Below are 57,671 nucleotides of genomic sequence, written 5' to 3'. Positions count from 1 at the left end.
TCGATAAATTCATGGTCCAGAAGATCATGCTGCACCATGTAATTAAGTATGGCGCCAAAAAGCGCTGAATCGGTACCTGGCCTAATATCAAGGTGAATATCTGCTGTCCGTGCCAGAGGAATTTCCCGTGGATCAACCACAATAATTTTGGCTCCATTGTCACGTGCCTGCCACAGCCAATAGGTCAGCGTGGGGAAGGTCTCTGAGACATTTGCTCCTGTGACAATAATGACCTCAGCATGTGCCAGGTCGCTATAGTTATTGGAAGTACGGTCAAGACCAAAGGCTTTTTTGTTGCCCGCACCCGCAGACACCATGCATAAACGGCCATTGTAATCGAGATTCTTTGTTTTTAAAGCTACCCTTGCAAATTTGCCCATCATATAGGATTTTTCATTGCTGAGGGATACACCCGAAAGCACAGCAAAAGCATCGTGACCATACGTCTCCTGGATACGGCGAATTTCAGCTACCGTCTTTTCCATGGCAGCATCCCAAGAAGTGGGCACATAACCCTTTCCTGGTGTATTGATCAATGGACTCGTTAACCGATCGGGATGATTATCCTGTAGATAGCGCTGTACTCCTTTGGGACAGAGCCGACCTTCATTGAAGGGGAATTCCATCCAGGGCTCAAAACCGACGACTTTATTATTCTTGGCCAATAATTTTATCCCGCATTGCATACCGCAAAAGCAACAGTGCGTCTCCACAATTTTATCGGGTTCATCACGGCCAGGGGTGCCCTCTGGGTCCGGAAAATGAAGATGTGGACCAAACTCATCGATAATCTGTTCTGCTGGAAGTGGTAGTTTTGCCATGCTAACGCTGTCTTTTATATTAAATGATCTGCATATTATCCGAAAAAATCTCCCGATTGCTTGCGCGCCTTAAAATGTGCTATGGCTAGGAGGTCACGTTTACCTTCGGGACTGTAGTCCAAAATGGATTCACCGTCTTTATTTTCAAGGTTGAAACCTGTTTCTTTGGTGATTTTCTTTAGATCTGCGACATGTAACTTTGTGGTATATTCTTTATGGGTAAACTTGCACTGCTGCATACCTTTTTTACGGCCAACTTCCTTATAAATATGTGCACCAATCTGGGCAGGACGTTGGATAATATGAAAGAATTTTCCGAAAGGCATCCAGACTAAAAATACGATTACAAAAAAGGCGTGGGTTACCGCCATAAATTCATACGCTTTTCCATGCATAAATTCGTAATCAAGGGTCAAGCCCAGACCGGTTAATGAAACTAAGATCAACAGTAGCAAAGGCAGAATATCGCCTTCGAAAGTTTGTGTGGCAATAAGCCCGGGATCTTTTAGCCGTCTTTGAAGAAAATATGTAGCGCCGATAATGACCAAAATTGAGCACCAGTTAAGTGCCCCAAAAGTCAAAAATCCAATAATGGACTTTACCGGAAAGTTCATCACGTCGAAACCGAAGAAATGCGCAGTATAAATTTTGGGTGCGGCCGGATCCATTCCCGAACCTGGGACTAATGTAAAGTGTATCCAGCCGAAAGTAAGCGGTATGGTAATACAAAAAGCCAAGAAACAGCCTATGGCCATGAAAAGATGTGCAAAACCACGGTATTTACCTCTTCGGATGATAAATCGCTGGAAAATGATATTTAATAGAAAATCTTTCAGTGTATATCCGACGAAATTAAGTCCATCTTTTGAAAACAGTGTTTTTAAACTGCTGACAAAGTATACGCGGGTAGGGGGACGCTGAATCCAAACGGTATAACGATAAACAATACCAAAAACTGCGAATAAGGTACCGAAGAGATAGGCAATCAATGCTGCATCAAAATTCTGGAGCCTACGCGACCCAATCAAGATCATCAATAAGGTCAGCAATGTTGCTGTACTGGCAATCAGAAACGCTTTTAAGTCAACAAGCTTTGACATATAAATGGTATAGTTTACAATTTCTATAACATCATTGTCCGTAAATTGTTTGCAAGGATCTCATCCTAAATTTTTATATTCCAAAACGCTTTGAGTAACTGTCTGATAAACCCAATTATTACTGCTATCCAGGCAAATAGAGCGATATAAATAAAACCATTGGGAATAAGTTTTAGGAATGCAATATCTAAAGCTTCACTAAGGCGGTACGTACTGACTACATACATACCGAGCGGGAAGACCATGGCCCAATACGTCGGGTCATATCCGGCAGCCGCAGTAGGCACCTTGATCTTTTTGACAATATGACGCCAGGCTCCCAATAGCACCAACAGTGGTATCCACCAGGTGCCCGCAGCCCAAAATAAAAGCACAAATCCTTTCAAAAATGGACGAATCTCCATAAGAAAGCCGAACTGTTTTTCATGGAGGATCAACATCGATCCCGCAAGCGTGGAAATCGCCGTGGCGCCCATATTGATCCAATAGGGAGCCCCCAGTTCCATCGCATTTAATGGGAAGAAGGATATCCTATAAATAATCAATGACATAAGATACAGGTAAAAAATACAACCTATCAAAAATAGGCAGGCGGCCATAAACAGGTAAATTTCGGCGACTGGGCCCAATCCATCTGACACAAAAGAGATCAACACTGATATCGCTTGAGTAGAGACAATAATAACAAGCCAAGTTCCGTTGATACCTTCTTTTAATGGCTTTTTGTCATCAGTCACCGTTAGGTTATAAAAGAAACCATAGATAATAAAAGCCCAAATGATGGCAGCCACAATCAATAATCCAGTAGCAAGTTTGTACATATCTTCGAAGAGAATAACTTGATTGCCCATGATACATAAGGCCGCAACAAGCGTAAAAAATCCGGGGCCACGTTGATAACTTTTGAAATCTGCAACTACATCGGACCAAAACCGGATCATGCGGTAGATCAAGGCTGCCAATAGCGCTACCAAAAATAGAATATTGAGATAAAAGAGAACCTTGCCCAGTGTTGCGAAATTCTCGAGAAGACAAGCAATGGATATGATCCCTGTGGCCATTACCATGGCAAAATAACCCGGAAGCAAAATTTTGATTCGTTTTTCGAGTGGATTCATTGGTTAATTTTTGGTAATAACAAATAGATTCATTTCTTGTTTTACTTCATTGCTATTCTTAACTGGTTAACCATGGTATTGTGCCATTCCCATGGTATTCGCAGACACACATGGGATTAAAATCAGACTAAGCGAATACTCTGTATTTAAAGTAGTTACAGCACAAAAAATATGAATTACGTTTCAGCTGTGCAGTGGCCTGACGGTAGTGGTTTGCGAGTTTGAAGTAGCGCTATCAGAAGGCGAACATCATAAGGCAGTTTATAACGGCAACGATTGCGTAAAAAATCTGATCAGATTGAATTTATAATTTTTAAATTCAATTACTGCAAGCGGTTGCACTACCGCGAAGGGAAAAAAATTATAAACTGTAATACCTTATGATACCAAAGATTGAATGGGAAAGTAGTATCCTAAAAACTACTGCTCTGAGCGCGATACTTGTTTTGTCTGCTTCTCATGTTCGCGGACAGGAACAAAGTGTAAATGGGATAGTGAAAGATCCGCAGGGAAAACCACTATCCGGAGCAACAATCCGGGCCCTGGGAAATAGCGCAATATCCACATCCTCCGATGCTAACGGAAACTTTTCACTCAAACTGCCTAAAGATGTCAAACAATTGTCGGTAACTTACCTAGGTGCTGATTCGCAAAACGTAACTATCGTAGCTGGAAAACCGCTCAACATCGTGCTGACATCGAATGACTCGAAGCTCGATGAGGTCGTTGTGGTCGGCTATGGTACTGTTAAAAAACGTGACCTTACGGGTTCTGTGGTTTCGGTCAAAGGCGATGAAATTGCCAAGGTTCCTTCAGCAAATATGCTCGAGTCGGTACAAGGCAAAGTATCAGGAATGGATGTGACCAGGAGTAGCGGTGCGGCGTCGTCGGGCGTGAATGTTACGATCCGTGGTAATCGATCCATAACCGCACAAAATGGCCCCTTGTATATTGTCGACGGGATTCAGTACAGCAACATTCAGGATATTAATCCGAATGACGTAGAATCCATGGAGGTCTTGAAAGATGCTTCGTCGACCGCAATCTATGGTTCAAGAGGAGCTAATGGCGTCATTATCATAACCACTAAAAAAGGGAAAACTGGAGCAGCACAAATTTCCTTCAACGCCTATGCCGGTATCTCCAAAGTAGCGCGCTACCCGGAGGTCATGAATTTGGACCAATGGGTTAAATTGCGGCGTGAAGCGTATCGTGCCACGGGTAAATGGAACAGTGAAGCTGATGATGCCGCGATCTTCAATACGGCCGAACTGGATGCCATCAAAAACAATGAGTATACCAATTATTTTGACCTTTTGGTCAAGGAGGGTTTTCAGCAAAATTATCAAGTCGGTATCAATGCTGGCACTGAAAAAACGAAGGTTTATTTCTCTGGCGATTTTTTGAACGAAAGGGGAATTTTCGAACAGGATAAATCAAACCGTTTTGGCGGCCGGCTCAATATTGATCAGGAACTGGGAACATATTTTCGGGCGGGAATGCAATCGCAGGTCACACATTACAAAATCCGGGCGGCACGCGACCCGTTAAATCAGGCCAATAAAATTAGTCCACTGGGACGGATCTACAACGAAGATGGCAGTTTAATACGCTATCCATTGAATGGCTCGGCTATCAACCCGCTGGTCGATCTCGAACCGAATGCTTATGATGCACAAAACCTCGTGACCCGTACACTTATCAATGGCTATCTAGAACTGAAGCCTTGGAAAGGATTTTCGGGCAAATCGACGATAGGCGTGACGCTTAATAACAATAGGGAGGGGTCTTTCGCGGGAATGTATACCATTGACCGGAATGGCTCGGCATCAAAGGCAACCTATAGCACTGAAAATAGTCATCTGGTGAACTGGGAAAATGTCTTGTCTTATCAAAACTCTTTTGGCGACCATAACTTGAATATTACAGCCGTCAACAGTATTCTCTGGAACAGGTCTGATCGTATAGATGCTTCGGGTGAGGGGCTGATCCTAGATAGCCAGCTTTTCTATGCGCTCGGCAATGCGTCCAAAAACCTGGCGACTACGACCGCCTATAGTATGAACAATCTTCTTTCTTTTGCAGGACGGGTAAACTATAGTTACAAAGGAAAATACCTGCTAACAGCAACTGGACGCTCAGACGGATCTTCGATCTTGGCCAAGGGCAGCAAATGGGCATTCTTTCCATCTGTAGCCGCAGGATGGCGCATTGTCGATGAATCTTTTATGAAAAATCAGACTTTATTTAGCGAGTTAAAAGCTAGACTGAGCTGGGGTAGAGCGGGCAATTATGCGGTATCACCTTATTCAACACAGAGCAACCTGAGCCGGGTGGCTTTTGCATATGACGATGCTTCTGCCACAGGATATACTTTTGCTTCACAGATCGGCAACCCCAATCTGGGCTGGGAAATCACTGCCACGACAAATGCAGGGCTGGATTTTGGCATCATGAAGGGCCGTATCTCCGGAACCATCGACTATTACGATTCCAAAACGTCAAAACTATTACTTGAACGTGGGCTTCCACCATCGACTGGGATAAGCAATGTGATTCAGAATATCGGCAAAACCCGCAACCGTGGTATCGAGCTAACGGTGAATGCTGATGTGGTAAAAGATGCTCCTTTCACCTGGAATACCGCAATTTCCTACACCCGAAATAAGGAAGAAATCGTTGAATTGGTGACCAGCTCGGATGACATCGGGAACGGCTGGTTTATCGGACAGCCAACCACTGTCTTCTACGATTATGATAAGTTGGGCATCTGGCAACTCGGTCAGGAGGAGGAAGCTGCTAAGTACAATCAAAAGCCTGGTGATATTCATGTGCGGGATATCAATGGGGATGGAAAAATTGATGCCAGCAATGACCGTGTTATCGTCGGAACGCCTAGACCAAAATGGTTTGGCTCCTGGGACAATACGTTTAGCTATAAAGGGTTTGACCTGAATGTATTGCTTTTTGCGAGATGGGGTCAAACATTACAACCGAATTTCTTGCGCCGTTATGACCCGCAGGGTTTGGGGCAGAGTTCGGCAATCATTGACTATTGGACTCCGGAGAATCCGACCAATGCCAATCCAAGGCCAAACTCCGGACTGTCGCTGGCAAGTACATTATACTCCAGCTCATTGGGCTACGTAGATGGCTCATACCTCCGGATCAGAAATATATCGCTGGGATACAATTTCCCGCAATCCATTTTAAAAGATGGCTTTGTTAAGAAACTGCGGGTATATGGTACGGCGAAAAATCCATTTACGTGGACAAAATCAGATCTGTTGAACTCCTATGATCCTGAAAGGGGTGGATCGGAGAATTTTCCGATGACAAAATTGTTTGTATTCGGTGTGAATGTTGGATTTTAAATGCTAAATAAATGAAAAGAAAGATCAAAAATATCGTAATAGCCTCTTTGGTGGTACTCGCTTCATCGAGTTGTTCAAAGATTTTGGATGAGTACAATCCAAGTGGATTGACTTCGGAGAAAGTGTTCGCGACGCCGGAAGGTTTTGAATCATTAGTAAACGCAGCCTATTCCTACCAACGCTGGTGGTATGGAAAGGAAGAGGGGTACAGCATATCGGAGATGGGCACAGACCTATGGATGAGTGGAGCCGGGGATACGTTTCCAGACTTAATGAAGTATATTAATCTCCAGGGAAACAACGCTGCGCTGGCAACAGAATGGAAGGCATTGTATTCGGCCGTAAATATCTGTAATGCGGGTATTGCCCGCATCGATGCGGCAGGTCTGAATGAAAGCACCAAAGCTATCAGGCTGGCCGAACTGCGTTTTCTGCGCGCCTTTTACTATTGGCATATCCTGCAGACCTGGGGTGGTGTGCATCTAACCACGACAGAAACTGTTGGCATCGTCACGACAGCAAACAAGACAGCACCAGCGGAATTTTACGCGCTGATCGAATCGGATCTACTGGCAGCAATTAAAGATCTCCCTAATACGGTCTCTGACTACGGTCGCGTGACCAATCCCGCGGCTCGTGCTTTCCTGTCCCGTGTATACCTTTCTCATGGGAAATATAAGGAGGCCAATGAATATGCTGTGTCGGTCATTAAGGGAAATTATGGCTTTGAACTGCTCAAAAACTATGCTGACCTGTGGAATATGGCCAACTTAAAAAATAAGGAGGTCGTGTATGCAGTCAATTATTCGACCAATCTGGCCTTGAACGATATAAGTGATAAAATCCTAAATCCGCTGGGACACAACCGGGGTAGCAACAATGGCCATCTGCTGTTTCTAATGAAATATGATACAGAGACGGGCATGCAGCGCGACCTCGCTAACGGCCGGCCATTTAACAGATATATGCCCACACGTTTTCTATTGGACTTGTATCCCGAAGGGGATAGCCGCTACGCAGCATCTTTTAAAGAGGTATTTTATTCCAATAACCCGACGGCTACGGTCAAACTGGGTGATACCGCAGTCTTTGCCACGCGCAGAGCGATAAGTAACACCGGCAAGGCCTATAAGATCTATGATAGGAATTATATCTATGCCAGTGACGGAAAGGTGAAAGACCAATTACGTTATCCGACCCTAACTAAATTTTTAGATCCCACACGTCCTTCATCCAATGAAGCGCAGAGTGCCCGCGATGTTTTTGCCATCCGATTTGCAGAACTTTATCTCAATGCGGCGGAGGCGCAATTAAATCTGGGTAACCGGGATTCTGCAGCACACTGGATAAACATTGTGCGCACGCGGGCAGCACAACCTGGTTGGGAGGAAAAGATGAAGATCACACCGGGTCAAGTTACGCTCGATTTTATCCTTGATGAGCGCGCGCGGGAATTTGCTGGTGAACAGATCCGTTGGTTTGACCTCAAACGTACCGGAAAATTAGTCGAACGCGTCAAAGCGCACAACCCGGATATCGCCACCTATATCCAGGATTATCACCGAGTACGGCCAATACCACAGGCTCAGCTAGACGCCATTACAAATAAAGATGAGTTTACGCAAAACGAAGGTTATCAATAAATAGATAAAGTAAAGGGGCAATGGAAAGAAGGCCGTAACAGAGTTACGGCCTTCTATTTGTGTCACAAAGTTGAAATTGATTTTCAGCTATTAACCTGCGTTCTGCAGCGCTTTCACGATAGCTTCACCTACAGCTTTGGCTGACTGGGGATTTTGGCCGCTGATCAACCTGCCGTCTACGGTAACATGTGGCTGCCAAGGTCCGGATTTTTCATAAAGGCCACCAATTGCCTTTAGCTTATCTTCCAATAAAAAAGGGACGACATCGGTAAGCTTGACGAGTTGTTCCTCTTCATTGGTAAAACCATTTACTTTTTTGCCTTTCACCAAATATTCACCATTGCTCAACTTGATATTGGTCAGACCGGCCGGACCATGGCATACAGCAGCGACAACGCCATTCGCTTCGTAAATCTTGGCGGCTATAGTTGCTAGTTGCGAATCGGAAGGAAAATCCCACATCGCGCCATGCCCACCGGCATAAAAGATGGCTTTATATTCTTCAGGTTTTACCTGCGATGGCTTGAGTGAATGGCTGATTTTATTCTGATAGTGCTTGTCTTCCCAGAATTTTTTATTAACAGGGTCGGTCAGATCAAATCCATCCACAGGCGGATTGCCGCCTTGAGGACTAACAAAATCAATCTCATAACCGGCCTCCGTCAATACCTCCCAGGGATGCGATACTTCGCCGAGATAGTAGCCTGTTTTTTCACCGGTATTCCCTTTGGAATCATGGCTAGTTACCACAAACAATATTTTTGGTTTTGCAGCAACTTCTGGCTGTGATGGGGAATTTGTTTCCATATTTGTTGCACGGGACTGCGTTACTGTAAGCATCAATAGGACGGAAAATATACCCATTTGTTTAAGGAGATGTTTTACTTTCATATCGTTATCATTTTATTTTTTGTCAGCACAAATTTCCTTATTTCACCTTATAATTTGTTGTGACATACATCACAAAATCTCCTGTTTTACTATTCAAATAAAACATAATCTGCCAATTGGTTTTGACCATATCAACGATGCAATTCCTAATATGGTAGACCGTTCTGATTAAAGCTACCTATAAATTAAATCTTGGCGAAACAGATGCTACAACCACTTTTGGGGGAGGGCCTGGCAAGTATCATCGTATTATCACCGGCAACAGAGGGGAATTTTCATTTGATAAAGGACTGGCATTTTTGCACCATTGGCCATTGCATACCTTAATGATGTCTATTGCCCTTAGGATGATAAGCCACAGACTGGGGAGAACTTGACGCGGGAATATGTTTTCCATCCGTAAACGACTGTGGATTAGCACGCTGTAGTGTCACAATATCGGGCATATTTTCCTCTGCCAGGTCTTTAAATGGCCGGTAACCGACGGGTTTGCTTGACTGTCCATTATTGGATTTTTTTTGAGCAGTTTTTGACTGTTCGCTATTTTTTAATCTCTCCTTGCGGCGTTTAAAAAAAATCAATGCCGCTCCGGTAATCACGGCGATAGCAAGTTTCAGTTTGGTATTCATAGTTCTTTTTTTTAATGAACAAACTGTTTGCATAAATCGTTTACCTTAAGAATTTCTTTTGATCTTTTCATGAAACAAATGTGTATCCTTCAAACAGCGCCGCGGAGGCTTTGTTACACCGCTTAGAAGCCAATAAGGCAAATAAAAGGGGCAGAGAGGCTTGTAACTGTGCCTCCCTGCCCATTGTTTTAGTTAGCAGTTGACTACTTTTCTCTTACTTAGGGCAGTGTGGTAAGGTCAATCGCTGGTGCAGTATTTCCATTATTTACCGTAAATAATGTACCAGGATTAACGACAGTATTGAAAAACCCACCATTTTTAAGAAAGAAGCTACTACCAGTGGTACCACCCATCGCATCGATGCGCTGATTGCTGGAGTAGGTTGCATCCACCGTAAATTTGGCTTGAACCACTGGCATCCAGGTACCTGATGCCGTCCGTACCCATTGATTTTTATAATCTGCTGAACGCCCCAAATAACCATTATCTGCATTGAAATTTTCTAGGAAGCTATGGAAGTTGGTTAAGTAAGTTGCGATCTTGGGTCTTTTCCAACTCGCAATAAGCACCCAGCTGTTGACCGAGGGATCATTGAACCAGGCGGTAAAATCGGTGGCACCACTACTGTCTGGCTCACCTTTAAGTAAAAATTTATAGCTTTTACCACTGGTCCAGCTGTACTTCATATAACTCTGCCCGCCAGATCCTTCACCACCAAACTCGCCAGTAATCGTATTGGCACCTTTGCGGTTGAGCGTAATCCGGTCTTCAACAGGTATTTCTGCCGGATTGTCGGTACTGTATGGACTCCAGACAGAGAACAAAATACGGCGCTCGGTCGCTGAATTGACCTGCATGCCAAAATAGCCCTGGCCAAATCCGTTAGCCATAAAGTAAGAACCTATTTTGTTCTCACCACTAGGAACATTGATTTCACTATAGTAATAAGAAACCTGCTGGTTGGTAGGTACGGTATAGCTTAGATGACAGGAGGGGCCACGACGGGACCAATAGTAGGTATTATCGACGTTGTTGTCACTATAAATGACGGTTCCCGTGGTAGCTGTTCCACTCAAAATTAAATGTGACACGTCTGCAAAGTACCCCCCGGTTTTGGAAACGCCTTGAAGGTCCATTTTAACGTAGCCGCCGGCATCAAGTATATAACTCCCGACTGCATAGTCTTTGGTAGTACCGCCCTTGAGCCTTACTTGCTTACTAACACCATTGATTGTCAACTTAACCACGCTGCTATCACCATTAGGTAATACTTTGGCTCGAATTTTTACGGTCAACGTACCGGCTTGTGGCAGCTTGGCATAGGTGCTCACGATGCTGTTTGAATTGGTCCAATTCGCTAGGCCATTGCTATTGATAACCTCAGCAGCGCCGGAAGGTGCCGATGTCACAAAGGCATTGCCCCCCAGTGGAACCTCATAACCGTTAGGGCCGGGTGTAGCCGCCCGTAGGGATAGTGCTTCTTCGTCCGCCGTTTTTTCAAGAGTCTTTTCGCAGGAGACAAAAAAGACCAGCGCAGCACCGAGGAGTGCCACAAATTTGATTTTTTTCATAATTTATTTTTAATTGTTCACAGTCAATTTATCAAACGATTTACATATTTCGAAAATAAATTGCATGCAATCGATTGTCCAATTTACTTTTGTAACAGGCATAGACTGTTACAGCAATTTACAGACTATTGACATTTCATTGGGGCCTTAGGATCATCGATTTTTGTATATTGCAACAACTGCTTATGACTCGAAAAAGGTTGTATATCATCACAAATAATCAAAAAATATCAGGAATGGAAGTAAAAATCAGACAAGCACAAGAGCATGAAATCAATGTTTTACTAGAATTTGAACAGGGAATAGTAGCAGCAGAACGACCGTATGATAGCACTTTAAAAGAAGGCGAGATTCATTACTATGATTTGTTGGAATTAATAAAATCGCCCCAAGCGGAAGTCTTGGTTGCGACGATCGGCGATCAGATCGTGGGATCCGGTTATGCGAAAATAGTGGATGCTAAAGCCTTCCAAAAATATGCACAATATGTCCATCTGGGGTTTATGTATGTGCGGCCTGACTACCGTGGGCAGGGTATCAATAAATTAATCCTAGAAGCGCTCGTAAATTGGGCAAAGCACAGAAAAATATCCGAAGTTAGACTTCAGGTTTATGACCAAAATGATAGTGCGATAATTGCGTATAGCAAAGCTGGCTTTAAGCCAAATCTATTGGAAATGCGATTAGAAATTGAGCTATAGATGCGACTCTATGGATCTTTCAGAAGAAGTGTACTTTTTCTGAAAGATCCAAGAAACCTATCGTTTAAGTTCACATTGTTACAATCGAAAATCAATAATTTATATTCTCTTGGATAAATATCTAAGGAATTTACTCTTGTTGTCCAAAGTAATAGTGGCCCAATAATGTGCTTTTTTTATGTTGGGTAGGGCAGTGCATATATTTAGTAGCCTCTTATTTAGCTTTCGGTTGATCGTAGAATAAAAACTATTATTTATAATTAGTCTAAGTAATTTCAGAAAAACAATTCTAAATCCTATATTCGGCTCCATAATTTTTTTTATGAGAACCAGATCTATACCTATTGCAATAGCGATTCTTTCGCTTACGACTGCCGCCAATGCGCAGACAGCTAGTGTCTATGGCAAAATAACGACAATTGATGGGAATCCGGCGGAGTCGGTAAACTTAACCATCACAGGAATCAATCGACAGACCCGGACCGATAAGAATGGAAATTATAAGTTTGATAAATTGAAAGCGGGTACTTACCAGGTAATTGCTAGCTTTACAGGCTTAAATCCGATTGAAAAGGAAGTAATCCTTGAAAATAATAGGCCTTCCGTGGCGGATTTTATTTTAAATGAAAATTACGCACAACTACAAGAGGTATTGGTGTCTGCTTTCAAAATAAACAAAACCGTAAGTTCCGTAGCCAAAATGCCCTTGAGCAATATAGAGAATCCACAGGTATATAGTACAGTCTCCCACGAAATTTTAAAACAGCAGGCCATTACAAATTTTGATGACGCATTGATCCGCAATGTTTCAGGCCTGAGCCGAACATGGGAATCAACCGGTAGAGCAGGCGATGGTGGCGCCTATTTTTCCTTACGTGGTTTTGAAGCCCAGAGTAATCTTGTAAATGGCTTGCCTGGCCTGTCAAGCGGCATCCTCGATCCAGCTGGCATAGAGGAAATTCAGGTATTAAAAGGTCCTTCCGGAACCTTATTCGGGGCAAGTTTTTATGGGTATGGTGGTGTCATCAATACCATCACAAAAAAACCTTATTTTGACGATGGTGGCGAAGTTTCCTTTAACTATGGTAGCAACAACTTGTTTAGGCAAACAATTGATGTCAACGGTGTCTTAAATAAAAACAAAACCCTCGCGATAAGGATTAACTCTGCGCTGCATCAAGAAGATAGCTTTCAAGATGCCGGTTTTAAGCGCTCTGCTTATTTTGCACCAACGCTGACTTATCAGGTAAATGATCGGCTCACCGTCAATTTAATGACCGAGTTTCTTGCAATGAAAAGAGCCGTCCCGCCGGTCTTCTTTCACTCGGACAGGGTAGCAGCGCTTACCTTTAAAAATATTGCGGAGCTCAACCTTGACCCAAAACTTTCCTTTACAGGTAATGATTTAACGATTAAAAATCCGCGAACCAATATCCAGGGCGAAGTGCTTTATAAAATCAATGAGAAATGGAATTCACAGACAGTTGTTTCATTTGGAAAAGTAAAGGCGGATGGAATCTATACTTATATATGGGGCAACCAAGGTAATCTCTTCGATCAATATTTCCATAATGAAAATCAAAAAACCAGCACATATGATCTGCAACAGAATTTTAATGGCGATTTTAAGTTGGCAGGGTTAAGAAATCGGCTTTTGGTCGGCGTTGATTATTTCTCAAGAGATATAAAAGAAAACGGATCGGGTTGGGCAGTAGGCCGTCGGGTAACTCCACAGGGAGAAATTAAAGGTCCCTTGGGCGAAAACTCTGCCGTATTGGAACCCGTGGCGCTAAGCAAAGAGGCTATTGACAAGTTACTGGCAGGTACGCAGGCGGGGGATCCTTCGCATATCAAGAATAGCTCATTTAGCCTATACGCATCTGATCTATTGGATGTAACAAACAGGTTATCATTGATGGTGAGTTTGCGGGCAGATTATTTTGACTCAAAAGGGGATGTTTCCAATACAAATGACAACTACAGCCAATGGGCACTTTCGCCAAAATTTGGTATTGTATATCAAGCCGTAAAAGATAGAGTCTCCATCTTTGCGAATTACATGAATGCCTTTTATAATGTTGCACCCAGCATCACATACGATGATAATAACGTAAAAACAGGAGTGCAATCATTTAAACCAGAGCGGGCCAATCAGTGGGAATTCGGTACGAAAGCAAGCTTGATAAAGAATAAACTCTGGACAACACTGGCTTTATATGACATTACTGTTGCTAATAGGGTGTACAGCACACCAACAGGATCGGTACAAGGTGGTAAAGTACAGAGCAAAGGTGTCGATTTTGATATAGAATCATTACCTTTTCCAGGGCTTTCATTGAAGGCCGGATTTAGTTATAATAACATAGAAATAATAGCCGGTAATGGAAACGATTTCTACAATGAAAAAGGACGCGCACCTGGGGGTCAGGGCCCAAATACCTTGGCGAATTTTTGGAGTAGCTACCAGATTCAGCAAGGTAAACTTCGGAATTTGGGCTTCGGAATAGGAGGGAACTATGGTGGAAAATACAAGGTGATAGATAATAGTGTGACAGGCGTTTTTGAGCTCCCAAGTTATACGCTCTTGAACGGAAGTATCTTTTATTCATTCAATAGATTCCGTATAAATTTCAACGTGAACAACATAAACAATAAACAGTACTATATTGGTTATTGGTCTGTCAATCCACAGCAGAAACGAAACTTTGTCGCAACGCTCTCCTATAAATTGTAAAATGGATTCGTAACAATGGGGAACAATAAAAAGGTACATACCTAAGGACTGATAAAAGTAAAAGGCAGATCATGACATAATCTGCCTTTCTTGTTTTTAATACAATAGGGTTTCAAAAAAACAATTCAGATCAATTATCGCCACAGCCAGCGAAAGGTATCTAGCGGCTATATTTTATGGGCCAGCCTGGATAAATAAAAGTTACTACCTCGCGTTACATTGTTTACTTATGAATTGATTTATATTAATGTTGTGCTTTTTAAAGTTTTGTACAACCAGCATTTTTATTTTTTCAAATTGTTGAGCTGGTAGACCATCTTGTTCTTTCGCAGCCATATAGAAGTAAGTCCCTTTGTATTTTTGGAGTATAGAACGGACTGAAGCAAAGTCCATATTATCGAGTATATCCTCTTTGGGGTCCTCAGCACGTGGCACTGCAATAGATGTACTGTACCGGATGGGCCTAAACGTCGAATCTACCGCATGCCGACCAAATGGCGTAGGCAAAGATTCTTTGGGATTATACACTGTAAGGTAAATTGGCATGGTTAAACTATCGTCCTCGCTAAATACGCTCTTGTTCATCACAGCATAAAATTTGGCGGATGGATTGATCACCGTTAAGTCGTAATCCACACTATCGGGATGTCGGATATACTCCTCCAATAATTTATTGTCTTCTGCATGGCGCAGGCCAATCACATTGATTTCGACACCATAGGGATCCTTCGCGATATGGGGACTAAACGCTACTGAAGCCTGGGGATCGTTGGTCCATAAAAATACTGGGCCGAACGCAAGGGCGTATTCTGCGGCAACTTCTTTGGCTTTCTGTACATTATTTTCATAGGTTGTTTCCATGCTGAGAATAGCATCTCGAAAACCTGCCGATTCTCTGTCCCGCTGTTGCTGAATAAAATCAGCACCGCAAGTTCGAAAAAGCATCACGACTGCAAATACGGCTGATATCGGAATAGCGATGTACTTATAATCACGTTTTTTAGATTCTTCAAGTTGAGAGACAAGCGCTTTTGCGGTATTGTTGTGCTTGTTATCTACAACGACATCGCTGGCGGTGGCATTTTCTTCGGGAGGCTCAGCTTGAGGAGCTAATGCCCGCTGCTCCAGACGATATAAAAGTTCCGCCCTGAACGCGGTAAAGATAATGGCCTCAGCGGCAGATTTTGGGTGGTCCGGATTGAAAAGCCAAACCAGCTTTTTCCCATTATTGAGTTTGATCCGCATGGATGGTGGGGGTGCCTGAAGCGGACCATAGGGTGGTATACTGTGTATATCTTGGTAAAGAATACGCCCATAACTAAGAGATGTAAACCCTTCCTCATCCAGACTGATGGTATCTATTGCTCTGGATTTTTTCACAAACCGCCAGATTCCTAGCCCCATCAGGCAGACCATTATTATCATATTAGGCCAAAAAATCCATTGTACATACTCCATAAGCCATACAGTCAGCAGCATGGTGACCAATGGTATTCCAGCGAGCACGAGTAGTAGATAGAGAAGTCCGCTGCTGTTTTGATATTTGAAAGTGTATTGTTTCATCGTATATTCTATCTCAAATAAGCCGTTTATTTATTTAGATCAATACGCTAAAACTACGACAAATAAACAAGTAGAAAAATCCATGAAAACAGGGATTTAACAATCCACTGCTCTTAGGTAAAACTGTTTAAAGATGCTAAACAATCTGGCTCAATTAGCTGTATAGAAACCAAAATTTTACTTTTATCCGGATGTATTTATTAGTTAACTTTATGCAAAAATTTACAATCCGTTATTTACTTTGCATGCGTCATATTAGCAATCTCATTGTTGGCATCCTACTATTTGTTTCATCCGTCCATGCGCAGGTCATGGATACTGCTCTGTATCAAAAATATAAACTAGCCCAAAACACTTTCCATAGATTTGAAAAAGAGCATAGGGGCACCGTCCAGGGTGCCAATCACCGTATCTCTTATCTCAGATGGGGCAGTAATACAGACAAAGTATTTGTCTGGTTACCGGGAAGTTTATTGTCTGCCTATGACTTTTATCCCTTTGCAGAATCGCTTGTCAAGGCAGGTTACTGTGTTTTGTCTGTCGATCATTATGGTCATGGATTAACAACGATACCTGATCGCGACCTGGATTTCTGGGATTTTGCCGATGATCTGGCAGCAGTGATGGATGAACTGCAAATTAAGAATGCAGTAGTGGGAGGGTTCTCAAGGGGCGGTTACCTCGCGACAGCGTTTTATGATAAGTATCCCGATCGGGTGAATGCGTTGGTGCTGGAGGACGGTGGTTCGGTCCATTTCAAATCTTTATTTAAACAAATGGATGCAGCTCAAATAAAGAGCTTCTTTGAGTCGTTGGAACCACCAATAGAAGTTCAAAGATTGCTCTTTGATGTCTATAGATCAGACTTTGAAATCTATAAAAACATAGATCAGATTGATGGCTCAGCACAGCAATGGCAGATTTTTGGTTTTATAAAACATAAAGACAACAATAGCTTTTTATACCATGGTCTCAATGAATACATGAATATGCAGGATAGCACACATTATGTTCAGGTATTAAATACACCTTCGAAAATTAGCCGATATGCTTCTTCCATTGCAAGGGTAAATCCAATTGCAACTTACCGTTCATTGCGCGTCCCAATATTGCTAATAGATGCCATTGGTGAAAATGATTCTTTTGACGCACAGGAAGGTAATAGGCAACTAAAATCTCTACACCCTGATTTGGTACAACATCAGCTATTTGATTGTGCTGATCACAACGTACACTTTTCATGCCCAGAAGATTTCTTGAAGGCACTCAAAGATTTTTTAATAAGGCTTTAACTACTGTCATCACCACGAATAACATCCCAGTTAAAGTCCATCTTTATCGACAAATTATTCAATTCCTGGCAGCTAACGCTGATAGAAAAAGCAGGTCTCGCTGTACCATACTTGTGGTATGTCGATGTCCTTTTTAGCACCTGTCGTTCTGAAAGCAATATAGGCAACAATTACGCCGAGGACTATGTTTATGAGCCACCTTATTTTATCAGTACCTTGCTAAAGGTTAACTTACCACTCTCACAAATGCTGCAGCAGTAGGTGGCGGGTAACTCGTCAAATAAAGTACCAGCAACAATGTCTTGTGTACTATCTCCCCATGTTGGGTCATAAATTGTTTGACAAGCTTGACATTGATAAAGCGTAATTAAACTGACAGGTTCTTCAGAAACCTGAGCTGGTGGGATTTCACTTAACTGCTGTGTGGCCAATTTGCTTTGAAATTTATAAAAATCCTCACATAAGTCCAAAATGACATCGATAAGTTGGGCGCGCTCCACAGGTTTTCGGTAGGTGAGAAAATCCCGCGAATTGGGGTTAAAGTCCCGTGTATGCTGCACTTCAAACCAGGATTTATGCTCAGTAGCGCTGATGAAACGTAAAATTATAGATCCCCAAATACCAGTTTTGGGCTGCATTTTAATACCAAAACTGAGTTTGTAGGTCCGAATATCCAACCAATTCATCCGATGTACTAGTTCCTGCTTGATAGCTAAGGCGCTGGGATCAAAATCATCGGTCATCCAATTGAGCTCGTTGAGCGCATGGCGTAAATTGATCCGGTGCTGATCCAATATAAGATCCCAGGATGAACGGGTAGCAGGCTGTATATCCTTGATAATAATAGATTTCCACGGAGTGGTATACAATTGACCGATCCTATGTTGTAGACACAGGTTGCATATATCACGTAAAAAAGCAATTGAAAACGTTTCGGAACGCCTGTAGACGCCCAACCATAATCGATCTTGATAAGCATTGAAACCTTCATAATAGGGGAGCTTAAAGGCCGGTTCCGAAAAGGGTTGTCCTACTGGTTGAAACAGAAATTTTCCGGATGCAGTTGCTAACTCTTCCAATTTTTGCCCGAGTTGCTGTCCGTCGTTCGCGTTTTTGACTGACATCCCGAACATCATTGGCTCCAACAATTGGCTTAGCATCGCAATATCGTCGGTATTCACCAGGGTGGACCAGGTATAAAATAAGCTGCTTTTTGGAAACCGAAGCTGTAGGTGCCAATAATTGCTAAGCTCAGAGGTGATGAAATTGAGATTACCGGTATAATAGGGTACAAGAGACTGGCTAGCGTCGACAATATTTACCTTTAATCTGGGGTTGAAATCAAAACTGTCCAAAATATCTTTATATACCCCTTCCCGTATCCATGCACTCTGATTGAAAATACCGTCAGCGACATAGGAGCTAACAATATTTGGATGAATGTCATGTCCAAGTTCATAATGAAAATCCAAACTGAGCAGGGTATATTCCAGATCTTCAAACTGAGCATCGTTAACACGGAAATAAAGCTGCTGCCGGCTACCAAACTTAACTTCCTTTATACCGGCTTCAGCTAAAGGCTCCAATAGATTGGCGAGTTCGCCCGTAGAGATTGCACCACCCGTAAGATTAATTTTAACAAATTGCTCCGTGTTAATTGTATTACTTTGCATAAAGTTGTGCCTCCTTTTCGTTATCGGTAATATAGTTCTCTAGAATGCTCTTCACTTCCGGTCGGCACGAACCACAACCCGTGCCCGCTCCTGTAGAAGTACATAATTCTTGAAAATCAGTACATCCATCGCTCATTCGTCTGATCAGATTACCTTCACCAACCTGACTACAGGAACATACCAATCTACCTGAAACTGCTTCTTTGGCTGTCCCGCTGCGTAAAAGCTGTAAACGCATTTCGCTCAATTCAATTCTATTTGCGATCAAGTTTTTGAATTCGAGAAATTCGTTTTTGTCACCAATCAGTATGGCACCGACAAGTCTATCGCTGTGGATAATACACTTTTTATAATATCTCTTGGCTTTATCAATAAAGACAATTTCTTCATATTCCTCATTTGGAGCTTCAGCCAAGCCAATACTGCATAGGTCAAAACCTTGAATCTTGATAATATTCATAAATAAGCTCCCTTTATAATAGCTACTGATATCACCTTGAAGGTAGTTGGCGACTACAGCAGCCTGTTCTTCGGCTGCTGCCGTTATACCATAAAGTGTACCTTCAAACTCGGCAATCTCACCGATGGCATAAATTGCTGGATCGCTAGTTTTCATATGCTGATCGACAACTACGCCGCGTTGGCACAGCAAATTCGCCTCTTTAGCCAATTCGATATTAGGGGTAGTACCAATGGCCAAAATGACGGCATCGCATTTGATCTGTCGACCACTTTTTAATTCAATTTTAGTCAGTTTATTGCGCCCGCAGTAGAGTTGCACTTCATCGTTATAAAATATATCGCAACCAAGGTCTACCATCTGCTCATGGAGGAGCTGGCTTCCCAATGGATCCAATTGTCTATTTAGAAAACGCGAAACCCGTTGTATAATGGTAATCTTTGTTCCGTTTTCACGAAGTGAGGCTGCCATTTCCAGCCCCAATAAGCCACCACCGACGATAACAACATGCGCCTCCTTCGGAAGATATTTACTGAGACGGTCAGCGTCCGTTCGGCTCCTCATCGTAAAAATGCCGGGCAGTTGCGGCACATGCCTGGGCAGGCCAGGCCGACTGCCGGTAGCGAGAATCAGTACATCATAGTTGGTTTTTATTCCCCTGGAATCGTAGACACACTTATTGTCACGATCGATAGCAGTAACCTGTACAGCACGAATATGCTGTATTTTTAATGCAGCTTCTTCAGCATCTTGCATCTTGACGAGTTGTTCCCACTTGAGTTCGCCACTGATGTAATGGGGCAACATGACGCGATTGTAAAAAGGTGAATTTTCATTGCTAAAGATAACGATCTCATCGTCTCCGTTCAACTCGCGAAATGACCGAACAAAACCATGCGCACCTGCGCCTGCGCCAATAATAACGATACGCTCTTTTTTCTTAATATGTTTTTCAACACGCACCGCACAGAATTTGAAGTCGGGCTCTTTGGAGATGGGATCAACTAAATCATTTGTTAGATTGTTGGCCCGATTAAGGTCGGATCCCAATATTTTCCCCCAATGCATCGGAAGGAACACAACGCCAGGTTTAATGCTGTTGCTGACACGTGCCCTGACACGAACCTCTCCACGAAGGGAGTAGATATTAGCCAATTGACCATCCCTGAGATCAAGCGATGCTGCATCGCTTGGATGAATTTCCAAAAATGCATTTTGAATGTGTTGGTTGAGTTTACTGACTTTGCCGGTTTTTGACATGGTATGCCATTGGTCACGTATGCGACCGGTGGTGAGAATAAACGGGAAATTCAGGTCAGGCATTTCGCTAAGATACTGGACTGGCGGGCTATGCAATTGTGCACGGCCGCTTACCGTATGGAATTTGTTGTCCACGAATAAACGCGCAGTTCCCTTTTTCTGATCCACGTTGAAAGGCCACTGCACGGTATTCAGGCTGTCAATAAGCGTATAATTCAAGCCCTGTACCGTGATGTTTGTCCCGGCAGTCAATTGCACATGTTCCTTATAGATATCCTGGGGTGTTTGATATGCAAAGCCCTTAAAGCCCATTTTCTCTGCAAATAGTGAAAAGATTTCCGCATCTGGGCGAGCTTCACCAGGTGGGTCTATAGCTTTATGCAGGTGACTGATCCTTCGTTCCGAGTTGGTCATTGTACCCTCTTTCTCTGCCCATGCAGCAGCGGGAAGAATAACATCGGCAAAGGCTAAAGTCTGAGGTTTATTGGAGATCTCTTGCACAACGACAAATTTGGCTTTATGCAAGGCCTTTTCGACCAAACGTACGTTGGGCATACTGGTCAATGGATTGGTACAAAGTATCCAAATAGCTTTGAGGCGCCCATCTGCCAATGCTTCAAACATCTCTGTAGCCGTAAGCCCGGGCTTTCCACTTATGATCGTACCGGACCAGAATTGCTGCAGTTCGTCGCGATGCGTTTTGTTGTCCATGTCCCGATGAGCTGGCAGAAGATTGGCCAAGCCGCCGACTTCTCGGCCCCCCATGGCATTGGGCTGTCCAGTAAGGGAAAATGGGCCACTCCCAGGTTTACCAATCTTTCCAGTGATCAAGTTAAGCGCAATCAGACTTAGGTTCTTGTTGACACCCACCACGCTCTGGTTGAGTCCCATTGTCCACATGCTCAAAAAGCCTTTGGATTCGCCGATATAACTGGCCGCACGTTCGATATCTTCAGCTGCAACACCGCAAATCGCTGCAGATTCCAACAAGGTGCGCTCAAAGACCCGTTCTTTGTATTGCGCGTAACCTTCGGTATGATGTTCTATAAAATCAAGATCCACATCTCCCTGCTCAATGAGCAATCTTCCCAATGCATAGTTGAGGACAATGTCTGTTCCGGGATTGATCTGCAAATGTAGATCTGCCAAGGCGCAAGTATCGGTAACCCGGGGATCAATAACAATAATTTTGGTGGCTGGATTCTTGGCTTTATGGGCCTCGACACGCCTCCAAAGGATAGGATGACACCATGCAGGGTTGGCACCTGTGACCAAAAAGCAGTCTGCGATTTCGATATCATCGTAGCAGATCGGTACACTGTCTTCGCCCAGTGTCTTTTTGTATGCTGCAACTGCACTGCTCATGCATAAACGAGAGTTTGTATCAATATTATTTGTGCCGATAAACCCTTTGACGAGCTTATTAAGAATATAATATTCCTCGGTGAGACATTGCCCTGAGGCATAGAATGCGACAGAGTCGGGGCCGTATTTTGCAATCAGGGCACGAAATACGGCCGCTGTTCGTTCCATCGCGTCATCCCAGGAAACACGCTGTAGGGGAGCAGAGCGATGATAACGCATTTGCGGATAAAGCAACCTATCAGAGCGGTCATTTACCGTATACTGCAAATTCATTCCTTTACTGCATAGCTTCCCCTGATTTACTGGATGTTGTGTATCACCAGCAACAGAAATCAGCTGATTTTTTTCTACGGTTATTTCTACCCCACAGCCTACTCCGCAGTAGCAGCAAGTGCTTTTGTAAACGTTGTTCAATTTTTTGTTCATACCAACATACTAGTTTTGCACTTCTAACGAGACAGCTTGAATAGCTGTTTGGCTTTTCGGGCGGAAACGGACAAGTAAAACTGTGAATCCGATCAAGAACACACCGATACCGATGTATTGAAAAGCGTCAGCATAACTCAATGTCTCGGATTTGAAAAGAAAGCCAACCAACATCGCACCGATATTGCCGCCAGCTCCGACAATCCCGCTTACACTACCGATATTATCCTTGTTGATAAAAGGCACAATGCCGTAAGTACATCCGTTTGCCATCTTTAGGAAGAGGGCAAAAAGCAGCATGGTAATAATTGCTAGCACCAAGGTGTTGGATGTGGAAAAAAGGCTGATACCTATTCCTTCTAAAAGCAATAATATACCAAGGAGTACCCCCTTGCCCTTGATCCCATAAGTTTTTCCTACTTTATCACTTACCATACCGCCCAATGCACGGGCAAAAAGATTCATACCGCCAAATATGCTGGCCAATGCTCCCGCCACAATGATGCCCGTATCAAAACGATCAATAAAAAAAGTTGCTGCCACATTGTCTACAGTGATTTCTATTCCGAAACAGGCCGCATAAGCAAGAGTGAGTACCCAGACTCGATAATCTTTTAATGCAAGCAAAAATGAACCATTTTTTTTCGAATAGGACCTTGTGTCTGCAGGAAGGTCATTAAAGTTACCATTAGGCGTATCTGTCGTATAACGGTAGTAAATCCAAGCCATGATAAGTAGAATAATTCCAGGAACTACCATTGCGATTCGCCAGGAATCTGAATGACTCACAAAGCCCATTCCAGCAAATGTAGCTGCTATAAGCGGCATAACTAAATTGGTAACGCCCCCACCAAGATTTCCCCAACCGCCGGTCACGGCATTTGCTGTCCCAATGATATTGGGCGCAAACATCATTGACGTATGAAATTGAGTAATCACAAACGAAGCACCAATAATACCGATGAAAAATCTAAACAATAAAAATGATTCGTAGCTATTACTCAGACCGATAAGCATGACAGAAATAGAACCAGCCACCAAGAGGATGGTATAGGAAATCCTTGGTCCCAAAGTGTCACACATTTTTCCAACAAATAATCGTGCAACAATAGTAGCGGAAACAGAAGCGATAATGATATTACCGACTTCGCTTTTACTCAGTCCAAGTTGTTCGCGGACCAATGGCATGAGTGGCGCAACGCCAAACCACCCAAAAAAACAGAAAAAGAATGTAATCCAAGTAATGTGAAAGGTGCGCATCTGTATGCCTCTGAAAGAAAAGACACGGAGCTTGTCAAGTGGCTGAAGTTGTTGGTTCATGGTTTTGTAAGTTTATGGTTGATGAAAATGGTAATTACATAGCAATATTTTGTTTTTTAGTACTTCTTATATTAAATCACCTCATTATAATCTATTTTTGGATAACCAAAACTATTTATAACACACTAATCACTCATATTTAACATATTTTTATTTATGAAATTGACAAAAACATAAAATATAATAGATAATACAATATATTTTACACGTAAATCATATTATTAATACAATATTTCAATCAAATTTACCAAAAAATATGATATATATCATATTATATATTCATAAAAAATAAATATCAATATATATTATTATAAAAAAACGAGTAAATAATAAATAATATGATGAAAATAAAGATATTAAATAACTAAAAACACCTAATAGAAAGTATATTATAAAAATAAACCCATTAAATCAGAAATAAATAAGATATAAAATCAAAAAATCAAATATTATCAAGAATTTTGTAGAGAAAAGGATAGCTTTTTTGTTCTGAATAGTGATATTTCATTCAAAAAACAAAAAATCACCTCAGTAATTAACAAAAAAGGGGCGTAATATAAAAATACCTTTTTTGCTCCGAATACTTTTAATATGCTACCTTGAGCATTGCAAATGAGAAAATATAACGCTATAATGTAGCGAATAGACTGAAAAATAACTGAGAAAGATCGGGAGGATAGCCATATGCACGAAGTCGATCGCCACTAAAATCGATAACCCAAGGATAAGGCGGTACGAATCCCAGCGAATGGGCCTTTCGTCTTCAGCGTGACTCCTTCGGAATCAACTTCTTTTTTGAGGTCTAACACATCAATGTCAAAATCCTCCAACTGTTTACGCAGTTCCTCTTGTTCATCAGTATTTAATTGGGTTTTCCCCTCAAAGGTACCGTTATTAAATCCGTAGTTGGGACCAATAATTCGCCAATCTAGATAGATATGCTCGCCGAGACGCCATTGGCTACCAATAGCTAGTCCAGCTGTCAAGGCATTCAAGGCACCCGAAATCGGAACTTCCTTTTGGTAATCTGGTTCTTCAACCGACAGTATGGTGCTAAGGCTATAACGTGCATATTTTACGAAAGGAGCAAAGTAGAATCCTCTGAAAGCATCATTATTACCGAGATAAAAGCGTATTTCCGGTGTAAAGGAAAATGCCCCAAATTTCGCTCCACCCAGAATGTCACTTGGATCATCAATGGCAGATTCCCATATCGAGCGGAAGGGAAGCCCAGATTTAGGACGAAGACTTAATGTCGCATTTAGTGATACGCGTTGTTGAATCGCCTTTTCATATTCGAACGCAACATTCCCAACCGCCAATGGCAAGATATTTAATTTAATTAAATTGGTATTTTCCTGTGCTTTTAATCCCGACATCGCCAATATTCCGATGATAAGTGTAACTAGGTAGTAATGTTTCATATTGATATTTTAAACTGATCCGGCCTATTGGCGTAGATGAACAAATCCAAGCTGTAGGATGTATAAATTCCTTTATCCCGTCCTTTACCCCAATAACGTTATTTAATAGGACTTATTTTATCTCATTAAGAACATAAGAGGTAAATATAAGGTTTTTACTAAGAGAACATTATAGTGTTCTTATTTATTTGCCTTTCTTTGAATAGATTAAAAGCTTTTGCGAGATGCCGTAAACGTCACTTCCCTGAAAAATTTTGTATTTATAAACTATCGATAGCCCTGTTTTGTTATATCAATGAATCAATCCAATAAAAAATGGTGGACACGACGGCTACACGAATCTCCATTAATGCGCAGTTGAAGAGGGCGAGATCATTGGAATCAGAAGGTAGTACCGAAGAAGCAATAAAAGATTATAGGGCTATTATCACAAAAGATAAGCTAAATGTGGATGCCTACAATCGATTGATGGTCCTTTTTCGTAAGCAAAAAGATTACAAAAAAGAACATCAGATCATAAAAAAGGCGCTCCTTGCTTTTGAAAAAGAGATCAAAGAGAACCAGCGCGAGTGGAAAAAAACAAACCGAAAATCTGCCGATCTAAGTGAAAATTTAGCCAAAGCATTGGGATTGCTGGACAATCTTGGTGACCCGATCTATGACGACCCTCAGATGATGACCTGGCGAAAGCGCCTACGGGTAGTGGAACAAAAACTGAAATAATATATTGGCCAGATTCGGCCAAATTTAGGCCAATTATATAAAATCCCACAGCATCTTTCCCGATAACTTTGTCAAATAGCGTTAAACAAGGTTATCATGAAAGAAAAAGTACAAAAAATTATTGCGAAAGTCGTCCCTGAGAAATCGGCTGACCCGATTGCCGATGACGATAGACAAGTGAACAGGCTATACTTCAATTACGCAGGTATGTATCTGTTCCCCCTATTTCCGATGGGGGATCTGTCCGTCGTTCTCCATGAATTGAGGCGGACTTGGAAGAAATATGCCGAAAAACGGCATAGCGCCAAGCAACAGCATGTTGTTTTTAAAGGAGTAAAGAAATGAGGTGGGATCTTTCATTTGTTTCTATTAGTGTAGGCATATTTTTCTTTTTACGGTCCGCCAACGGCCAGGTAAGAGATACGGTACAGCCTATGAACCTGGTAAAAATATGGGAGTCAATAGCCTCCCATAACCACCAGCTAAAGTTACAGGGTCTCAAGAGTGTAGCTGCTTCTCTTGCCATTATTGAGGCGAAAGATCAGTATTTACCTACGATTTCTCTCAACGGGGATTTTAAACTCAACACTAAATTCCTCCTGTATCCAGAAGGACTGTTCTCTGCTCCACAGGATGTGCCGGTATCCGGTTATGGCTATGGGCTGGGTTACAACCTAAACCTCAATCTTTACAATGGTGGCCTCGATAAAAGAAATATTCAGCTAAAAAAGGAAGAAAAGTTGGCCATGCAATTTGAATACGAATTGCAGCACAACAATCTAAAGTATATAACTGCTGTCGCTTATTATGAACTATACAAATTCATGAAATTCAAGGAATTTATTTCTGCCGAAATATCCGCTGAACAACGCCAGCTATCGACAATCGAACATCTCTACAAGAATGGAATTGTCTTAAAGAGTGATGTGCTGCGAATCGCTGTTAAATTGGACAATTTAGAACTCCGCCGGTCTGAAGTACTCAAAAGAATTGACCTTACGAAACAGAAACTGAATGTGCTCATGGGCCGCGACGAAATGGAATCACTCCAGATAGCACTTCAAGAAGACTTGAACCCTGATCTGCAGGATGTTCATACATACGGTGATTATATTGGCATTGCCCAACAACAGTCTCAGGAATTTAAAATCATTGAATCCACGATCAAAACCAGTGAATTAAAACTAAAGCAGGTGAAATCTGCCACACGGCCAAAGCTCTACTTATACTCGAACTATAACTACACCTATCCGCAGATCTCATTCTATCCATATAGCAATAATTTATGGGGATTTGGGCAGACGGGGCTCAAAATGCAATGGTCTATTGACAATGCATTCAAAAGTAAACATGCTGTCGCACAGGCCAACATACATATTGAGGAACAAAAGTCAGTCATGCTGATCAAACAGGAAGAGGTTAACCTGAAGATCAGACATGCATTCCTGCAGCGCGAACAGGCCCAACAACAGGTAATAACAGCTGAGAAAAACATCGCGCAAAACACCGAAACTGTCCGGGTCATCAAAAACAGTTACCTCAATCAGGAATCCTTGCTGACAGATCTGTTAGAAGCAGAAAATGCATTGCTTGAAGCCAAGTTTAACCACATATCTGCGTTGGTCGAATTAAAACTAAGCCACATCCAATTGTTGGCGATAACAGGGATACTTTAAAATATATAAGATAATGAATAAGAATAAAATAGATAAGGTCGTGGTCACTTCCACGAAGTACTTTGGTATTGTCTTGCTTACGGGCATGCTGGGCTGGGCCATGCTATACCTATGGCGAAATTTACAGTATGAGCAGACAAATGATGCACAAATAGATGCTTACTTATCGCCCATAAGTGCCAAAGTGGGTGGATATATCAGTAAAATTTATTACAACGATAACCAACAGGTACATCAAGGCGATACACTTGTATTGATTGAAAAAGATGAGTATCGACTCAAACAGAAGGCCGCTGCAGCCGAGTTGTTAAGTTCGCGTGCGAAACTGCCGATCTTGGCGGCAAGTGAAGAGACACAATCCAAAAACATTGCTGTAATCAGTGCACAATTAATGGGGGTCCAGGCAAAATTAGAGCAACAACGCAAAGAGTTTGAACGATATAAAAGCCTGCTGGCAGATGAATCGACCACACAACAAAAGTTTGACCTCGTGAATACAACACTCCTGAGCCAACAATCTGACTATGCCCAGACAATAGCGTCTCTGGAGGCCGCCAAATCAAGACTCAAGGATATACAAGCTCAGCGAGCTGCAATTGCCGCTGAAATAAATATCAAAACGGCGCTATTGGAGCGACAAGAACTTGATCTTCGGTACACCGTAATAACGGCACCTTTTGATGGTCGTATTGGTAAGAAAACCATTCAACAAGGACAGCTTGTGCAACCGGGGCAAACATTAGCTTTTTTGCTCAATGAGGCCGAAAAAAAATGGGTAGTCGCCAATTTCAAAGAAACACAGATCAAGTCATTTCATATCGGACAGCGGGTTGCTATAGAAACAGACGCTTACCCCGAAGAAGTATTCTCTGGAGTAATCGAATCGCTATCGCCAACGACAGGAGCACGTTACTCGTTGTTGCCACCGGATAACGCCACCGGTAATTTTGTAAAAATCATCCAACGCATCCCCGTCAGAATTAAATTGACCGGTAATTCGGAGATGCTATCTAAACTCTCGCCCGGAATGAATGCCAATGTTTATGTTTTAAAGAAATAACTATGCAAGCACATAAAATACCTTTATTTAAACACTGGGTCTCGGAAGGTCTCGCACGGGCGGTCATCTTTGCGATATTGATGACATCACTTTGCTGTTTTGCCTTATATAGCAGCCCGGTAACCATTATGGGATTCTACGGTATCGATGCTACGGCCATGCAATACGGAATGGTGGTTATTTATGGCTCGACCGTAACTTTCCTGGCGCTAGATGTTCGCATCGTAAAACGCTTTGCTTCCCGAGGCTATTTGCTCCTGGCCCTCGCCATCAATGGGATATGTACCTTTATCTGCTTCTATAGCAGAAATTGGACAATCTTTCTAATCGGCCAATTTTTACAAGGGATTACATGTGCTCTTTTGTCAGGTATCGTACTCAATCTGATCTTTCCACGGCTGGAGTCGACCAGAGCAAGGGTAATCGGCTATACAATTTTATATGCTGGTATACAGATTTCAGTGCCACTATATGCCATATTCTGTAGCGCTATCCTGTATGTCAGGGATTTCAATTGGCTATTTTATGGCATTATCATGCTACTTATACTACTTGGGCTAACCGTATTGATTACCATGCATCCGAACGCCAGGCTTCATAAAAAGCTACCGCTATATCAGGTCGACTGGATTGGTTATATCTATTACACCTACATTACCTTAGCTCTTGGATATATTCTTATATATGGGCAACAGTTGGACTGGATAGATAATCCTTACATTAAAATACTAAGCCTTATTTTAGGTCTTGTGCTTATTTTATTCGTCCTACGGGAAATGCGACTGAAACGACCTTTAATTGACCTTCGCATTTTTGGAACCAAAAACTTTGTATTGGGACTATTATTACTGGTGATTTTCTACCTCTTTAAGGGAAGTACTGGACTGACCTATAGCTATGTGGAGAATGTTTTGGCCACCGATTCCCTACACACAATCCCGCTCTGGCTCGCGGTGATTGCCGGAACCTTATTAAGCATGTTTGTGACGGCCCGCTTTGTATTAAGTGGAACGAATCTGATGCAGCTCATGCTTGTGGGATTTATGATTATGGCCATGTATTATGGCTATATGCTCCTGTTTGTCTCAGTGGCAGGGGAGACCTTAGATTTTATCCTACCCATGTTTATTTATGGTCTTGCCACTGGAGCGCTGTTTGTACCAATTGTTTTTTTTACAGCTTCGGCAGCGCCACAAGGGATGGCGCTATATGCCTCCCTATTAGGTATCTTCGCCCGATTCGTTGGATTCTGCAGTAGCATTGCCCTTAATAACCAACTACAGCTCTATACAAAGGGAGCTATCCGCGACAAACTACGCGAAACGCTGACCGAAACAAACCCGCTTATCCCTTCGGTATGGCAGGATATTCAAAATACTTATATAAACGCCGGGAACGATATCTATGTGGCTAAAAACGCATCAGATTTTCTTTTTAATAAGTTAATCAAACAGCAGTTATTTGCACGAGCGGTGCGGGATTATTATGATGTAATGTTTGTTATACTGCTTTGTGTCATTATCGCTTTGTTGTTGGTACCAAGGATCCGCAATGTTGTCCTAAAGCTCCGAAAGAATAATATCCCTTATTGAATTAAGATAGCCCGGCCTTACTGTAACTTAGAACGAAAATCTGAAGGGCGGATGTTTGTCAGTTGGAAAAAAGTATTGCTGAAAGCCGAAATATTAGAATAACCGACCTGATAGGCAATCTCACTTATGGAAAGACTCGTATCTTTGAGTAGGTCCATCGCACGTATGACACGGAGCATTTTGAGATATTGAACAAAGGAGAGGTGTAAACACTGTTGAAAAAGTCTAGTCAAACTGCGGACACTGAGGCCGAATTTTTGGGCAGACTCTTCCAAGCTTAACGGCTCGTCGATACGATGACGCATATCATCGGTGATGGCACGCATACGGCTATCGTCCGTGGTGGGTAGTTGAATAGAAAATTTCTGCAAATTTTCATGTGCGAGCAACTTTTTAACGGTAGACATCAATTCATACTCCCAGCAGCCAGCAAAATAACTACCCTGCCAGGTCTCACTAAAGGCAAGCAGTTCAAACAATAACCTGCTGACAGGATAGATGCCAAGTTCTTTGTAAAAAGCTCCATCATCATCAGCAGCAGGGAAATAGATATTGATAATATGAAGATCTTGTGCATTATACATCAGGTTGTGCGCATAATCTCCTGGGATCCAAATATAATGGTTCGACGGGATGTAAAAATCACGCTCCAACGTTTGAAGATAGGCTATACCACCAAATACAAGCAGCAACTGTCCTTTGGCATGCTGATGGGCCGGCAATTTCTGCTCTATCTGTTGACGCATCACTAAAATGGATTCGGGATACTGGTCAATGGTTTTTGAAAGTTCGCTTACGTATTCCATCAATGGTTTAAATTTATCGTATACTGTTATTCTAATCCTGTATTTAGGTGTTATAAATATCGCCACCTTGCGACTGAATTAGTTTAGAATCACTATAAATAACATGCAATTATACAGCTTTATAGCGAATAAGACAAACCGCCCTAAATGGAATTGAGCAAAAGCATTACCTTAAAAAGCGTTTACATTTTTGTACAAACGATATGGATAACGTTTTTTGTTTTTTCACCCCAAAAACGTACTTCTTACAATTTCGCTCCGATTTATTACCTAATCTATTTTTTTTCCTATTCAATTAATTTTTGAACAATATGAAATAATTCATTCGAAAAGGGTTGTAATAGGACTTGTATAACCATTCTCAGCGAGAATACGTATTTCTACCCTTGTCAGTAGTATAATTATTTTCGAGGTAATACCCATTTAAAATTAGCATTCTTCTTGTTCTAAGCTATTAGGATCAACTTTTAAACAACAAAGAGGATAAATTATGAACAACTACAATTTAAACGTACTAATTAAGGAGAAAAGAGGGTTGCTAAACCATTTTGCTACTAAATTTACAAACGACCCAGATGAAAAAGAAGACTTGATCCAAGAAACGTGGATCCGGGCATTAAAATCTATTGATAAATTTGTGCATCACCCCAAATTAATGAGCTGGCTATATGTAATTATGAAGCATACATATATTAACAAATACCGTAAGGCTAAACGCGTGGGGGAAATCCAAGATACCTATATCGACCTAGAAAGTTCAAATAATACTGTTCATAATAGGGGAGTAAGCAAATTTATGGCAGAAGACATCGAAAAGGCAATGTGTAGTCTGACGCAGGAGAACTATGAAATCTTTCGATTGTATTTAGATGGGTATAAATATCATGAAATTGCTAGCTACTTTAACATGCCGGAAGGAACAATAAAAACAAGAATTCATATGGCCCGTAAAAAGCTACAGCAACAACTTAAAGCTTATAAATTGAATTGATAGATAGTTCACTGCATTTTTTATAATTATATTCAGAGCCAAACGGAAACTCGTTTGGCTCTTTTATTTTTACCTTGCATAGTGGGCGTTGAAATGCTCATGAAACAGGAGCGAGTGACAAAAGTACTAGCTGGATCAATTTAAATAAATAAGCGCACAGACTTTGTGCGCTATATATAATCCTTCACAGTTTGCCAGAGATAGAGCGGCTATTGCGCTGTAGCTCTTGCAGTATTGACAATTTTATATTGCAATTTTACCGCCTGTTACGGCGATAGTGGCTCCAGCAATGTAACTGCTTTCTCCTGATGCCAGAAATACGTACGCAGGAGCAATTTCCACTGGCTGTGCTGGTCTTTTAATTGGACTATCCTTACCAAAGTTCTCAGGTTCGGGCATTGTGGATGGAATTAAAGGTGTCCATACTGGACCAGGGGCGACGGCATTGACGCGAATTCCCTTATCCTGCTCAAGCAGCATCTGCGCCAGATTAGCTGTAAAATTTTGAATGGCACCTTTTGTGGCTGCATAATCCAATAGCACGGCGTTGGGATGGTAGGAGTTTACGGATGCTGTATTAATAATGGAACTGCCTGGTTTCATATAAGGAACTGCGGCTTTACACAAGTAGAACATACTCCGTATATTGGTTTCGAAAGTACGATCCCACTCTTTGGATGTAAGTTCCTCCAAGGTTTTATGGGCCATTTGATAGGCCGCATTGTTAATCAGAATATCAATACCACCTAGTTCCTTGACACAGAGAGCAATCAATTCATTAGCATAGGCTTCTTCTCGTAAATCACCTTTGGAAATAATGGCCTTACGACCTTCGCTTTCAACAAGACGTGCAGTTGCTGCTGCATCCTCATCCTCGATATCATAACCATAGTTAATAACCACATCTGCACCTTCACGGGCAAAAGCGATCGCTATCGCACGACCTATTCCGGAATCAGCACCAGTGATGATGGCTTTAGCATCCTTTAATTTTCCCGTGCCAATATAGCTCTCTTCGCCGTGGTCAGCTTGTGGCTTCATTTCTGCTTCTACTCCTGGTACTTCTTGTTCCTGCTTTGGAAATGGGGGCACCGGATATTTTGTGTGTGGATTTTTGAATTGTGTCATAGCATGAATTTTATAGTGACATTAAATATTTCTCTTAAGTGGTCCAATGTTATAGCAAATATCCTCCCGGAAACAATAACGGTTGAAGTATTTATAACAATTTGCCTACTGATTAAGTGCGATTTTTGTATCTATTTTATCTTTCCTTTGCACTTTTAGAGTGTTTAAGGAATGTAAAAAGTTTTCTTCATTGCTTTATGAATTAGTTTTTAAACTGAACAGTAGTGGACAGCGTATCGTTCAAAAAAAATGATGATATACATCAACTGATCGGTATAGATAGCGTGAAGATAAACCTCAACGTTAGACGATCGCCAGCCGTGTCGTTTTCTCATGGCTTCGGTTTTTACTCAAATACAACGTACACCCTTTGGGTAGGCAACTATTATGGAGGTAGCGTTGTTCAAGGTACAGTTAGATCCTGTTTAATATCAAGACACAAGTAAAAACAACAAAACAATGATCACTATAAAGCATATCTTTTGTACAGCCGAAACACCAAAAGGTTCAAATGCCAAATACAATTACGATCCGAATTGTGGAGGATTTGTACTTGCCAAGTATCTACCTCTGGGATTTGTTTTTCCCTACGATTTTGGTTTTATTCCGGGAACGGAGGGTGAAGATGGAGATCCGCTGGATGTTATTATAATAGCTGAGCAGGGAACTTTTCCGGGCTGCATGATGAAATGTAGAGTCATAGGCGCAATAAAAGCTGTACAGCAGGAAAACGGTGAGATGGTGGAGAATGACAGGTTTCTAGTCGTTCCTGAAACTTCAATGACCTTTGGCAATATTCATAGAGTGGCACAATTGCCCGACACGGTGCTGGAAGAGTTGCAAAATTTCTTTATCAGCTATAATAAACAGGAAGACAAACTCTTTCGGCCCCTCAAAATAATGAGTGCGAAGGATGCCCTTAACGCAATAGAAATAGCAAAGAAAAAAATGAAACCTACCAAAAAGATTGAGATTTTTGTACCGTTAACAGACAGAAAAGGGAAGCCTTTTCCAAATTATCTTTATAAAAATATTAAGAAGCAACTCACAAAAGATTTTGGTGGGATGACCGCTTATATACAAGCTCCCGCGGAAGGAATATGGGCGGATGAGGGGCAAGAAGTGGTCAAGGATCGTATGATTGTTTACGAAGTCATGGTACCTGTCGTTGACCAGTCCTATTGGCGGGAGTATAAGCACAAATTAGAATACCAGTTTGCACAGAAAGAACTGGTGATAAGGCAAAGTGACATTGCCGTGTTTTAAACTTTCCGGACTGGCCCTTACAATATCTAAGACCAATGGACGCATGATGTACTTAAAAGTATTTAGTACAGCTGGTAAATATCATTGTTCAGGTCATAGCAGGATAAATAGCTTACCAACTTATTTTGATCATTCCTGCAGCGTCCAACTCGAAATGCCCAAGGCTTATCGCCTTTATCTCCCGATAAGTTGACTTATTTTTTTGTTTTACTTTGATTGTTGACAAGACCGTTTGAGACAACATAAGAAGCTGCATTTCTGCTTTGAGCAGGTAACTGCCATCAATATGGAAGGTGGCTGAGTTTTTTCCTACTCTAAATCCGGTAATAGGATAGTTGACAAAGACAATCGCACCGAGCTCTGGAATTGTGAAATATTGTCTCGGTATGATTCCGAATGCGAGTCCTGCACCATAGACTTCCTGACCAACTGATCCACTTTTTTCCCAGCCGTCATGTATGTCTTCCAGCGGAACCCAAAGATCTTTCTTGATTTCACCGGTCTTGATTTCATCGGCGATCATCTCATCAGGTAGAAGGGGTGGATAGTAATAAGCTAATCTTCCGATTGCATATTTGATAAATTCAGGTAGCAAAACTTTTAGGGAAGGCAAAATCGCAATATCTTTAGCGACTTCCAAATAATGATGGAGGGCAGCAAATACTTCTAGTTCTTCATAAGCCGCGGTATAAGGCGCATCGTTCAATGGGAACACGGCGAAGAAATAAGGAAAATTCGTACCATGACCGTAATTGCAATCCCATAGCTGACAATTTTTAAAAACCCCGGCTAGACAGCAATAACTAAGTTCCAGATAACGTTTTTCTGCTGTTTCGCGATATAATTCAAGTAGGGCTGCTGCTGCAAACGCGGTATTATTTGCCTGATAAAAGATGTCGAAAGCCAGTCCATCAAGACTTTTAACTGCTTTTGCAGCCTCATTCAAAAATCTCTTTTCCTTTGTCAATTGCCAGGCCATGAACATTACGTGGGCATAGCTCCCGGGAACATCCTTTTCGCCACCCTTGCCGGGTTCGGTTTCTGCTTTTAAAACCTCCAATGTAGTCATTTTATAGAACACAGGCCAGTTATAATCGAAATGCTGAGCCACCCTAATTGTATAGTCTATTGAATCAAGAAACAATTTTTTAGCTTGTTGGTCGCCACGCAACGCTAATCTAGACAGATTTAATAGAGGATGGTGAAGGTACCATGAGTCCATTACCATTTCGCGCTTCTGCTCCTCCGATCTATCTAAATCGTGTTGCAAGGCTGGATGCCATCTGACAATACTCTCTACGGTCTGATCATAGAAAGACTCGAGGCCACTGCTTATGTCTTCATAAAGCGGATGTTTTTTCCCTGCCCAGCTTAGATACTCATGTAATGGCAGTAATACTGCAAGCTGTACCATAATCTCAGAAGGTGTAGTGTAATCACTTACGTAGGCATTGAGATAAGGGACACCACCTGTTTGCGTCCAACAACCTTTGTTTCCATAGAGATCTATCAGCACTTTCTCAGCCGTAGACAACCAATCGTGCTTGGCAGGCGCTGGCTTTGGCAACAATAAATAAATATTTGCAAGATGTTCAAGGAACTGTGTTGTGATAGCCAGATCGCCATCAGGTATATCCTCACGCAAGAGAACAAAAGCATCAGAAATTATAAATTCGCGATCAGCAGGCAGCGGCTTTTCGGTATTGACAGGAAATTGAAAGCCGATTTCGGGCCATTCTCCCCCAACAGTGTCACGCAGGGAAACTTCGGTGGCTTGACAATACGGAGACATTGCACTTAAATTCTGAAAGTAAAACACTGAGCCGACCTGAGGCTTTGTCATACTGAAAAAGAGCTGGCCGGAGCGCGCCCCCACTTGCTTCGCATGAATCAGGCCATTGGTATTTTCTATTCTTCCTTCTTTGGTAAGTGGAACTATATCCCGCGGCCAAAAGGGTATAAGTAACGGAAACTTAACTTGTAGTGTCACCGTATAACGAAAGATGGTAGCTGGGCTTTGGGGGATGAACAGAATAATACGATAATATGCTAACCGAGTTGAAGCGGTGACGAGTATCTCATCTGTGGCTTCTGTAATCGAAGTTTTATCAAACTGGCTATTCATCCCAAAGGCTAGCCTGAAAGCTATGCTTCCCCCTTCCCGCCATGAGACTACCAGCCAAATACTGTCGCCAGTGTTATAAAATCGAAGTAAGTATGCCTGTATAGCCAGCTCATAGATAGGCTCACTGTCCGCAATGTCGGTTTGGACTGTTGCGGACCAGGGTGTAACCGCATTGATCATATTCAAATGTTAAATAATTGTTTTCTAATTGCCGTTTAGGCCTTGATATTAGTATCAATACCAATGAAGTGATTTAGCTGACTAATAGTTTTACCAATGTGTGAATTTGCCGTACTTCAATAAAGAAGTATGTAAACATAGCCTATCCGTGAAGACGGCAAATGCACGCTCAATAGTGTGAAAATTCGCTTTTGAGGTCGGCCCAACAAGCTAAAAGTAACTGTAACATCTGACCATGTTTCTAACCGACGAAAATAGTTCAGCTGGATGAAGGTCTATCGGCAGAAAAGCTTTAACATAATTTGCACATCGCTGGGCCTCTTTGAAATGTTGCCTGTCAAGTATAAGAAAGATGGGTATTTGAGGAAAATAGTCGTTAAGTAGAGAAAAAAAAAGCGCAGTATCATTCAGCACGAGGCGATAATCTAAAAATAGCAAGTCGATTTTCCCCAAGCTGTCAATCTTGCCCCCGAAGGTTTCAATCGAAGGCCCTTCAAGAACTATCCTTGCAGGGCTTTGAGAATCTTGATCAATAAGTATCCGGTATGCACATCTTAGCTTACGAACATTAGAAATTATAGCGATATTAACCTTTTCCATAGGAAAGCAATTGATTCATTTCTGATTTAGCAGACCACAAAAAGATTTAAACTATAAGATCATTGACGAATTTTGTGTAATGCCTGCGCGTTTGATTGCATCTTTTCGACAACAAAAATGCTTTGTTTCTTTTGGAGTTCTTTTTCACTTACCATTTCACGTAATGACTGGCTCGAAAAGCGATTTTTGCGCTTAGTATATACAATCTCAATACCTTCAGCGATACAGAAGTCTCTTCCAGCAAAGTCCAAGGTCTTATATTCCTCGCTGACGAATAGTTTGTGGATTGGTAAGGACTGCAACATATCTGAGAAATCATCTTCAGACTCATACGGAATAATTTCGTCTACAAATTTACACCCTTCCAATTTTATAAACCGCTCGACCATCGTTTGCGCAGCAACGTATTCGTCTGTTAATTGGGTATTTGAATCCGTCTTAAGCCCTACAATTAAATAATCACATTGTTGTTTTGCTTCCTGCAATGCCACGATATGCCCAACATGTAACATATCAAAAATCCCAAATATTATTCCTATAACCATATCCTGTCTGTTTTAAGCATTAATCCGTTTTAACTTATAATTTGTTTCATCATTCAATTTAACAATGGCACCTTGTGGATTTTCCTGTTTTTTTGCAATGATCTTGCGCAGTGAAGAACTTGAAAATCTATTTTCGCGTCTATTAAAATAGAGCTCGATACCTTTCTCCTCACAATATTTACGTCCAGTGAACGCCTTATCAATATATTCATCACCCAGAATGCGCACGTGTATTTTATAGGACCGAAGCACGTCTTCCAAATCCTGCTCAGTGGCATAAGGTATAATCATATCCACGTGTTTGCAGGCCTTTAATTGCATATAACGTTCGAAAACACTCTGCGTTGGTTTATTTTTCTCTGGCCTGTCTAAAGTGGGGTCTGTCTGAAGCCCGCAGATCAAAAAGTCACATTGCTCTTTAGCATCCTCCAACATTTTGACGTGACCAGCATGTAAAAGGTCAAACGCGGAAAATGTAATTCCTATTTTTCTCATCATATTACGAATAAACTATTTTTAAAATTTCCATTGTTATAAGCAGAACGTCCCTTAAAATGGAATGGTTTTAATTTTAAATTATTTTTTTACCAAATTGTGCTTTCATATTTTGTGTATTAAATTTTTTGAAGACAGACAGAACTAATTTTATCGAGCAGCGTTCTGATGTAAATGAAATCAATCAACACCATGCACACAAAAGGACTTAGAACGATATGCCCGCATACTTTACCACATACAACCTATAGAATCCAATTTCATAAAGATTTTAATTTTAATGCCTTCGAATCTATCCTACCATACTTGCATGAATTGGGCGTGGATACGATTTATGCATCTCCGATCCTACGCTCAACACCGGGAAGTATGCATGGTTATGACGGCACAGATATGCAACAGATTGATCCTGAACTTGGGACCGTCGCTGATCTAAGACGGATTCGAAAGCAGCTCAATCTGTACGGTATAAAATGGTTGCAGGACATTGTGCCTAATCACATGGCCTTTCACCCAGACAACGCTTGGTTAATGGATCTACTCGAGTTTGGTCCCTCCTCGACTCATGCTAGTTTTTTTGACACCAGCTTTGTCGGAAATATGTTTGAACCTGGGAAATTAATCCTCCCTATACTGGCAAAGGAAGTACATGACGCTATCGATGACGGCGAAATAACGATAGCATTGGTAGAAAGAAGATTATATCTAAAGTATTTTGACAATTGCTATCCATTAAGCCCAGAGTCATATTGTACCGTCCTAGAAGACCAACTCAGAAAAGTAAAAAATGATTTTAGCGGATTTTTGGTTCGAGTAAATACCGCACAAGCGAACGGAAATCAGCAAGAGTGGCAAACACTTCGTGACGAAATACTTACTGATATTTCTGATATTGACCTCCAAAATTATTTAAACACTGTAAATAATATAAAATATAAACTCAAAGAACTTATTGAAACACAGTTTTATGAACTTTGCCCCTGGTGGACTACTAATCGTCGTATAAATTACCGCCGTTTTTTTACGGTTAATGGCTTAATCTGCATTAATGTCCAACATCCGGTGGTGTTCCGTGACACGCATCGATTGATCAAACAACTCGTTGAGGAAAAGTTAATTGATGGGTTACGAATTGACCATATAGACGGGCTATATAATCCCAATCAGTACTTAAAGGATCTGCGCGATTATATAGGACCAGATATCTATATCGTGGTGGAGAAAATATTGGAAAGGAATGAAAATCTACCTCAAATATGGCCAATACAGGGCACCACAGGATACGAATTCCTGTCAGCCTGCAACAATCTAATAACCTGCGCGAAAGGGAAGAAACAATTTGATTTTTATTATAATCAGCTAACAGGAAACAAGCGTCCCCTTAAAAAGCAACAATTAAATAAAAAAATGCATATCCTTACCAAGTATATGCAAGGTGATGTTGATAACCTCGTCAATTTGCTTGTTCGATTAATGGACGATAGTATCGGCGTGGATCGCCAACATTTAAGGGCTGTGCTGCAAACTTTCTTAGCAAACTTTCCGGTATACAGAATTTACGATGATAACTTTCCTTTATCAGCGGCAAGTTATCGAATGATTGTAGATCTCTTTGAACTATTAAAAAAAGACCATAGCTTAAATAAGCAGGCTATAGAACAGTTTTTCTGTCTTTTCAGCGACGCGCAAGAAGGAAGGAATCCAACTAGAATCCCAGAAACAATTCGGTTATTAAAACGTTGTATGCAATTTGCCGGGCCGGCTATGGCCAAAGGAGTAGAGGACACGTTGATGTATACCTACAACCGGTTTATAGGCCATAATGAGGTGGGAGATCACCCGGGTAATTTTGGTATTAGCATTAAAAACTTTCATAGGCTGATGCAAAAAAGGCAAATGCAATGGCCACTCTCACTCAATACGACGGCGACACATGATACAAAGCGCGGAGACGACACACGCAGTCGTTTAGCTGTACTCACAGCAATGCCCAATAAATGGGTTAAGCAGGTACAAATATGGCAGGATATCGTCTGGAATGAATATCGAGGTGATCTCCCACATCCCAATGACGAATATTTTATTTATCAGGCGTTATTAGGATCTTATCCACTTGGCTCTCAAGAGAACGCCCAGGACAGTGAATTTGAAACGCGTTTTTTGGATTACCTGATCAAATATCTCCGTGAAGGAAAAGAACGTTCTAGTTGGGAAGAACCGAATGAATCTTATGAATCTGCGGTGCGCAATTTCGCAGGTTTTCTCCTTAATAAAGAACGCCCTTTTTTCACGAGCTTCTACCAATTTTTGCAGCGTATATCTGATTTTGGAATAATCAACTCTTTAGCTCAGCAGTTACTTAAATTTACTTGTCCTGGAGTGCCTGATATCTATCAGGGGACTGAACTATGGAACCATAGCTTTGTGGATCCAGATAACCGCCGCGCAGTAGATTATCGACATTGTAAAGAACTCCTGTCTCAAATAGCAAAAATTCCCGAGAACGTGCTAATTAAAACATTGTGGCGCGAAAGGTACGATGGAAAAATCAAACTTTGGCTGGTCAACAAGCTAGTGAAGCTGCGTAAAACTTACCCTGCGTTATCGTTTAGTAGCAGCTATATAAAGCTTAAAGTAAAAGGTGCTTATAAAAAAAACATCTTGTCTTTTGCACGTAAATGTGGGGATGATTGGCTTGTGATCGTCATTCCGCTGCACCTTGCCGAACTCGGAAAATTCTCACAATTTATTCCGGGCAGCTTTGCATGGGAGGATACGCGTATATTATTGCCAACCAACCGTCCTTTAAAATGGGAGCATTTACTTTCTAATGCTGAAGGCGAAGAAACTGAAATCGGCATTGACAAGTTATTCAGCGATTTGCCCTTGGCAATTATACAATATAAAAACGAGCCTAAAAAAAGGAGCGCAGGCATATTAATGCACATTAGTTCATTGCCCTCTCCATATGGCATCGGTGACTTGGGCAAGGAGGCCCGCCGCTTTGTCCGCCGACTGCAGGCAAGTGGACAGTCCTGGTGGCAAATGCTTCCGCTGGGTCCAACCGCAGAGACCCAATGCCACTCTCCTTATAGTACACTGAGCGCATGGGCTGGCAATCCACTATTTATTGACCTAGAAGGGCTTGCCAAAGTAGACTTATTAACGGAAGAGGAATTGCACGCCGTAAAAAGGCCCTATTCCACCGAAATTAATTTTCAGGAGGTAAGCTCGATTAAATATAGACTGTTGAAAATGGCGTATAGTCGATCCTCGGTCGAGGAAGAAACGGCTTTTGTAACGTTTTGCAGCGATGAATCTCATTGGTTGGAGAATTTTGCTTGCTTCACATTATTGAAGGAAAAACATGATAATCTTCCGTGGTATAAATGGCCCGAGAAATATAAATTGAGAGATAAAGATGCACTCAATATGTTTAAGAGCGAACATAACGCTGATATCCAAATGATAAAATGGTGGCAGTATGTATTCTATCATCAGTGGCAAGAGTTGCATCATTATTGTGGGGATCATGGTATTAGACTATTGGGCGATATTCCTTTTTACGTGAGCTATGATTCAGCAGATGTGTGGGCGAATCCACAATTTTTCACGCTTGATCAAGCTGGCAACATGACCAAAGCCGCCGGCGTACCCCCGGACTATTTCAATGATCAGGGTCAGCTTTGGCGTATGCCTATATATCAATGGGGAGTACTTAAAAGAGATGACTACAGGTGGTGGGTAGCCCGTCTGCGACATAATTGTAAATTATTCGATCAGTCTCGATTAGATCATTTCCGCGCCTTTTCTAGCTTCTGGCAGGTGCCTGCAGAGGAGCAAAGCGCAAAACATGGTGCATGGTCACCTGGGCCTGGGGCAGATTTTTTTGAGCATGTAAAGAACGAACTAGGACATATGCCATTTGTCGCTGAAGATCTCGGGGACGTGGATTCGGCGGTTTATGCATTGAGGGATCAATTTGGGATACCAGGGATGAAAGTACTACAATTTGCTTTTGGGGAAGACATGCCCCGCTCGCCACATATTCCGCATCAATACGGTCAGAACTTTGTCGCTTATACAGGCACTCATGACAACAACACGTTACTCTCCTGGTATAACCAAGATGTCGATCAGACTACAAGAAATAGAATAGATCACTTTGTAGGGACGTCTATTGATGCTTCAAACATCAATAAGTCATTTATGCGTCTCTTGTATGCTTCTATCGCCGATACAGTCATCATTCCGATGCAGGATATTTTGGAACTAGATGGTTCATGCCGGATGAATAAACCCGCAAGTACCGCAGGAAATTGGCTGTGGCGTATGAAAAAGCAAGCATTTCAAAAAAACGTTAAAAAACAATTATGGCAATACACGCAATTATATAATAGATAATACACAATGGAACCAAAAATTTATACTGGAACACCTTACCCGCTCGGCGCTACATTTGATGGACAAGGGGTTAATTTCGCCTTGTTTTCTGAACATGCTGAAAGTGTAGAACTCTGCTTATACAACGATACCGACGAGGAAGTTGAAGTCCTAAAAATCAAAATAAAAGAAAAAACACATCAGGTATGGCATATCTATCTAAATGGAATAAAACCCGGACAACGTTATGGCTATCGTGTACATGGACCTTACCGTCCTCAAGAAGGGCATCGGTTCAATGCGAACAAATTACTCATTGATCCTTATGCTAAGGCAATTTCTGGTACAGTGCAATGGAATGACGCGCTCTTCGGCTATCGTATTGGAGCGCCAGAAGCGGATCTTAGTTTTGATGACGCAAACAGCGCTGCATATGTACCCAAGTCAATTGTGGTCGATAATCGATTCGATTGGGGAGAAGACCAACCGATGCGCATACCTATGCATCGCAGTGTTATCTATGAAGTCCATGTGAAAGGCTTTACTGCCTTGCACCCCGATATCCCGGAAAACATCCGAGGAACTTATGCTGCTATGGGTCATCCAGTTACTATTGCTTACCTCAAAGAATTAGGAGTCACTGCTGTTGAATTATTGCCCGTTCACCATTTTTTAAGCGATCGCCACCTCATCGATAAGGGGCTTACTAATTATTGGGGATATAACTCAATTGGCTTCTTTGCACCTGATATACGCTATGCTTCAGGTGGGACTCAGGGTGATCAAGTGACCGAATTCAAAACGATGGTCAAATCTCTGCATGCAGCAGGAATCGAAGTAATCCTAGATGTAGTATATAATCATACTGGCGAAGGAAATGAAATGGGGCCAACACTCTCATTTCGGGGTATTGATAACGCATCCTATTATCGCTTGACAGAAGACGGCCGTTATTATATGGATTTTACGGGAACGGGAAACACGTTGAATGCACGTCAACCAAATGTATTGCGAATGATCATGGATAGCTTGCGTTATTGGATCCAGGAAATGCATGTGGATGGATTTCGTTTTGACCTAGCATCGGCGTTAGCGCGGGAACTCCATGATGTCGACAAATTAAGTTCCTTTTTTGATGTAATTCATCAAGATCCAATAATTTCGCAGGTAAAATTGATCGCTGAGCCTTGGGATATTGGCGAAGGAGGTTATCAAGTGGGGGAATTCCCTCCGGGATGGGCGGAATGGAACGGAAAATATCGTGACTGTATGCGTGATTTTTGGATTGGTGCTGACAGCATGATCGGAGAATTTGCCAACCGACTGACCGGATCGTCCGATCTTTATCAGGGCGACAACCGTAGACCATCGGCTAGTGTTAACTTTATCACGGCTCATGATGGTTTTACCCTTCAGGATCTCGTTTCTTATAACGACAAACATAACGAAGCTAATGGTGAAGATAACAATGATGGGGAAAGCCACAACCGTTCATGGAACTGTGGTGCAGAAGGTCCGACCGACAACATTGAGATCAGCCACTTGAGAGCAAAACAAAAACGGAACTTGCTCACCACATTATTCTTATCTCAAGGTGTGCCTATGCTGCTTGCAGGCGATGAATTTGGGCGAACACAACAGGGAAACAATAATGCCTATTGTCAAGATAATTCGATTTCTTGGCTTGACTGGAAAAACATGGATAGTTCATTGCTGAATTTTACCAAAAGCCTTATCGCATTTCGAAGAGAGCATCCCAGTTTGTGCCGCCGGAAATGGTTTCAAGGATTACCCATAAGGGGTACTGGTGTTGAAGATATCGTATGGTTTCTTCCTAATGCTACTGAAATGGATGATTTCCATTGGGAAGATGATTTTGCACGTTCCTTAGCTGTTTTTTTAAACGGCGAAGGGATAAGATCAGTAAGTCAAGATGGAACAAAAATAACAGACCATCATTTTTATCTGCTTTTCAATGCCTATTGGGAAGACGTCGAATATCAGCTCCCTGATCAACGCTATGGTACGAGCTGGATTAAAGTTATCGATACAAACTTGGATACAATATCCGAGCATGCTATCTTCGAGGCAAACAGTAGAGTTAGTGTTCCCTCGCGTTCAATTTTGGTACTCATGTCAAGTTAGGTAACAGCAGATTTAATTTTATTAATATTATTATGCAGAAAACTGGAGTTACACAGCTTGGGGTACGCTGGAATGGCGACTTGGCGCAGATACGAGTATGGGCGCCAAACGCAAAGACAGTAAATTGCGAGTTAAGCAAAACGTACCATTCATTGCCGCTCGAAAAACAAGAATATGGTTATTGGTATACCGAAAGTCGGATGCCACAACGGGGAGATTACTATAAAATCATCATAGACGGGATCCCATATCCAGATCCAACATCGCTATCCCAGCCAGAAGGGGTGCATGGACCATCTGCTATGGTCGATCTCGCTTATCCCTGGACCGATCAAAGATATGTGCCGCCATTGCAACGTGATTTAATCATTTATGAATTACACGTAGGGACATTTAGCACAAATCACAATTTCGCAGGTATAATTGAAAAAATACGCTATTTAAAAGATCTGGGGGTAAATGCGATCGAAATTATGCCTATAGGGCAATTTCCAGGTGAAAGAAATTGGGGTTACGATGGTGTTTTCCCTTTTGCGGTGCAGCATTCTTATGGAGGAGCCCATGAATTGCAGCGACTGGTGGATGCATGTCACCACGCAGATATTGCGGTCATTTTGGATGTTGTGTATAATCATTTTGGACCTGAAGGAAACTATCTCTCTTATTTCGGACCGTATTTGACAGATAAGTATCATACTCCATGGGGCCAAGCTATTAATTATGACGATCAATTCAATCATGGGATTCGTGATTTTGTAATGTCAAATGTACGGATGTGGTTTGAAGATTTTCATATCGATGGGCTACGCATGGATGCGGTACATGCAATAAGAGACTTTAGTCCTATACACATTCTTCAAGATATACGCAAGGAAGTGAATGCAATTATCAATAGCACTAGAAAACAAAGATACTTATTTGTTGAATGCGATCTTAATGACCGTAGATTTCTAGATCCTCTAGAAAAGAATGGATTTGCTATGGATGCACAATGGCTAGACGAGTTTCATCATGCTTTGCGGGTAACAGTAGGTGAAGAAAGAAAAGGCTATTATAAAGAATTCGAAGGGATAACTCATCTTGCCAAAGCCTACGAGCAGGCTTACGTATTTGACGGTTGCTACTCTAGTCATCGTCAAAAGTTCTTTGGTACTGATGCCAAAGGCATCTCGGGAAATAAATTTATTGTATTTAGTCAGAATCACGATCAGGTAGGTAACCGCATGCTAGGTGAGCGAAGCGCCGCGCTCTATAGCGATGAAAAAATAAGATTAATGGCTTTGGCAGTGTTCCTATCGCCGTATATTCCCTTGTTGTTTATGGGAGAGGAATGGGGAACAAAAAAGCCCTTTCAGTATTTCGTCAGCCATAGTGAGCCTGAATTGGTGGAAATGGTGAGAGCGGGAAGGAAACGTGAATTTGCTGATTTCCAAGGAGAAGGACAGTTTCCAGATCCACAGGATCTAGCTACATTCGAACGTTCAATATTGGACTGGAGCGAACAGCATCATATTTCCAACCAACAGCATTTGGCTTACTACAGGGATTTAATCGCACTTCGTAAAACCCATCCCGCCTGGAGCAACATGCAGCGCGAAGACTTAACGGTTGACTGCTTACCAACACAGAATACCTTGATTCTACGTGCCGGAAATGGTGCGGCCAGGCTCCTGGCAATTATGAATTTCTCGAATGAAATACAGCATATTTCTATCAACGAACACCAAAAATGGCAGTTAGTGTGGGACACGGGAGATGCGAATAACTATGAGTATGAGCTAGGATCTGGTCTGTTGACCAACACGTGCTCAATACCCGCCCTGAGAGGACTCGTTTTTTCGACAATATGACCATATTAAATGTAGTTCAAATGAATGGAAACAGAAAAAGGTTAAAAAGTGAAATTATACAAACTAAGTCCTTTCATAGATTGTACTATTACCAAAGACTGCTTGTCCCAGTCGTGAAGAAAGTTTTTTAAAAGCTAGGTTCCTTTCCAACCTAGCTTTTATTTTATACATTAAGTGTATTAGCCTACAAATTTATTTTACGAATATTCTGCTTATTTATATAAAAAACAAACGATTTGTACTGTGGACTAGTTCATAAAATAAACTTGAGTTATTTACATTTCTAAACATTGAATTATGAAACATGAAAGCGGAACTACGCCTAAGTTCAAAACTAAGACACCTTTAATTGCAGAATCGTCATTGCAAGAGCTGTTTTTGGATGGGATCATGGATTTGTATTGGGCAGAAAACCATTTAGTCAAATCTCTTCCAAAAATGATAAAAGCTGCAAATTCGTCAGCTTTGATAACTGCTATCGAAAATCATCTCAAGGAAACCGAGCAGCATGTTGTGCGGTTGGAGCAGATCTTCAAGCTAATGGGTAAGGAAGCCTTGGCAAAGAAATGCGATGCGATGGAAGGATTGACCAAAGAAGCAGAGGGGATAATAGGAGGTACAGAGCCCGGCACTGTGGCCCGCGATGTGGGCATAATTTTAGCTTCGCAAAAAGTAGAGCATTACGAAATTGCAAGCTATAGTGGATTGCTTCAGCTCGCCTTTACACTAGGCTTGCAAGAAGTCGCCTCACTATTGGAACGGACACTGGGAGAAGAAGAGGCTGCCGATGCATTGTTGTATGAGGTCGCAGAAAACCAAATCGAATACACTGCTCCAGAACAATAATATTAATCTTATTACGATGAAAAAGAGAGAAACACAAGCTAAAAAGGTTAAACAGCCAGAAAATGAGAAAATTAAATCATTAAATCAACATATATCCGATGCTAGTGGTGAACTAATGACAACAGATCAGGGAGTTAAAATCAATGATGATCAGAACTCACTACGTGGCGGTGACCGGGGCGCTACATTATTAGAGGATTTTATTCTGCGTGAAAAGATTACTCACTTCGACCACGAACGTATCCCCGAACGTGTAGTACATGCAAGGGGATCTGGCGCACATGGTGTATTTAAATTGTACAAACCATTAGGTGAGCTTACAAAAGCGGCCTTCCTGAATGATACAGAAACGGAAACGCCGGTGTTCGTACGCTTTTCAACTGTCGCTGGATCTAGAGGGTCTACGGATCTAGCGCGTGACGTACGTGGATTTGCTGTAAAGTTCTATACACAGGAAGGTAATTTCGATCTGGTCGGGAATAATATGCCCGTTTTTTTTATACAGGATGCAATGAAATTTCCAGATTTGGTACACGCAGTAAAACCTGAGCCTGATAATGAAATTCCGCAGGCGGCATCCGCACACGACACTTTTTGGGACTTTATTTCACTAATGCCTGAATCTACCCACATGATAATGTGGCTCATGAGTGACCGCGCTATTCCGCGCAGTTACCGTATGATGGAAGGATTTGGAGTCCATACTTTCCGATTTATCAATAAAAAGGGGGAAGCACATTTTGTGAAGTTTCATTGGAAACCACTATTGGGCGTGCATTCCGTCGCATGGGATGAAGCGCAAAACATTTCTGGAAAAGATCCCGATTTTCATCGACGCGATCTTTGGGATGCCATTGAATGTGGTGCATTTCCGGAATATGAATTGGGTGTGCAGATTATCCCTGAAGCTGACGAATTTAAGTTTGATTTTGATTTATTGGACTCAACTAAAATTATTCCAGAGGAACTAGTTCCCGTTCAAAGAATCGGCAAAATGACGCTTAACCGAAATCCAGATAATTTTTTTGCTGAGACTGAACAAGCTGCTTTCCATATTGGGAATGTTGTTCCTGGTATTGACTTCACAAATGACCCCTTACTGCAAGGTCGTTTGTTTTCCTACACAGATACTCAATTGATTCGATTGGGTGGTCCTAATTTCCATGAGATACCAATTAATCGTCCGATCAATTCTTCCTATAATAACCAACGTGATGGATTTATGCGACAACGAATCGATCGCGGTAAAACGAGCTACGGTCCGAATTCACTTGGAAACAATGATCCAGCACAGGTGAAAGAAGCTGAAGGCGGATTCACCAGCTACCAAGAACGCATTGATGCACGAAAAGTCCGCGCTAGAAGTGATAGCTTCCGCGATCACTTTAGCCAGGCTAGATTATTTTTTCACAGCCAGTCGGAACCCGAAAAAAACCATATTATCGATGCATTTAGCTTTGAACTTGGTAAGGTTAAGGCGGTAGCAATAAGACAACGGATGGTCGGCATCTTATCCTTAGTGGATAAAGGGCTCGCGGCTGAAGTTGCTTTTGCTTTGGGGATTGAAGTACCACAACAGCTCGAAAAGCCGATTAACCGCAGCATCCCTGCCGACGGTGATCCTTCAGATTATGAACCCATCCAAGTTGAAGGAAAATTAAAAAAATCAGATGCGCTGAGTATGATGAATACGACTAAAGAGAGTATTTTAAGTCGAAAAGTAGCTGTGCTCGCTGCCGACGGTGTGAATGCGGCCTCCCTACAGGTAGTCCGTGATGCCATACTGGCTGCTGGCGGAATAGTCCATGTAATTGCGCCAAAACTGGGCGAAATAATTGCATCGGACAATACCGCTATTCCTGTGGAAGAGAGTTTTTTGACAGGGGCCTCTGTACTTTATGATGCTGTGTATGTACCAGGTGGTAAAAATAGTGTGGCCACTCTGGAAGCGGAAGCAAATGCTGTTCATTTTTTGAATGAAGCTTTTAAGCACTGTAAAGCTATCGGAGCTGATACTGAGGCGAGTCAAGTGTTGGAAGCCACCTATTTCTTTGATAAATTACCCGAAGAGTTTTCAGAAGAAACTGTACTATCTGAAGGAGTTGTCATCGCGGAGAAACCGTCCGAATTAGCAGACAAATTTATCAAGGCGATTGCACAGCATAGATTCTGGGAACGCGAAAAACCTAGACAGGTGCCCGCTTAGAATTACTGAAATCTCAAAAAATTAAAGGAAAGCCTGGCAATAGCCGGGCTTTCCTTTAGTTCATATATTGTTCGCTTTGAAGAAGTGATATTGCTGCTTCGTTGCCCTGTTGTGCAGCTAAGTCCACAACGGAGAGTCCACGACTATCGACCAATGTTCTATTTGCACCACTTTCGAGTAAAAGTTTTAAAACATCATTTCTACCAAACATCGCTGCAAACATTAGGGCGGTACCACCATTTCCATGTTGCAGATTCAAGTCAGCACCATGGAGAATTAATAATTCGGCAATATCCTTGTACCCTTTGAAGGCGACACCCATTAATGCCGTATTACCGCCATTGTCCTGTGCATTAACATCAGCGCCAGCTTGAAGCAAAAGCCTTGCTGCTGCAAGCTGATTGTTGTAACAGGCAATAATCAAAGGTGTATATCCCTTCACGTCACGTGAATTCAAATCTACGTTTTGTCGGATGAGCTCCTGTAACACTTCAAGGTTGCCCAACCGGGCAGCGTGAATCATGACTTCTGTCGTTTGTATCATAAATAATTTTTTTTAAGAGATTAGGCTACAAAGTCTTACTCGTGGATCATCTGAATATGGCCGATTACTCCAGATCAATGGATTTAAGTGGCAGGGGGTGCAATTTTAAAATAGAATGCCCGAGGATTCGGGCATTTCTGATACTATGATGCAGCTTCATTTACACCTGACATTGCAATTTCTGTCAGAAGACTATCAGTCTGTTTTTCCTCGTCTAAAGTTTGCTGAAGCAATTGCTCGGCCTCACTATGCTCCATAAGTTTTGCATAGGTCACCAAACAACCATAACTGGCAATTTCATAATGCTCGACCTTTTGAGCAGCCGAAATAAGTGCGGCATCCAACGCTGGATCACCTTCAAAGCTCTCAACGATTTCGTCAGCTTCTTCGAGAAGACCTTCCATAGCTTTGCATTTTTTACCACGTGCGCTCATTTCTAACGATGTAAATACTCCTTTCAGGCGCTCAATGTGGCCTTCAGTTTGGCTATAATGTTGCTCAAATGCTTGTTTTAACTCGTCGCTTTCAGCTGCCTTACTCAGCTTTTTCAAGCCTTTCAAAAGTTGTTTCTCTGCCCCGAGCATATCCTTTAACTCGTCTATAAATAATTCATGTAAATGCGCATTTGGCATCTGTTGATTGTTTTGCTTTGATGTTGCCATAATTTTGATTTTTTTATAAGAAGAACAGCAGTGGAAATGTGATGGTTTGAATGTTTTTAAAATGTTTTGCGATTATTTCAATATCTTCATTAATGTCTGCCCATTATACGCCGCATAGCCGTTTTGATCATTATCAAAATAGAAATAAATATCCTTTCCTTCATCTTGCCAATCGGTACATTTTTCTGCCCAACTGATCAGATTATTTTTTGTATAGCTGCCTTGATATTTATCTCCTGGACCATGCAAACGTATGTAAACAAAGTCTGCCGTGATAATAACTGGACTCTGGTACCCAGCGAGATCATAAATGCAATAAGCACAATTATAATGTTCAAGTAGCTTATAAACTTCCGGAATGTTCCAACTAGAATCGCGAAACTCAAACACAAATCTATGGTCGGTAGGTAACTTCTCAAGAAAGTCATGAAGCCTTTCGGTATTAACATGCCACCTTGGCGGCAACTGAAATAGGATAGGGCCCAGCTTTTCTTTCAACTGGGCTGCCCGTTGCATAAATTGATCAATCGTATCGTGATCAACATGCAATTTCTTTACATGTGTGATGAAACGGCCGGCTTTTACAGCAAATATAAAATCCTTGGGCACTTGTTTATACCAATTGATAAACATATCGTCAGTGGGGAGCCTGTAAAAGGAATTATTGATTTCAACCGTCGGAAAAATGTCGGAAAAATACCTCAATTGATTATCGTTTTTCAACTCTTTTGGATAGAAAGTGTCTTTCCAATGCTTATAATGCCAACCAGATGTCCCTATATATATTTTTCCATTCTTCATGTTATCTTGGGTAAATCCTACACAAAAAGAACAGCGAGATGGAGCGAATGGTTGACAAAATTTAAGGGGATACCACAGGGGCTAATAAACAACGAATAGCCTGAAACGCAAAAAAGGCAAACCATTTTACTGATCTGCCTTTTGGGTAAGTAATCGGGCTCGAACCGACGACCCCTAGAACCACAATCTAGTGCTCTAACCAACTGAGCTATACCTACCGTGATTTTGATGTCACAAAAGTAGTACTATAGGCCATATCTTCCAAATGTTTTTTAAACTTTTTGATTAACCGATTGTCTATCAAATGGTATATTTTTGCCGAGCGGTATTATAAAGTAGCATAAGATAGTGTTCGTACAACATTTTCGGTCCAAATATCTATAATTGCAGCTTGGTCTATTATTTGTATTATAATATTTATGGGAAAATTTTTAAAATTTTTATTGATCGTGGCCATTTTGGCAGTAGGGGCTTGGTTTGTCTATCAAAAATACAACAGCGGGCCTAAAGTAGAAAGCAAGCATCAGCTGCTGGTCGATCGCATTGAAGCGATGGGTAAATTGGAGCTTGTTAAATATCGTTACAGTGATGTTGTTGAACACAAAAACATCAATACTTTTTTGCCTACAGCAAGCGTATTACTCATTGTCAAGGCAGATGCTGTAGGTTGTGTGAACTTGACTAAACTGACACCTGAGGATATTAAGGTAATCGGAGATTCTGTTTCCATCAAATTGCCGGCGCCAGAAATATGTTATATTAAGATCGACCATGAGGCATCAAAGGTTTATGATACCAAAATGGCATTTCTTAGAGAGGCCGAATTGGTAGATGAAGCGTATAAAACCGCTGAAAAAGCTGTGGCAGATGATGTCAAAAAATCAGATATTCTGCAACAGACAAAATCGAATGCAATAATTGTTTTCAAACCTTTATTACAAGGATTAGGTTTTTCGAAGATCAATTTATCCTTTGATTAATAATCAGCAAATAATGAAAAGCTAGACACTTTTGTGTCTAGCTTCCTACAATAAATCAATCTCCGGCCGTCTCCCGACGGAAGAGTACAAATAATTATGCTATTATCGGAGATTGAACAATAACTAAATCAAATTGGTTTTATTTTTTTGACGAAGTATCAGGCTGTGGCGTTGGTGGGATTTCTCCGTGGGACTCACTTGAGGTTGTATCTCGATATTGAATCGTTGTTGTATCATTTGGTACAGAATCCCGCATTAATTCTCTTGATTTTTGGTCATTGGATTGTGTACCATTACATCCAAAAACAGTTAGTACCACAACACTACTGATCATTGCTTTAATTAACTTACTCATGCTTTTATAATATTAGTTCAAAATTGCTTTAAAGTCTATTGCTTTTGTAAAGAACACTATGCAACAAAAAAAGGTTGGAGTTTTTTAGTTTAGATAAACCGTCCCGCTGCAACTGTATTCAATGTCATAATGGTATTGAATTTTAGAAAAAACGTTTTACACTTGAACGCTGTTCTTACTGCATAGTAGTGTAATTTACGCTATTTAAAAGTCTGCTTGAGTTCTATCTGCGACTTTTCAGTAGATAAACAAAATTGAAAAAATATGGCAACGAAAAATGAAAACCGACTGGTCGGAACGGAAATGGAGAAAAAAAAGAAAGTTAAACTTGGCGCTGAGGGAGAGATCTTGAAAGATGTAGATCATAAGGATCGCGGAGATGCTGAGGCGGGTGTAGATCCTCAGGTGGAGCAACTGAATCAAATGCCTAACGATCCCACAGACAGGCCAAAAGAAAAAAAACAATAAAAAAGTGACCCAATTAATGGGTCACTTTTTATAATCAAGAAATTCCTTCAAAATTATTCAAGAGCGGGTTATTTTTTCCCGTGCTTGTCGATCGCTTTGATCAATTCATCTTTTGTCATATCATGACGCCCGGTAATTTCTAATTTTTTGGCCATTTGCAAGAGCTCATCCTTTGTTTTATCAGAAGTACCATGCTGCCCATTTTTTGAAACTGACGTATTTTTTCCATTGCTCTTTTTCATACTTTTTTCACTGTCCGTGCTTTTCCCACGGGACTGCCCTTTAGCAGTTGCGTGGCTTGTAGTTTTTGCTGTGTTCATAATACTTGATTTATATGCTATTTATTGATTGAACATATCTGTTGCACTAATAGTTGACAGTTTTAGTACCTGAATATTTCGTAATTATACGTTTTCTATGGTTTAAACATGTAATCCCAACATCATTGAGTGTTTGATCTCTATTTCGAAAATGCCCTGACAATTGCTTTGTTAAAAGCAGGAAGGTCTTCTGGGGTCCGGCTAGTAATTAAACCATCGTCAATGACGACTTCCGCATCTTCCCATTTAGCACCAGCATTGATCAAATCTATCTTTATCGCTTCTACAGAAGTCATTTTTTTATCCCGAACCAGATCAGCATTAATTAACAGTTGCGGGCCGTGGCAAATGGCTGCTATCGGTTTACCACGCTCCCAGAATGCGTTGATCAAAGCTGTAGCGGTCTTATTAGTTCGTAATTTATCGGGATTAATAACGCCGCCCGGTAGTAAAAGCGCATCATACTTATTTTCTTCCGCATTTTGGAGATCGACATCAACGGGATAATCTTTTGACCACTCGTCACCATTTTTGGATCTCACTTTAGTTTTTGAGGGCGATATAATATCAGTCTTCGCTCCAGCAAGTTCTAAAGCATCTTTTGGGCTGCTTAATTCAATTTCCTCAAATCCGTCAGCGACCAGGATCGCAATCCTTTTGTTTTTTAATTTTTCCATATACTTGAAATATTAATGTTGGTTTACCAATTGAACGGATGAACCTGCCTCAAAGTTTGTGTTAAAATGAAATGGTCTACTTTTTTGCAGCAGGTAGTATAGGAGCGGTAGGGGGGGCAAGGTACTGTCCATCATATATGCACAACTTAAACAGATCCTAAAACCTAAAACACTGTATAATGAACCTATTAATAAGAAATAGGTATATCAGATATCGATCAAGGCATAACTGGTTTCATTTCCATGTTGTGCTTTGAGCACCGGAACTGCTACATTGTAGATGGGAATACCTGCAGCCGATAGAGCCTTAAATTTTCCAGCATGAGCGTGACCGTGAAAAGCAGCAGTAACTTTTCGCCGGTGCAACGGCTCAACAAGATGCGTAGATCCGAGAAATGGATAAATTTCTTTTGGTTCTCCTATAACGGTCTCCGCTATGGGCGCATAATGTAGTAAGGCAACTTTTTTTATATCGGAATATTCTTGTTCAAGCCTCGCAAGTGCACGATCGAGTAGCAGCGATTCGTTGACAGCCTCCTGTACGAAACTCTTCATAGCATCTTCACCAAACATAGAAAGCATATAGCGATCAAATCCGCCTCCAAAACCCTTTACACCTGCAAAGCCGATATTTTCGACTACAATAGCCTCGCCATCCAATACCGTGACCTTATTGTCCGTCAAAATCTGACGGATTTGCTTTTGCCGCCCTTTTTCGTAATCGTGATTTCCCAAGACAGCAAGTACGGGAATCTTAACGGTCTGCAATTCTGCTACCAGTAATTCGGCTTCCTCTTCATCGCCAGTATCAGTTAGGTCGCCGCAAAGCAAAAGTACCTTCGCTTTTTGTGAAATCTCTTCAAATATACTTTTCCATTTGCCGTGTTGGCTGGCATTCATATGGATATCACCTATTGCCGCTATAGTCGTTTTTTTATTCATCTTAAACAGTTTTTATTGTATATGATTTATAACCCCAGTCTTTGATATCGATCTGATATTGTGTTTGGTCGATTAAAGGACCTAAGCAAACCTTTTCCAGGCAGGGGGGAAGCTCGTATTGCTCCCGTGCACGATTGATCAGTTCGTCAAAGAGATCCTTTGGTATAATTTCCCGATAGTCATGAGGATAGGTAAATTGAAAAATAATTATCTGAGCAAGCAACAAATGCCAATGCTGGTCCATACGCAAAAGCAATTTCTCCCAATCGAATTTTTTTCCATATTTGAGCCAAATATGATTGATATCTGCACTGTCATGCCTTTCTCTATTTTGAACATATAATTTACACCACACAAGCTCCTCGGCTGGTATATAACGCACCTTGTTATCAAAAAGAACACTTTCAGCCCCACGGTCAAACCAATCCTGATCGACTGTGCAATTATGGTTGACACTGTCGAAAATAATATCGATAAAGTATGGATCTTGATAAATCTTTGCCAACCACCTCACATCCGTTAATTCGGTTTGATACCCGTTAGCAGAGAAGTATTTAAGAATTTTGGGATACTCACTGCTCTTGCAAAAGATATCCATATCCTTTGTAGGCCGTGTAATTCCCGTATAATGGAACATCGCTAATGCGCCTCCCACCATAAACTGGCTTTCGCTCTCATGGAGCATTCGAAGTGTGTCCCGAAAGAAGGTAATACATTCTTCGGGTGGATTATCAAGATGGATCATGTTTCATGTTTAGTCTGAAAACAGTTAAATAATCGCAGAAGTTTGTAGGCGTTAAGGATTGCGTATTTAGGCACTGCCATAAGTATAAATACTCGATTTAAAAATCCCAGCAACTTGTTTGTGCATTCCTACTGTTCTATAATAAAAGAACGTATCGTGCCAATAGAATAGGCTCTGTTCAAAAAAACAAAATTTAACTTAAGGATAAGGAATATAATGGAAAGCTTATTGGGTACAGGTGAAAACCTGTCGATGATACAAATGGGAATCAGAGCATTAATTATGTTCTTTATAGCGCTACTTTTGGTCCGTTTTGGGGGAATGCGGATTCTCGGGCGAAAGTCGGGTGTTGATTTTGTCATTATTATTATGCTTGGCGCTGTCTTAGCAAGAGGAATTGTTGGTGCTTCACCTTTTATATCCACCGTATTCGCCGGCTTTGTCATGATTGTTATCAATAAAGTCTTAGCCCAGATAGCAACACGAGTACCTTATCTTGGAAATCTGGTGAAAGGTAAACCAGTTGTACTGTACAAAAACGGACAGATACAATGGCATCACATGGATCGTTTAGGTGTCAGCAGGACTGACTTATTGACCAGCTTACGTTTGGAGACTCATAGCAAACATCTTGATGAAGTAGACATCGCGATGATGGAGCCCAATGGCCGTATTAGCTTTACCTTAAAAACAAAAGCATAGTCTATATTTAAATCATTATTATGAAGAATAAAACATCATATTCCTTTTTTTACCGTAATGGTCTGAGTTTGGTATTCCTGGGACTTTTTATCGGTACCCTTGGTCTGCAATTACTAACGGGATGGAAAGTCTATAATGAGGAATTGCAGGAAGCGCACCGGCCAGCCATTAAGCTCTTGGCTTACCTAAGGACCGGACATTGTATTTCGGCTACATTCGAAAACTTTGAAAGTGAATTTTTGCAGATGGCGATGTATGTTATGTTAACTGTCAGCTTACGGCAATTGGGTTCTGCAGAATCCAAGAAACTGGAGGAACCAGAAGAAGTCGATCGCGAGCCTCAACCGCATCCTAATGCACCCTATCCTGTGCGAAAGGGTGGATGGATATTGAAGCTTTATAGTTCTTCTTTGTTTATTTGCTTTGCTTTGCTATTCTTATTGAGTTGGGTAACACATTTCTATGGGAGCTGGCATCACCATAATACGGAACA

At 41.5% G+C, this 57,671-nt stretch carries 45 protein-coding genes and 1 tRNA gene (2 of these 46 cut by a window edge); 21 read left to right on the top strand and 25 right to left on the bottom strand.

Annotated features, from left to right (window positions below):
- The 3 genes from B4A24_RS06555 to B4A24_RS06545 form a co-directional block, all read right to left on the bottom strand.
- Window positions 1-821: the 5' portion of a molybdopterin oxidoreductase family protein gene (locus B4A24_RS06555; protein WP_293943707.1), read on the bottom strand. The gene continues 1,396 nt to the left of window position 1, outside the view; the window shows 821 of its 2,217 coding nt (coding positions 1-821); it begins with the start codon at window positions 819-821; its stop codon lies off the left edge, out of view.
- A 35-nt stretch (window positions 822-856) separates the two neighbouring features.
- Window positions 857-1,921, bottom strand: a complete 1,065-nt coding sequence (locus tag B4A24_RS06550) for an MFS transporter (protein ID WP_293943705.1) — start codon at window positions 1,919-1,921, stop codon at window positions 857-859.
- Between the two features lie 65 nt (window positions 1,922-1,986).
- Window positions 1,987-3,039, bottom strand: a complete 1,053-nt coding sequence (locus B4A24_RS06545) for a tellurite resistance/C4-dicarboxylate transporter family protein (protein ID WP_293943703.1) — start codon at window positions 3,037-3,039, stop codon at window positions 1,987-1,989.
- A 380-nt stretch (window positions 3,040-3,419) separates the two neighbouring features.
- On the opposite strand from B4A24_RS06545, the gene B4A24_RS06540 reads away from it, so the two are divergent.
- Both B4A24_RS06540 and B4A24_RS06535 read left to right on the top strand, forming a co-directional pair.
- Window positions 3,420-6,413: a SusC/RagA family TonB-linked outer membrane protein gene (locus B4A24_RS06540; RefSeq protein WP_293943701.1), complete on the top strand. Its 2,994-nt coding sequence runs from the start codon at window positions 3,420-3,422 to the stop codon at window positions 6,411-6,413.
- Between the two features lie 11 nt (window positions 6,414-6,424).
- A complete protein-coding gene (locus B4A24_RS06535; RefSeq protein ID WP_293943699.1) occupies window positions 6,425-8,056 on the top strand; it encodes a RagB/SusD family nutrient uptake outer membrane protein in 1,632 nt (543 codons plus the stop codon).
- Between the two features lie 90 nt (window positions 8,057-8,146).
- Here B4A24_RS06535 and B4A24_RS06530 read toward each other — a convergent pair whose 3' ends face one another.
- The 3 genes from B4A24_RS06530 to B4A24_RS06520 all read right to left on the bottom strand — a co-directional run bounded on the left by B4A24_RS06530 (window position 8,147) and on the right by B4A24_RS06520 (window position 11,147).
- Window positions 8,147-8,947 (bottom strand): type 1 glutamine amidotransferase domain-containing protein, encoded by an 801-nt coding sequence (locus B4A24_RS06530; RefSeq protein WP_293943697.1) that lies wholly within the window; start codon window positions 8,945-8,947, stop codon window positions 8,147-8,149.
- 323 nt (window positions 8,948-9,270) lie between these two features.
- Entirely contained in the window at window positions 9,271-9,576 is a 306-nt protein-coding gene (locus B4A24_RS06525; RefSeq protein ID WP_293943695.1) for a hypothetical protein, read from the bottom strand.
- 218 nt (window positions 9,577-9,794) lie between these two features.
- Window positions 9,795-11,147, bottom strand: a complete 1,353-nt coding sequence (locus tag B4A24_RS06520) for a DUF3472 domain-containing protein (protein ID WP_293943693.1) — start codon at window positions 11,145-11,147, stop codon at window positions 9,795-9,797.
- Between the two features lie 236 nt (window positions 11,148-11,383).
- Between B4A24_RS06520 and B4A24_RS06515 the strand changes: the two genes are divergently transcribed.
- The gene (locus B4A24_RS06515) at window positions 11,384-11,848 is read left to right on the top strand and encodes a GNAT family N-acetyltransferase (protein ID WP_293943691.1); all 465 of its coding nucleotides are present in this window, start codon (window positions 11,384-11,386) and stop codon (window positions 11,846-11,848) included.
- Window positions 11,849-12,170: 322 nt separating this feature from the next.
- Window positions 12,171-14,582, top strand: coding sequence for a TonB-dependent siderophore receptor (locus B4A24_RS06510; protein ID WP_293943689.1), 2,412 nt, complete (start codon window positions 12,171-12,173; stop codon window positions 14,580-14,582).
- A gap of 204 nt (window positions 14,583-14,786) precedes the next feature.
- Here B4A24_RS06510 and B4A24_RS06505 read toward each other — a convergent pair whose 3' ends face one another.
- Entirely contained in the window at window positions 14,787-16,145 is a 1,359-nt protein-coding gene (locus B4A24_RS06505) for a hypothetical protein (RefSeq protein WP_293943687.1), read from the bottom strand.
- A 212-nt stretch (window positions 16,146-16,357) separates the two neighbouring features.
- On the opposite strand from B4A24_RS06505, the gene B4A24_RS06500 reads away from it, so the two are divergent.
- Window positions 16,358-17,437 (top strand): alpha/beta fold hydrolase, encoded by a 1,080-nt coding sequence (locus B4A24_RS06500; RefSeq protein ID WP_293943685.1) that lies wholly within the window; start codon window positions 16,358-16,360, stop codon window positions 17,435-17,437.
- Window positions 17,438-17,637: 200 nt separating this feature from the next.
- Here the strand turns inward: B4A24_RS06500 and B4A24_RS06495 are convergent, their stop codons facing one another.
- The 4 genes from B4A24_RS06495 to B4A24_RS06480 form a co-directional block, all read right to left on the bottom strand.
- Window positions 17,638-19,110 carry a rubredoxin gene (locus B4A24_RS06495; RefSeq protein WP_293943683.1) on the bottom strand — a complete coding sequence of 491 codons (1,473 nt, stop codon included), beginning with the start codon at window positions 19,108-19,110 and terminating at the stop codon, window positions 17,638-17,640.
- Window positions 19,100-22,621: a nitrate reductase gene (locus tag B4A24_RS06490; protein WP_293943681.1), complete on the bottom strand. Its 3,522-nt coding sequence runs from the start codon at window positions 22,619-22,621 to the stop codon at window positions 19,100-19,102. Before B4A24_RS06490 ends, B4A24_RS06495 begins: the two co-directional genes overlap by 11 nt.
- A 9-nt stretch (window positions 22,622-22,630) precedes the next feature.
- The gene (locus B4A24_RS06485; protein ID WP_293943679.1) at window positions 22,631-23,941 is read right to left on the bottom strand and encodes an MFS transporter; all 1,311 of its coding nucleotides are present in this window, start codon (window positions 23,939-23,941) and stop codon (window positions 22,631-22,633) included.
- A gap of 704 nt (window positions 23,942-24,645) precedes the next feature.
- Window positions 24,646-25,365 carry a DUF3575 domain-containing protein gene (locus B4A24_RS06480; protein WP_293943677.1) on the bottom strand — a complete coding sequence of 240 codons (720 nt, stop codon included), beginning with the start codon at window positions 25,363-25,365 and terminating at the stop codon, window positions 24,646-24,648.
- Window positions 25,366-25,680: 315 nt separating this feature from the next.
- Between B4A24_RS06480 and B4A24_RS06475 the strand changes: the two genes are divergently transcribed.
- The 5 genes from B4A24_RS06475 (at window position 25,681) to B4A24_RS06455 (ending at window position 30,416) form a co-directional block, all read left to right on the top strand.
- A complete protein-coding gene (locus B4A24_RS06475) occupies window positions 25,681-26,088 on the top strand; it encodes a hypothetical protein (protein ID WP_293943675.1) in 408 nt (135 codons plus the stop codon).
- A 96-nt stretch (window positions 26,089-26,184) separates the two neighbouring features.
- On the top strand, window positions 26,185-26,433 hold the full coding sequence (locus B4A24_RS06470; protein ID WP_293943672.1) for a hypothetical protein: 249 nt from the start codon (window positions 26,185-26,187) through the stop codon (window positions 26,431-26,433).
- A complete protein-coding gene (locus tag B4A24_RS06465) occupies window positions 26,430-27,764 on the top strand; it encodes a TolC family protein (protein ID WP_293943670.1) in 1,335 nt (444 codons plus the stop codon). The genes B4A24_RS06470 and B4A24_RS06465 overlap by 4 nt, the downstream gene beginning before the upstream one ends.
- 13 nt (window positions 27,765-27,777) lie before the next feature.
- Window positions 27,778-28,824 (top strand): HlyD family secretion protein, encoded by a 1,047-nt coding sequence (locus tag B4A24_RS06460; RefSeq protein WP_293943668.1) that lies wholly within the window; start codon window positions 27,778-27,780, stop codon window positions 28,822-28,824.
- Window positions 28,825-28,826: 2 nt separating this feature from the next.
- On the top strand, window positions 28,827-30,416 hold the full coding sequence (locus B4A24_RS06455; protein WP_293943666.1) for an MFS transporter: 1,590 nt from the start codon (window positions 28,827-28,829) through the stop codon (window positions 30,414-30,416).
- A 17-nt stretch (window positions 30,417-30,433) separates the two neighbouring features.
- Here B4A24_RS06455 and B4A24_RS06450 read toward each other — a convergent pair whose 3' ends face one another.
- Window positions 30,434-31,222, bottom strand: coding sequence for an AraC family transcriptional regulator (locus B4A24_RS06450; protein ID WP_293943664.1), 789 nt, complete (start codon window positions 31,220-31,222; stop codon window positions 30,434-30,436).
- 490 nt (window positions 31,223-31,712) lie between these two features.
- Between B4A24_RS06450 and B4A24_RS06445 the strand changes: the two genes are divergently transcribed.
- A complete protein-coding gene (locus B4A24_RS06445) occupies window positions 31,713-32,213 on the top strand; it encodes an RNA polymerase sigma factor (protein ID WP_293943662.1) in 501 nt (166 codons plus the stop codon).
- A gap of 243 nt (window positions 32,214-32,456) precedes the next feature.
- Here B4A24_RS06445 and B4A24_RS06440 read toward each other — a convergent pair whose 3' ends face one another.
- Window positions 32,457-33,341 carry an SDR family oxidoreductase gene (locus B4A24_RS06440; RefSeq protein WP_293943661.1) on the bottom strand — a complete coding sequence of 295 codons (885 nt, stop codon included), beginning with the start codon at window positions 33,339-33,341 and terminating at the stop codon, window positions 32,457-32,459.
- 459 nt (window positions 33,342-33,800) lie between these two features.
- Here B4A24_RS06440 and B4A24_RS06435 point away from each other — a divergent pair, with 459 nt between their 5' ends.
- Window positions 33,801-34,607: an inorganic diphosphatase gene (locus tag B4A24_RS06435; protein WP_293943660.1), complete on the top strand. Its 807-nt coding sequence runs from the start codon at window positions 33,801-33,803 to the stop codon at window positions 34,605-34,607.
- A 112-nt stretch (window positions 34,608-34,719) separates the two neighbouring features.
- Here B4A24_RS06435 and B4A24_RS06430 read toward each other — a convergent pair whose 3' ends face one another.
- The 3 genes from B4A24_RS06430 to B4A24_RS06420 all read right to left on the bottom strand — a co-directional run bounded on the left by B4A24_RS06430 (window position 34,720) and on the right by B4A24_RS06420 (window position 38,555).
- Window positions 34,720-36,912, bottom strand: a complete 2,193-nt coding sequence (locus B4A24_RS06430; RefSeq protein ID WP_293943659.1) for a hypothetical protein — start codon at window positions 36,910-36,912, stop codon at window positions 34,720-34,722.
- Between the two features lie 659 nt (window positions 36,913-37,571).
- The gene (locus B4A24_RS06425) at window positions 37,572-38,057 is read right to left on the bottom strand and encodes an adenylyltransferase/cytidyltransferase family protein (protein ID WP_293943658.1); all 486 of its coding nucleotides are present in this window, start codon (window positions 38,055-38,057) and stop codon (window positions 37,572-37,574) included.
- Between the two features lie 12 nt (window positions 38,058-38,069).
- A complete protein-coding gene (locus B4A24_RS06420) occupies window positions 38,070-38,555 on the bottom strand; it encodes an adenylyltransferase/cytidyltransferase family protein (RefSeq protein ID WP_206531947.1) in 486 nt (161 codons plus the stop codon).
- Between the two features lie 171 nt (window positions 38,556-38,726).
- Here B4A24_RS06420 and treY point away from each other — a divergent pair, with 171 nt between their 5' ends.
- The 5 genes from treY to B4A24_RS06395 all read left to right on the top strand — a co-directional run bounded on the left by treY (window position 38,727) and on the right by B4A24_RS06395 (window position 49,982).
- The gene (gene treY / locus B4A24_RS06415; protein WP_293943657.1) at window positions 38,727-42,956 is read left to right on the top strand and encodes a malto-oligosyltrehalose synthase; all 4,230 of its coding nucleotides are present in this window, start codon (window positions 38,727-38,729) and stop codon (window positions 42,954-42,956) included.
- Between the two features lie 6 nt (window positions 42,957-42,962).
- Entirely contained in the window at window positions 42,963-45,080 is a 2,118-nt protein-coding gene (gene glgX, locus B4A24_RS06410; protein WP_293943656.1) for a glycogen debranching protein GlgX, read from the top strand.
- Between the two features lie 32 nt (window positions 45,081-45,112).
- Window positions 45,113-46,930, top strand: coding sequence for a malto-oligosyltrehalose trehalohydrolase (treZ, locus tag B4A24_RS06405; protein WP_293943655.1), 1,818 nt, complete (start codon window positions 45,113-45,115; stop codon window positions 46,928-46,930).
- Window positions 46,931-47,227: 297 nt separating this feature from the next.
- A complete protein-coding gene (locus tag B4A24_RS06400; protein ID WP_349681726.1) occupies window positions 47,228-47,776 on the top strand; it encodes a ferritin-like domain-containing protein in 549 nt (182 codons plus the stop codon).
- 16 nt (window positions 47,777-47,792) lie between these two features.
- Window positions 47,793-49,982: a catalase gene (locus B4A24_RS06395; protein WP_293943654.1), complete on the top strand. Its 2,190-nt coding sequence runs from the start codon at window positions 47,793-47,795 to the stop codon at window positions 49,980-49,982.
- A 55-nt stretch (window positions 49,983-50,037) separates the two neighbouring features.
- Here the strand turns inward: B4A24_RS06395 and B4A24_RS06390 are convergent, their stop codons facing one another.
- From B4A24_RS06390 to B4A24_RS06375, 4 genes are all read right to left on the bottom strand, one after another.
- Window positions 50,038-50,526, bottom strand: coding sequence for an ankyrin repeat domain-containing protein (locus B4A24_RS06390; protein ID WP_293943653.1), 489 nt, complete (start codon window positions 50,524-50,526; stop codon window positions 50,038-50,040).
- Window positions 50,527-50,669: 143 nt separating this feature from the next.
- Entirely contained in the window at window positions 50,670-51,188 is a 519-nt protein-coding gene (locus tag B4A24_RS06385; protein ID WP_293943652.1) for a ferritin-like domain-containing protein, read from the bottom strand.
- A 72-nt stretch (window positions 51,189-51,260) separates the two neighbouring features.
- Window positions 51,261-51,989 carry a DUF72 domain-containing protein gene (locus B4A24_RS06380; RefSeq protein ID WP_293943651.1) on the bottom strand — a complete coding sequence of 243 codons (729 nt, stop codon included), beginning with the start codon at window positions 51,987-51,989 and terminating at the stop codon, window positions 51,261-51,263.
- 144 nt (window positions 51,990-52,133) lie between these two features.
- Window positions 52,134-52,207 (bottom strand) — tRNA-His (locus B4A24_RS06375).
- A 201-nt stretch (window positions 52,208-52,408) separates the two neighbouring features.
- On the opposite strand from B4A24_RS06375, the gene B4A24_RS06370 reads away from it, so the two are divergent.
- Window positions 52,409-52,969: a DUF4230 domain-containing protein gene (locus B4A24_RS06370; protein WP_293943650.1), complete on the top strand. Its 561-nt coding sequence runs from the start codon at window positions 52,409-52,411 to the stop codon at window positions 52,967-52,969.
- Between the two features lie 139 nt (window positions 52,970-53,108).
- On the opposite strand, the gene B4A24_RS06365 is transcribed toward B4A24_RS06370, so the two are convergent.
- Window positions 53,109-53,324 (bottom strand): hypothetical protein, encoded by a 216-nt coding sequence (locus tag B4A24_RS06365; RefSeq protein WP_293943649.1) that lies wholly within the window; start codon window positions 53,322-53,324, stop codon window positions 53,109-53,111.
- A 264-nt stretch (window positions 53,325-53,588) separates the two neighbouring features.
- On the opposite strand from B4A24_RS06365, the gene B4A24_RS06360 reads away from it, so the two are divergent.
- A complete protein-coding gene (locus B4A24_RS06360) occupies window positions 53,589-53,792 on the top strand; it encodes a hypothetical protein (RefSeq protein ID WP_293943648.1) in 204 nt (67 codons plus the stop codon).
- A 68-nt stretch (window positions 53,793-53,860) separates the two neighbouring features.
- Here the strand turns inward: B4A24_RS06360 and B4A24_RS06355 are convergent, their stop codons facing one another.
- From B4A24_RS06355 to B4A24_RS06340, 4 genes are all read right to left on the bottom strand, one after another.
- Window positions 53,861-54,112, bottom strand: a complete 252-nt coding sequence (locus tag B4A24_RS06355; RefSeq protein ID WP_293943647.1) for a Rho termination factor N-terminal domain-containing protein — start codon at window positions 54,110-54,112, stop codon at window positions 53,861-53,863.
- 140 nt (window positions 54,113-54,252) lie between these two features.
- Window positions 54,253-54,789, bottom strand: coding sequence for a type 1 glutamine amidotransferase domain-containing protein (locus B4A24_RS06350; protein ID WP_293943646.1), 537 nt, complete (start codon window positions 54,787-54,789; stop codon window positions 54,253-54,255).
- 207 nt (window positions 54,790-54,996) lie between these two features.
- Window positions 54,997-55,731 (bottom strand): metallophosphoesterase family protein, encoded by a 735-nt coding sequence (locus B4A24_RS06345; protein ID WP_293943645.1) that lies wholly within the window; start codon window positions 55,729-55,731, stop codon window positions 54,997-54,999.
- Between the two features lies 1 nt (window position 55,732).
- Window positions 55,733-56,476: a nucleotidyltransferase domain-containing protein gene (locus B4A24_RS06340; protein WP_293943644.1), complete on the bottom strand. Its 744-nt coding sequence runs from the start codon at window positions 56,474-56,476 to the stop codon at window positions 55,733-55,735.
- Between the two features lie 216 nt (window positions 56,477-56,692).
- On the opposite strand from B4A24_RS06340, the gene B4A24_RS06335 reads away from it, so the two are divergent.
- Both B4A24_RS06335 and B4A24_RS06330 read left to right on the top strand, forming a co-directional pair.
- Window positions 56,693-57,178, top strand: a complete 486-nt coding sequence (locus tag B4A24_RS06335; protein WP_293943643.1) for a DUF421 domain-containing protein — start codon at window positions 56,693-56,695, stop codon at window positions 57,176-57,178.
- 20 nt (window positions 57,179-57,198) lie between these two features.
- A protein-coding gene (locus B4A24_RS06330; RefSeq protein WP_293943642.1) for a DUF6766 family protein crosses the window boundary here: on the top strand, window positions 57,199-57,671 show its 5' portion. It continues 199 nt past the right edge of the window; the window shows 473 of its 672 coding nt (coding positions 1-473); it begins with the start codon at window positions 57,199-57,201; its stop codon lies beyond the right edge, outside the window.

Origin of the sequence: Sphingobacterium sp. UBA7249 (assembly GCF_002472835.1) — a bacterium.
GTDB lineage: Bacteria > Bacteroidota > Bacteroidia > Sphingobacteriales > Sphingobacteriaceae > Sphingobacterium > Sphingobacterium prati.
The sequence above is the reverse complement of the archived record's forward strand: the minus strand, read 5'-3'. Positions and strand labels throughout refer to the sequence as shown.

What these genes read in the sequence shown, in the direction of transcription:
- B4A24_RS06550 (WP_293943705.1), bottom strand. Translation starts at nt 1,921, where the DNA reads ATGTCAAAGCTTGTTGACTTAAAAGCGTTTCTGATTGCCAGTACAGCA.
- B4A24_RS06545 (WP_293943703.1), bottom strand. Translation starts at nt 3,039, where the DNA reads ATGAATCCACTCGAAAAACGAATCAAAATTTTGCTTCCGGGTTATTTT.
- B4A24_RS06540 (WP_293943701.1), top strand. Translation starts at nt 3,420, where the DNA reads ATGATACCAAAGATTGAATGGGAAAGTAGTATCCTAAAAACTACTGCT.
- B4A24_RS06535 (WP_293943699.1), top strand. Translation starts at nt 6,425, where the DNA reads ATGAAAAGAAAGATCAAAAATATCGTAATAGCCTCTTTGGTGGTACTC.
- B4A24_RS06530 (WP_293943697.1), bottom strand. Translation starts at nt 8,947, where the DNA reads ATGAAAGTAAAACATCTCCTTAAACAAATGGGTATATTTTCCGTCCTA.
- B4A24_RS06525 (WP_293943695.1), bottom strand. Translation starts at nt 9,576, where the DNA reads ATGAATACCAAACTGAAACTTGCTATCGCCGTGATTACCGGAGCGGCA.
- B4A24_RS06520 (WP_293943693.1), bottom strand. Translation starts at nt 11,147, where the DNA reads ATGAAAAAAATCAAATTTGTGGCACTCCTCGGTGCTGCGCTGGTCTTT.
- B4A24_RS06515 (WP_293943691.1), top strand. Translation starts at nt 11,384, where the DNA reads ATGGAAGTAAAAATCAGACAAGCACAAGAGCATGAAATCAATGTTTTA.
- B4A24_RS06510 (WP_293943689.1), top strand. Translation starts at nt 12,171, where the DNA reads ATGAGAACCAGATCTATACCTATTGCAATAGCGATTCTTTCGCTTACG.
- B4A24_RS06505 (WP_293943687.1), bottom strand. Translation starts at nt 16,145, where the DNA reads ATGAAACAATACACTTTCAAATATCAAAACAGCAGCGGACTTCTCTAT.
- B4A24_RS06500 (WP_293943685.1), top strand. Translation starts at nt 16,358, where the DNA reads ATGCAAAAATTTACAATCCGTTATTTACTTTGCATGCGTCATATTAGC.
- B4A24_RS06495 (WP_293943683.1), bottom strand. Translation starts at nt 19,110, where the DNA reads ATGCAAAGTAATACAATTAACACGGAGCAATTTGTTAAAATTAATCTT.
- B4A24_RS06490 (WP_293943681.1), bottom strand. Translation starts at nt 22,621, where the DNA reads ATGAACAAAAAATTGAACAACGTTTACAAAAGCACTTGCTGCTACTGC.
- B4A24_RS06485 (WP_293943679.1), bottom strand. Translation starts at nt 23,941, where the DNA reads ATGAACCAACAACTTCAGCCACTTGACAAGCTCCGTGTCTTTTCTTTC.
- B4A24_RS06480 (WP_293943677.1), bottom strand. Translation starts at nt 25,365, where the DNA reads ATGAAACATTACTACCTAGTTACACTTATCATCGGAATATTGGCGATG.
- B4A24_RS06475 (WP_293943675.1), top strand. Translation starts at nt 25,681, where the DNA reads ATGGTGGACACGACGGCTACACGAATCTCCATTAATGCGCAGTTGAAG.
- B4A24_RS06470 (WP_293943672.1), top strand. Translation starts at nt 26,185, where the DNA reads ATGAAAGAAAAAGTACAAAAAATTATTGCGAAAGTCGTCCCTGAGAAA.
- B4A24_RS06465 (WP_293943670.1), top strand. Translation starts at nt 26,430, where the DNA reads ATGAGGTGGGATCTTTCATTTGTTTCTATTAGTGTAGGCATATTTTTC.
- B4A24_RS06460 (WP_293943668.1), top strand. Translation starts at nt 27,778, where the DNA reads ATGAATAAGAATAAAATAGATAAGGTCGTGGTCACTTCCACGAAGTAC.
- B4A24_RS06455 (WP_293943666.1), top strand. Translation starts at nt 28,827, where the DNA reads ATGCAAGCACATAAAATACCTTTATTTAAACACTGGGTCTCGGAAGGT.
- B4A24_RS06450 (WP_293943664.1), bottom strand. Translation starts at nt 31,222, where the DNA reads ATGGAATACGTAAGCGAACTTTCAAAAACCATTGACCAGTATCCCGAA.
- B4A24_RS06445 (WP_293943662.1), top strand. Translation starts at nt 31,713, where the DNA reads ATGAACAACTACAATTTAAACGTACTAATTAAGGAGAAAAGAGGGTTG.
- B4A24_RS06440 (WP_293943661.1), bottom strand. Translation starts at nt 33,341, where the DNA reads ATGACACAATTCAAAAATCCACACACAAAATATCCGGTGCCCCCATTT.
- B4A24_RS06435 (WP_293943660.1), top strand. Translation starts at nt 33,801, where the DNA reads ATGATCACTATAAAGCATATCTTTTGTACAGCCGAAACACCAAAAGGT.
- B4A24_RS06430 (WP_293943659.1), bottom strand. Translation starts at nt 36,912, where the DNA reads ATGATCAATGCGGTTACACCCTGGTCCGCAACAGTCCAAACCGACATT.
- B4A24_RS06425 (WP_293943658.1), bottom strand. Translation starts at nt 38,057, where the DNA reads ATGGTTATAGGAATAATATTTGGGATTTTTGATATGTTACATGTTGGG.
- B4A24_RS06420 (WP_206531947.1), bottom strand. Translation starts at nt 38,555, where the DNA reads ATGATGAGAAAAATAGGAATTACATTTTCCGCGTTTGACCTTTTACAT.
- treY (WP_293943657.1), top strand. Translation starts at nt 38,727, where the DNA reads ATGAAATCAATCAACACCATGCACACAAAAGGACTTAGAACGATATGC.
- glgX (WP_293943656.1), top strand. Translation starts at nt 42,963, where the DNA reads ATGGAACCAAAAATTTATACTGGAACACCTTACCCGCTCGGCGCTACA.
- treZ (WP_293943655.1), top strand. Translation starts at nt 45,113, where the DNA reads ATGCAGAAAACTGGAGTTACACAGCTTGGGGTACGCTGGAATGGCGAC.
- B4A24_RS06400 (WP_349681726.1), top strand. Translation starts at nt 47,228, where the DNA reads ATGAAACATGAAAGCGGAACTACGCCTAAGTTCAAAACTAAGACACCT.
- B4A24_RS06395 (WP_293943654.1), top strand. Translation starts at nt 47,793, where the DNA reads ATGAAAAAGAGAGAAACACAAGCTAAAAAGGTTAAACAGCCAGAAAAT.
- B4A24_RS06390 (WP_293943653.1), bottom strand. Translation starts at nt 50,526, where the DNA reads ATGATACAAACGACAGAAGTCATGATTCACGCTGCCCGGTTGGGCAAC.
- B4A24_RS06385 (WP_293943652.1), bottom strand. Translation starts at nt 51,188, where the DNA reads ATGGCAACATCAAAGCAAAACAATCAACAGATGCCAAATGCGCATTTA.
- B4A24_RS06380 (WP_293943651.1), bottom strand. Translation starts at nt 51,989, where the DNA reads ATGAAGAATGGAAAAATATATATAGGGACATCTGGTTGGCATTATAAG.
- B4A24_RS06370 (WP_293943650.1), top strand. Translation starts at nt 52,409, where the DNA reads ATGGGAAAATTTTTAAAATTTTTATTGATCGTGGCCATTTTGGCAGTA.
- B4A24_RS06365 (WP_293943649.1), bottom strand. Translation starts at nt 53,324, where the DNA reads ATGAGTAAGTTAATTAAAGCAATGATCAGTAGTGTTGTGGTACTAACT.
- B4A24_RS06360 (WP_293943648.1), top strand. Translation starts at nt 53,589, where the DNA reads ATGGCAACGAAAAATGAAAACCGACTGGTCGGAACGGAAATGGAGAAA.
- B4A24_RS06355 (WP_293943647.1), bottom strand. Translation starts at nt 54,112, where the DNA reads ATGAACACAGCAAAAACTACAAGCCACGCAACTGCTAAAGGGCAGTCC.
- B4A24_RS06350 (WP_293943646.1), bottom strand. Translation starts at nt 54,789, where the DNA reads ATGGAAAAATTAAAAAACAAAAGGATTGCGATCCTGGTCGCTGACGGA.
- B4A24_RS06345 (WP_293943645.1), bottom strand. Translation starts at nt 55,731, where the DNA reads ATGAATAAAAAAACGACTATAGCGGCAATAGGTGATATCCATATGAAT.
- B4A24_RS06340 (WP_293943644.1), bottom strand. Translation starts at nt 56,476, where the DNA reads ATGATCCATCTTGATAATCCACCCGAAGAATGTATTACCTTCTTTCGG.
- B4A24_RS06335 (WP_293943643.1), top strand. Translation starts at nt 56,693, where the DNA reads ATGGAAAGCTTATTGGGTACAGGTGAAAACCTGTCGATGATACAAATG.